Annotated in this window: 51 protein-coding genes (1 of these 51 running past the window's edge); 27 read left to right on the forward strand and 24 right to left on the reverse strand. The window is 62.0% G+C overall.

From position 1 onward, the window contains the following. Positions 1-385: 385 nt before the first annotated feature. Positions 386-1,606: a CaiB/BaiF CoA transferase family protein gene (locus IFT98_RS14250; protein WP_192050395.1), complete on the reverse strand. Its 1,221-nt coding sequence runs from the start codon at positions 1,604-1,606 to the stop codon at positions 386-388. A gap of 12 nt (positions 1,607-1,618) precedes the next feature. Further along, on the reverse strand, positions 1,619-2,821 hold the full coding sequence (locus IFT98_RS14255; RefSeq protein ID WP_446730841.1) for an acyl-CoA dehydrogenase: 1,203 nt from the start codon (positions 2,819-2,821) through the stop codon (positions 1,619-1,621). A gap of 119 nt (positions 2,822-2,940) precedes the next feature. Between IFT98_RS14255 and IFT98_RS14260 the strand changes: the two genes are divergently transcribed. From IFT98_RS14260 to IFT98_RS14320, 13 genes are all read left to right on the forward strand, one after another. Then, positions 2,941-3,861, forward strand: a complete 921-nt coding sequence (locus IFT98_RS14260; RefSeq protein WP_192050391.1) for a LysR family transcriptional regulator — start codon at positions 2,941-2,943, stop codon at positions 3,859-3,861. 408 nt (positions 3,862-4,269) lie between these two features. Next, complete coding sequence (locus tag IFT98_RS14265) at positions 4,270-5,391, forward strand: Re/Si-specific NAD(P)(+) transhydrogenase subunit alpha (protein ID WP_192050389.1); 1,122 nt, start codon at positions 4,270-4,272, stop codon at positions 5,389-5,391. An 11-nt stretch (positions 5,392-5,402) separates the two neighbouring features. Then, positions 5,403-5,729, forward strand: coding sequence for an NAD(P) transhydrogenase subunit alpha (locus IFT98_RS14270; RefSeq protein WP_122714883.1), 327 nt, complete (start codon positions 5,403-5,405; stop codon positions 5,727-5,729). Beyond that, positions 5,726-7,159, forward strand: coding sequence for an NAD(P)(+) transhydrogenase (Re/Si-specific) subunit beta (locus IFT98_RS14275; protein WP_192050387.1), 1,434 nt, complete (start codon positions 5,726-5,728; stop codon positions 7,157-7,159). Before IFT98_RS14270 ends, IFT98_RS14275 begins: the two co-directional genes overlap by 4 nt. Before the next feature lie 497 nt (positions 7,160-7,656). Further along, positions 7,657-7,869 (forward strand): DUF1127 domain-containing protein, encoded by a 213-nt coding sequence (locus IFT98_RS14280; RefSeq protein WP_192050385.1) that lies wholly within the window; start codon positions 7,657-7,659, stop codon positions 7,867-7,869. 252 nt (positions 7,870-8,121) lie between these two features. Continuing rightward, entirely contained in the window at positions 8,122-8,439 is a 318-nt protein-coding gene (locus tag IFT98_RS14285) for a DUF2388 domain-containing protein (protein ID WP_122480116.1), read from the forward strand. 127 nt (positions 8,440-8,566) lie between these two features. Then, on the forward strand, positions 8,567-8,854 hold the full coding sequence (locus IFT98_RS14290; protein ID WP_192050383.1) for a DUF2388 domain-containing protein: 288 nt from the start codon (positions 8,567-8,569) through the stop codon (positions 8,852-8,854). 25 nt (positions 8,855-8,879) lie between these two features. Beyond that, entirely contained in the window at positions 8,880-9,200 is a 321-nt protein-coding gene (locus tag IFT98_RS14295) for a DUF2388 domain-containing protein (protein WP_122714879.1), read from the forward strand. Beyond that, positions 9,197-11,158 (forward strand): DUF7844 domain-containing protein, encoded by a 1,962-nt coding sequence (locus tag IFT98_RS14300; RefSeq protein ID WP_342214169.1) that lies wholly within the window; start codon positions 9,197-9,199, stop codon positions 11,156-11,158. Before IFT98_RS14295 ends, IFT98_RS14300 begins: the two co-directional genes overlap by 4 nt. Before the next feature lie 302 nt (positions 11,159-11,460). Beyond that, positions 11,461-12,768 carry a CitMHS family transporter gene (locus IFT98_RS14305; RefSeq protein WP_122480113.1) on the forward strand — a complete coding sequence of 436 codons (1,308 nt, stop codon included), beginning with the start codon at positions 11,461-11,463 and terminating at the stop codon, positions 12,766-12,768. 107 nt (positions 12,769-12,875) lie between these two features. Then, positions 12,876-13,619, forward strand: coding sequence for a TerC family protein (locus tag IFT98_RS14310; protein ID WP_122480112.1), 744 nt, complete (start codon positions 12,876-12,878; stop codon positions 13,617-13,619). 119 nt (positions 13,620-13,738) lie between these two features. Next, positions 13,739-15,172, forward strand: coding sequence for a M16 family metallopeptidase (locus tag IFT98_RS14315; protein ID WP_192050381.1), 1,434 nt, complete (start codon positions 13,739-13,741; stop codon positions 15,170-15,172). Between the two features lie 57 nt (positions 15,173-15,229). After that, positions 15,230-16,270, forward strand: a complete 1,041-nt coding sequence (locus IFT98_RS14320; RefSeq protein ID WP_192050379.1) for a DUF5924 family protein — start codon at positions 15,230-15,232, stop codon at positions 16,268-16,270. On the opposite strand, the gene IFT98_RS14325 is transcribed toward IFT98_RS14320, so the two are convergent. The 6 genes from IFT98_RS14325 to IFT98_RS14350 all read right to left on the reverse strand — a co-directional run bounded on the left by IFT98_RS14325 (position 16,240) and on the right by IFT98_RS14350 (position 21,663). Continuing rightward, positions 16,240-17,481 (reverse strand): nucleoside recognition domain-containing protein, encoded by a 1,242-nt coding sequence (locus IFT98_RS14325; protein ID WP_192050377.1) that lies wholly within the window; start codon positions 17,479-17,481, stop codon positions 16,240-16,242. The genes IFT98_RS14320 and IFT98_RS14325 overlap by 31 nt on opposite strands. A 215-nt stretch (positions 17,482-17,696) precedes the next feature. Beyond that, positions 17,697-19,010, reverse strand: a complete 1,314-nt coding sequence (gltP, locus tag IFT98_RS14330) for a glutamate/aspartate:proton symporter GltP (RefSeq protein ID WP_192050375.1) — start codon at positions 19,008-19,010, stop codon at positions 17,697-17,699. Positions 19,011-19,631: 621 nt separating this feature from the next. Next, entirely contained in the window at positions 19,632-20,102 is a 471-nt protein-coding gene (locus IFT98_RS14335; protein ID WP_192050373.1) for an inhibitor of vertebrate lysozyme family protein, read from the reverse strand. 2 nt (positions 20,103-20,104) lie between these two features. Beyond that, positions 20,105-20,269: a DUF1328 domain-containing protein gene (locus IFT98_RS14340; RefSeq protein WP_043191899.1), complete on the reverse strand. Its 165-nt coding sequence runs from the start codon at positions 20,267-20,269 to the stop codon at positions 20,105-20,107. A gap of 60 nt (positions 20,270-20,329) precedes the next feature. Further along, the gene (locus IFT98_RS14345) at positions 20,330-20,614 is read right to left on the reverse strand and encodes a hypothetical protein (RefSeq protein ID WP_192050371.1); all 285 of its coding nucleotides are present in this window, start codon (positions 20,612-20,614) and stop codon (positions 20,330-20,332) included. Between the two features lie 173 nt (positions 20,615-20,787). After that, positions 20,788-21,663: a BON domain-containing protein gene (locus tag IFT98_RS14350; RefSeq protein WP_192050369.1), complete on the reverse strand. Its 876-nt coding sequence runs from the start codon at positions 21,661-21,663 to the stop codon at positions 20,788-20,790. Between the two features lie 210 nt (positions 21,664-21,873). Between IFT98_RS14350 and algB the strand changes: the two genes are divergently transcribed. Both algB and IFT98_RS14360 read left to right on the forward strand, forming a co-directional pair. Beyond that, positions 21,874-23,220, forward strand: coding sequence for a sigma-54-dependent response regulator transcription factor AlgB (gene algB, locus IFT98_RS14355; protein ID WP_049860524.1), 1,347 nt, complete (start codon positions 21,874-21,876; stop codon positions 23,218-23,220). Next, the gene (locus tag IFT98_RS14360; RefSeq protein WP_192050367.1) at positions 23,217-25,004 is read left to right on the forward strand and encodes a KinB sensor domain-containing domain; all 1,788 of its coding nucleotides are present in this window, start codon (positions 23,217-23,219) and stop codon (positions 25,002-25,004) included. Before algB ends, IFT98_RS14360 begins: the two co-directional genes overlap by 4 nt. Positions 25,005-25,030: 26 nt before the next feature. On the opposite strand, the gene IFT98_RS14365 is transcribed toward IFT98_RS14360, so the two are convergent. From IFT98_RS14365 to IFT98_RS14385, 5 genes are all read right to left on the reverse strand, one after another. Beyond that, positions 25,031-26,650: an EAL domain-containing protein gene (locus tag IFT98_RS14365; RefSeq protein ID WP_192050365.1), complete on the reverse strand. Its 1,620-nt coding sequence runs from the start codon at positions 26,648-26,650 to the stop codon at positions 25,031-25,033. Positions 26,651-26,738: 88 nt separating this feature from the next. Further along, on the reverse strand, positions 26,739-27,512 hold the full coding sequence (locus tag IFT98_RS14370) for an N-acetylmuramoyl-L-alanine amidase (RefSeq protein WP_192050363.1): 774 nt from the start codon (positions 27,510-27,512) through the stop codon (positions 26,739-26,741). 134 nt (positions 27,513-27,646) lie between these two features. Further along, positions 27,647-29,629 (reverse strand): GGDEF domain-containing protein, encoded by a 1,983-nt coding sequence (locus tag IFT98_RS14375; protein WP_192050361.1) that lies wholly within the window; start codon positions 29,627-29,629, stop codon positions 27,647-27,649. An 83-nt stretch (positions 29,630-29,712) separates the two neighbouring features. Further along, positions 29,713-30,348 (reverse strand): thiol:disulfide interchange protein DsbA/DsbL, encoded by a 636-nt coding sequence (locus tag IFT98_RS14380; protein ID WP_122714865.1) that lies wholly within the window; start codon positions 30,346-30,348, stop codon positions 29,713-29,715. Between the two features lie 200 nt (positions 30,349-30,548). Next, the gene (locus tag IFT98_RS14385) at positions 30,549-31,154 is read right to left on the reverse strand and encodes a c-type cytochrome (protein ID WP_192050359.1); all 606 of its coding nucleotides are present in this window, start codon (positions 31,152-31,154) and stop codon (positions 30,549-30,551) included. A 178-nt stretch (positions 31,155-31,332) separates the two neighbouring features. Between IFT98_RS14385 and yihA the strand changes: the two genes are divergently transcribed. After that, the gene (gene yihA, locus IFT98_RS14390; RefSeq protein ID WP_122480098.1) at positions 31,333-31,971 is read left to right on the forward strand and encodes a ribosome biogenesis GTP-binding protein YihA/YsxC; all 639 of its coding nucleotides are present in this window, start codon (positions 31,333-31,335) and stop codon (positions 31,969-31,971) included. 416 nt (positions 31,972-32,387) lie between these two features. On the opposite strand, the gene polA is transcribed toward yihA, so the two are convergent. After that, positions 32,388-35,153: a DNA polymerase I gene (polA, locus tag IFT98_RS14395; protein ID WP_192050357.1), complete on the reverse strand. Its 2,766-nt coding sequence runs from the start codon at positions 35,151-35,153 to the stop codon at positions 32,388-32,390. Between the two features lie 89 nt (positions 35,154-35,242). Here polA and IFT98_RS14400 point away from each other — a divergent pair, with 89 nt between their 5' ends. Then, entirely contained in the window at positions 35,243-35,530 is a 288-nt protein-coding gene (locus IFT98_RS14400; protein ID WP_122480096.1) for a DUF2782 domain-containing protein, read from the forward strand. 64 nt (positions 35,531-35,594) lie between these two features. Next, positions 35,595-36,545: a homoserine kinase gene (locus tag IFT98_RS14405; RefSeq protein ID WP_192050356.1), complete on the forward strand. Its 951-nt coding sequence runs from the start codon at positions 35,595-35,597 to the stop codon at positions 36,543-36,545. A 55-nt stretch (positions 36,546-36,600) separates the two neighbouring features. Here IFT98_RS14405 and IFT98_RS14410 read toward each other — a convergent pair whose 3' ends face one another. Then, positions 36,601-37,530 (reverse strand): zinc ABC transporter substrate-binding protein, encoded by a 930-nt coding sequence (locus IFT98_RS14410; protein ID WP_446730840.1) that lies wholly within the window; start codon positions 37,528-37,530, stop codon positions 36,601-36,603. Between the two features lie 57 nt (positions 37,531-37,587). On the opposite strand from IFT98_RS14410, the gene IFT98_RS14415 reads away from it, so the two are divergent. From IFT98_RS14415 to IFT98_RS14430, 4 genes are all read left to right on the forward strand, one after another. Next, entirely contained in the window at positions 37,588-38,070 is a 483-nt protein-coding gene (locus tag IFT98_RS14415) for a Fur family transcriptional regulator (protein WP_122480095.1), read from the forward strand. Continuing rightward, positions 38,070-38,840 carry a zinc ABC transporter ATP-binding protein ZnuC gene (gene znuC / locus IFT98_RS14420; protein ID WP_122480094.1) on the forward strand — a complete coding sequence of 257 codons (771 nt, stop codon included), beginning with the start codon at positions 38,070-38,072 and terminating at the stop codon, positions 38,838-38,840. The genes IFT98_RS14415 and znuC overlap by 1 nt, the downstream gene beginning before the upstream one ends. Continuing rightward, on the forward strand, positions 38,833-39,615 hold the full coding sequence (gene znuB, locus IFT98_RS14425) for a zinc ABC transporter permease subunit ZnuB (RefSeq protein WP_192050354.1): 783 nt from the start codon (positions 38,833-38,835) through the stop codon (positions 39,613-39,615). Before znuC ends, znuB begins: the two co-directional genes overlap by 8 nt. Before the next feature lie 187 nt (positions 39,616-39,802). Then, positions 39,803-40,510: a PA5502 family lipoprotein gene (locus IFT98_RS14430; protein WP_192050352.1), complete on the forward strand. Its 708-nt coding sequence runs from the start codon at positions 39,803-39,805 to the stop codon at positions 40,508-40,510. Here IFT98_RS14430 and katE read toward each other — a convergent pair. Further along, a complete protein-coding gene (katE, locus tag IFT98_RS14435; RefSeq protein ID WP_122714858.1) occupies positions 40,507-42,645 on the reverse strand; it encodes a catalase HPII in 2,139 nt (712 codons plus the stop codon). The two genes, IFT98_RS14430 and katE, sit on opposite strands and share 4 nt — an antisense overlap. Before the next feature lie 284 nt (positions 42,646-42,929). Between katE and IFT98_RS14440 the strand changes: the two genes are divergently transcribed. From IFT98_RS14440 to IFT98_RS14450, 3 genes are read left to right on the forward strand one after another with little or no spacing between them, the layout of a single operon-like run. Then, positions 42,930-43,937 (forward strand): ATP-binding cassette domain-containing protein, encoded by a 1,008-nt coding sequence (locus tag IFT98_RS14440; protein ID WP_192050350.1) that lies wholly within the window; start codon positions 42,930-42,932, stop codon positions 43,935-43,937. Further along, a complete protein-coding gene (locus IFT98_RS14445; RefSeq protein ID WP_192050348.1) occupies positions 43,937-44,608 on the forward strand; it encodes a methionine ABC transporter permease in 672 nt (223 codons plus the stop codon). Before IFT98_RS14440 ends, IFT98_RS14445 begins: the two co-directional genes overlap by 1 nt. A gap of 40 nt (positions 44,609-44,648) precedes the next feature. Beyond that, positions 44,649-45,422 (forward strand): MetQ/NlpA family ABC transporter substrate-binding protein, encoded by a 774-nt coding sequence (locus tag IFT98_RS14450; RefSeq protein ID WP_192050346.1) that lies wholly within the window; start codon positions 44,649-44,651, stop codon positions 45,420-45,422. A 26-nt stretch (positions 45,423-45,448) separates the two neighbouring features. Here IFT98_RS14450 and IFT98_RS14455 read toward each other — a convergent pair whose 3' ends face one another. After that, the gene (locus IFT98_RS14455; protein WP_192050344.1) at positions 45,449-46,081 is read right to left on the reverse strand and encodes an SCO family protein; all 633 of its coding nucleotides are present in this window, start codon (positions 46,079-46,081) and stop codon (positions 45,449-45,451) included. 174 nt (positions 46,082-46,255) lie between these two features. Between IFT98_RS14455 and IFT98_RS14460 the strand changes: the two genes are divergently transcribed. Further along, positions 46,256-46,903, forward strand: coding sequence for a hypothetical protein (locus IFT98_RS14460; RefSeq protein ID WP_192050342.1), 648 nt, complete (start codon positions 46,256-46,258; stop codon positions 46,901-46,903). 66 nt (positions 46,904-46,969) lie between these two features. Here the strand turns inward: IFT98_RS14460 and IFT98_RS14465 are convergent, their stop codons facing one another. The 4 genes from IFT98_RS14465 to IFT98_RS14480 all read right to left on the reverse strand — a co-directional run bounded on the left by IFT98_RS14465 (position 46,970) and on the right by IFT98_RS14480 (position 52,845). Continuing rightward, on the reverse strand, positions 46,970-48,499 hold the full coding sequence (locus IFT98_RS14465) for a SulP family inorganic anion transporter (protein ID WP_192050340.1): 1,530 nt from the start codon (positions 48,497-48,499) through the stop codon (positions 46,970-46,972). A gap of 184 nt (positions 48,500-48,683) precedes the next feature. Continuing rightward, positions 48,684-49,388, reverse strand: a complete 705-nt coding sequence (locus IFT98_RS14470) for a carbonic anhydrase (RefSeq protein WP_192050338.1) — start codon at positions 49,386-49,388, stop codon at positions 48,684-48,686. Positions 49,389-50,074: 686 nt separating this feature from the next. Further along, positions 50,075-51,409, reverse strand: a complete 1,335-nt coding sequence (gudD, locus tag IFT98_RS14475) for a glucarate dehydratase (RefSeq protein ID WP_244650995.1) — start codon at positions 51,407-51,409, stop codon at positions 50,075-50,077. 89 nt (positions 51,410-51,498) lie between these two features. Continuing rightward, complete coding sequence (locus IFT98_RS14480) at positions 51,499-52,845, reverse strand: MFS transporter (protein WP_446730844.1); 1,347 nt, start codon at positions 52,843-52,845, stop codon at positions 51,499-51,501. A gap of 265 nt (positions 52,846-53,110) precedes the next feature. Here IFT98_RS14480 and IFT98_RS14485 point away from each other — a divergent pair, with 265 nt between their 5' ends. After that, positions 53,111-53,797 carry a FadR/GntR family transcriptional regulator gene (locus IFT98_RS14485; RefSeq protein WP_192050334.1) on the forward strand — a complete coding sequence of 229 codons (687 nt, stop codon included), beginning with the start codon at positions 53,111-53,113 and terminating at the stop codon, positions 53,795-53,797. Positions 53,798-53,943: 146 nt separating this feature from the next. Here the strand turns inward: IFT98_RS14485 and IFT98_RS14490 are convergent, their stop codons facing one another. The 3 genes in view from IFT98_RS14490 to IFT98_RS14500 are tightly spaced (at most 11 nt apart) and all read right to left on the reverse strand, a layout consistent with a single transcriptional unit that may run on beyond the window. Beyond that, positions 53,944-55,257: a c-type cytochrome gene (locus IFT98_RS14490; protein ID WP_192050332.1), complete on the reverse strand. Its 1,314-nt coding sequence runs from the start codon at positions 55,255-55,257 to the stop codon at positions 53,944-53,946. 11 nt (positions 55,258-55,268) lie between these two features. After that, positions 55,269-57,053 carry a GMC family oxidoreductase gene (locus IFT98_RS14495; protein ID WP_192050330.1) on the reverse strand — a complete coding sequence of 595 codons (1,785 nt, stop codon included), beginning with the start codon at positions 57,051-57,053 and terminating at the stop codon, positions 55,269-55,271. 1 nt (position 57,054) lies between these two features. Next, positions 57,055-57,533, reverse strand: the 3' portion of a protein-coding gene (locus IFT98_RS14500) for a gluconate 2-dehydrogenase subunit 3 family protein (protein ID WP_192050328.1). Its footprint extends 259 nt past the window's final position; 479 of the gene's 738 nt are visible here — the last part of the coding sequence; its start codon lies off the right edge, out of view; it ends in the stop codon at positions 57,055-57,057.

Consider the following 57,533-nt stretch of genomic DNA (forward strand, 5'->3'; position numbering starts at 1 on the left):
AGAGCGGTGGGTTGATTCTTTCGTCTCAACCGAGGCGCGCATTCTACGCTAGCCTCACATCCTGTCAAGCATTTATTTTGAAGTATTTGGCCAGAAACCTGAACAACTTCAAACACTTGACTCGCTTCGATCACTCGTCAGCGGGAGGCGAATTCTACAGCGTTTCAAACCGCTGTCAACTGCCTTTTTCACCGCTTCCGACCTTCAAGATCGAAACCCTTTCGAACTCTCCGAAACGGCCAACCCATTGATTAACAAAGAGTTTATCGTCTCGGCTGCGCCGGAAGTGGGGCGAATTATAGACACTCCAGATCTGCCGTCAACCCCCAATTTCAAAAACCGTCATAACCCCACTTCCAAGCGCTCTTCTCTATAAGGAGAACGGCTACACCACACCTGCAGCGTGAAGCTGGTCATAGGTAAGGGCGTCCATGTTCAGCAACTGTTGCAGTACTTCCCTGGTGTGTTCGCCCAGCAAAGGCGGCGCATGCCGATACTCCACAGGGCTGGCACTGAGCCGCAGGGGACTGGCAACCGTCGGTACGGTGCCGGCCAGCGGATGCTGCATATGGATCGCAAGCTCCCTGGCCACTACCTGAGGGTCGGCAAATACCTGTGACAGGTCGTTTATAGGCCCGCAGGGCACACCGGCAACTTCCAGCTCGGCCACCCACTGCTCGGTGGTCTTGAACACGGTCGATTGCCGGATGAGAGGAATCAGTTGCTTGCGGTTGACGACTCTCTGCTGATTGGAAGCGAATCGGGGGTCGCTTGCCCATTCCGGGTGACCCGCCACCCGCGCGAACTTGGCGAATTGGCTATCGTTGCCCACGGTCAGGATGAAGTCGCCATCGGCCGTGGGGAAATCCTGGTAAGGCACGATGTTCGGATGGGCATTGCCCAGACGCTCAGGCGCCACCCCTGTCGTGAGGTAGTTCATCGCTTGGTTGGCCAGGCAGGCTACTTGCACATCCAGCAGGGCCATGTCGATCTGTTGTCCGCCGCCGCCCTTGTCGCGATGCGCCAGCGCGGCCAGCATGGCAACGGTTGAGTACAGGCCGGTGAGGATATCGGTCAGGGCCACGCCCACCTTGGCAGGCCCGGCTCCGGGTTCGCCGTCCGCTTTGCCGGTGAGGCTCATCAGGCCACCCATGCCTTGCACCATAAAGTCATAACCGGGGCGCGCTGCATAGGGGCCGGTCTGACCGAAACCAGTGATGGAGCAGTAGATCAATTGCGGGTTCACAGCGCTGAGTGATGCGTAGTCCAGGCCGTAGGCGGCGAGCCCGCCTACTTTGAAGTTCTCGATGAGAATGTCGGAGCCGGCAGCGAGATCGCGCACCAACTGCTGCCCTTCGGGCCGCGTGAAGTCGATGGTGACCGAACGCTTGTTGCGGTTGGCCGCCAGGTAATAGGCCGCTTCACCCGTGCTGTTACCTGCTTGATCAGCAAGGAACGGTGGCCCCCAGGCCCGGGTGTCGTCACCGCGGCCCGGGCGTTCGACCTTGATGACCTCGGCGCCGAGGTCGGCCAGGATTTGCCCGGCCCATGGCCCGGCGAGTACCCGCGACAGGTCGAGAACACGCAGATGCGAAAGGGCGCCCATGACAACCTCCTATCAATAGAAGGCTTGCAGGCCGGTTTGCGCCCGCCCCAGGATCAAGGCGTGCACGTCGTGAGTACCCTCATAGGTATTGACCACTTCCAGATTGACCAGATGACGGGCCACGCCGAATTCATCGGAAATACCGTTGCCGCCCAGCATGTCCCTGGCCATGCGCGCGATATCCAGGGACTTGCCGCAGGAGTTGCGCTTCATGATCGAGGTGATCTCTACCGCCGCCGTGCCTTCATCCTTCATGCGACCCAAACGCAGGCAGCCTTGCAGGGCCAGGGTGATCTCGGTCTGCATGTCAGCCAGCTTTTTCTGGATGAGCTGGGTGGCTGCCAATGGCCGACCGAATTGCTGGCGATCCAGAGTGTACTGCCGGGCAGTGTGCCAGCAGAACTCGGCAGCGCCGAGCGCCCCCCAAGAAATGCCATAGCGCGCCGAATTGAGGCACGTGAAGGGACCTTTGAGGCCACGCACATCGGGAAACATGTTTTCTTCCGGCACGAACACGTTGTCCATGACGATCTCGCCGGTGATGGATGCGCGCAGCCCGACCTTGCCGTGGATCGCAGGTGCACTGAGCCCGGCCCAGCCTTTTTCCAGAATGAAGCCGCGGATATCTCCCGCATCGTCCTTGGCCCACACCACGAATACGTCGGCAATCGGGCTGTTGGTGATCCACATCTTGCTACCGCTCATGCGGTAGCCGCCTTCGACCTTGCGCGCCCGCGTGACCATCGCCCCAGGATCCGAGCCATGGTCGGGCTCGGTCAGGCCGAAGCAGCCGATCCACTCACCGCTGGCCAATTTGGGAAGGTATTTCTGCTTTTGCGCCTGAGTTCCGAATTCATTGATCGGCACCATGACCAACGACGACTGCACGCTCATCATCGAACGATAGCCAGAGTCCACCCGCTCGACCTCACGGGCGATAAGGCCGTAGCACACGTAGTTCAGGCCACTGCCGCCGAACTCTTCGGGGATGGTCGCGCCGAGCAGGCCCATCTCGCCCATCTCGCGAAAGATGGCAGGGTCGGTGGTTTCGTGGCGAAACGCCTCCAGCACTCGCGGCATCAGTTTGCCTTGAGCGTATTGCTCGGCAGAGTCGCGCACCATGCGCTCTTCCTGCGTGAGTTGTTGGTCCAGCAGCAGTGGGTCGATCCAGTTGAAGCTTGCCATGTGCGCGTCCTCGGGAAAGCTGTATGACATGAGAGTAGGCGTCCATGCTATGGCGAGCAAAGGAGGATTAAGCATGAGCTTGTGATAATTTCTCACTCCGTGAACATGCCCCGGCCAGAACAGCCGGCAGGGGAGTGAGGAACAGTTACATGCGCAGACGAATTCCCAGTACCGCGGCACTGATCTGCTTCGAAGCGGCGGCACGCCATGAGAGCTTTACCAAAGCGGCCACGGAGCTGTTCCTGACCCAGGGTGCAGTGTGTCGACAGATCGCCAACCTCGAGGAATTTCTCGACGTGCGCCTGTTCCGGCGTTCCAAGCGTGGCGTGAAGCTTACCGAGGCTGGGCTTTCATACAGCCGCCGGGTGGCCGCGCAACTCGATGCCGTGGAGCGCGAGACACTGGCGGTGATGGGGCAGCAAGGCGCCAGCACCCTGGAGTTGGCCGTGGTGCCGACCTTCGGTACGCAGTGGCTGTTGCCGCGCCTGAAGGACTTCCAGCGGCATCACCCGCAGATCACGGTCAACCTGACCAACCGAACACGACCTTTCCTGTTTGCCGACACCGACTTCGACGCGGCGATCTACTTTGGCGATGGTGAGTGGCCGGGGACGCAGACCAGCAGGCTGATGGAGGAGCACCCTGTCCCGGTCTGCAGCCCGGCCTTGCTGGAAGGGCAGCCTGCGCTGGCGCCGGCACGCATTGCCGAGCTTGCACTGTTGCAGCAAAGCACACGTCCCTATGCATGGCGGCAATGGTTTGCCAGCCTTGAGTTGAACGTGTCCCGTGACCTCGGCGGGCCGCGCTATGAACTATTCTCCATGCTGGCACAGGCTGCGGTGCACGAAATGGGGCTCGCGCTGATTCCTCCTTTCCTGATCCAGCGCGAGTTGCGCGAGGGCAGCCTGGTCGTTGCCAATGCCCATGAGTTGCGCAGCCCCAAGGCTTACTACCTGGCCGTGCCGGAAAGGCATCGCGAGCTGGCGGCGCTGCGGATCTTTCGCGACTGGTTGATGCAGCAGGCAGAGAATTATCACCAACCCCCGCATGCACTGCCTGAAAGCCGGTAGTGGTGATCGGTAGGAACCTACAGATATACGTTTATGGCGCGTTGATGAAACCTTGTGAAAACGGCCGTTTTTCCGCTCAAGCCATTGTGAGGCCTGCATATGGCGTGTTTTTGACGCGCCACCGCGCGTAGCCAATAAATATTTCGCAAAATATTTCGAGCCCTGCTGCTCCGCCTGTAATGCCCGTACCAGAGGGCTTGAAGCGGTATTAGCGCGACATTCGGTCACAGCGTGACTTGTAGTGCCCTGGGCGTATCGCTCCATAACGGGTTGAAGCCGCTCGTCGGGGCCTGCAAAATGCCGCGGCCCGCCGCTTTCAGGCGGTATCGCGCTTATGGCGCCCTGGCACAATGCGCCACGGCCAGTGCATGGGTACGACCAGAAAGAAGATCCAGCAGGAGATACAACGTGCACATTGGTGTTCCTCTCGAAACGCAGCAGGGCGAAACACGTGTAGCCGCTACCCCGGAGACCATCAAGAAGCTGGTTGCTCAGGGCCATGCGGTGACGGTTGAAAGCGGTGCAGGGGTTCTCGCGAGCGTGACCGACGATGCCTATCAGGCCGCTGGCGCAACCATTGGCAGCGCTGCCCAGGCGTTTGCCACGCAACTGGTGCTAAAGGTCAACGCGCCCAACGACGCAGAGTTGCTGCAAATGCCTACCGGTACAGTGCTGCTGGGCATGCTCAACCCGTTCAACAACGCGTTGATCGCCAAGATGGCCGAGCGAGGCATCAGTGCCTTTGCCCTGGAGGCGGCCCCTCGCACTTCACGTGCACAGAGCCTGGACGTGCTGTCTTCACAGGCCAACATCGCCGGCTACAAGTCGGTGTTGCTGGCCGCTCACCACTATCCACGCTTCATGCCGATGCTGATGACTGCGGCCGGTACCGTCAAAGCGGCTCGCGTGCTGATTCTGGGCGCTGGCGTGGCGGGCTTGCAGGCTATCGCCACGGCCAAGCGCCTGGGCGCGGTGATCGAAGCCTCTGACGTGCGACCGGCGGTCAAGGAGCAGATCGAATCGCTGGGCGCGAAGTTTCTCGACGTGCCGTATGAAACCGACGAGGAACGTGAATGCGCCGTCGGTACCGGCGGCTACGCCCGACCCATGCCTGCCAGCTGGATGCAGCGTCAGGCGCAAGCGGTCCACGAGCGCGCCAAACAGGCTGACATCGTCATCACTACCGCGCTGATTCCCGGCCGCAAGGCACCCACGCTGCTTGGTGCGGAGACAGTTGCGCAGATGAAGCCGGGCTCGGTGGTCATCGACCTGGCGGCGCTGCAAGGCGGCAACTGCCCGCTGACCGTGGCCGATCAGATCGTGGTGCACAACGGCGTGACCATCGTCGGCCCGACCAACCTTCCGGCGCAGGTCGGCGCCGATGCTTCGGCCCTGTATGCACGCAACCTGCTGGACTTCATGAAGCTGCTGTTCGACAAGGACGGGCAGTTCACCATCAATCTGGAAGACGACATCGTCGCGGCATGCCTGATGTGCCGCGATGGGCAGATCGTGCGCAAGAACGGCTGAGGACAACGACAATGGAAGACATGCTGATCTCTCACGGTATCTACAACCTGATCATTTTCGTGCTGGCCATCTACGTTGGCTACCACGTGGTCTGGAACGTGACACCGGCGCTGCACACTCCCCTGATGGCCGTGACCAACGCCATTTCGGCCATCGTCATCGTTGGCGCCATGCTCGCGGCAGCGCTCACCGTGACACCGCTGGGCAAGACCATGGGCACGCTTGCGGTTGCGCTGGCAGCGGTGAACGTATTTGGTGGGTTCCTGGTGACCCGACGGATGCTGGAGATGTTCAAGAAGAAAGCACCGAAAGCGAAGGATGAGGCGTCCAAACAATGAGCATGAACCTGGTTACGCTTCTTTATCTGGTGGCATCGGTTTGCTTCATCCAGGCATTGAAGGGCCTGTCCCATCCGACCACGTCCCGCCGCGGTAATCTGTTCGGCATGCTGGGCATGACGCTCGCCGTGCTCACGACGGTCGGCCTGATCTACAAGCTGGGCGCAGAACTGGCCACCGCCGGGATCGGCTACGTGCTGGTCGGCCTGCTGGTTGGCGGTACTGCCGGGTCGATCATGGCCAAGCGCGTGGAAATGACCAAGATGCCGGAACTGGTGGCGTTCATGCACAGCATGATCGGACTGGCAGCGGTGTTCATTGCCATCGCCGCCGTGGTCGAGCCGCAATCCCTGGGCATCGTCGCGCAGCTGGGCGACCCGATCCCGACCGGCAATCGCCTGGAGCTGTTCCTCGGCGCGGCAATCGGCGCCATCACTTTTTCCGGTTCGGTGATCGCCTTCGGCAAGCTGTCCGGAAAATACACGTTCCGCCTGTTCCAGGGCGCGCCGGTGCAATTCTCCGGGCAGCACAAGTTGAATCTGCTGATGGGTCTTGGCACCTTGCTGTGCGGGCTGATCTTCATGTTCACCGGCAGCTATGCCGCCTTCGGCCTGATGCTGGCATTGGCGTTCGTGCTGGGCGTGCTGTTGATCATCCCGATCGGCGGGGCGGACATGCCGGTGGTGGTGTCGATGCTCAACAGCTATTCGGGCTGGGCGGCGGCGGGTATCGGTTTCTCGCTCAACAATTCGATGCTGATCATCGCCGGATCGCTGGTGGGCTCCAGCGGGGCGATTCTCTCCTACATCATGTGCAAGGCGATGAACCGCTCGTTCTTCAATGTCATCGGCGGTGGCTTCGGCGCCGTTGCAGACGCGGGCCCGGCTGGTACCAAGGAAGCGCGGCCAGTGAGATCGGGATCGGCGGATGATGCCACGTTCCTGCTGACCAACGCCGACACCGTGATCATCGTGCCAGGCTATGGTTTGGCAGTGGCCCGCGCGCAACACGCGTTGAAAGAACTGACGGAAAAACTGACCCATGCCGGGGTGACCGTCAAGTATGCGATCCACCCGGTGGCCGGGCGCATGCCGGGACACATGAACGTGTTGTTGGCGGAGGCCGAAGTGCCCTACGACCAGGTCTTCGAGATGGACGACATCAACTCCGAATTCGGCCAGGCCGATGTGGTGCTGGTGCTGGGGGCCAACGACGTGGTCAACCCTGCCGCCAAGAACGATCCGAAGTCGCCCATTGCCGGTATGCCGATCCTGGAAGCGTTCAAGGCCAAGACCATCATCGTCAACAAGCGCTCGATGGCCAGTGGCTACGCGGGCCTGGACAATGAGTTGTTCTATCTGGACAAGACCATGATGGTATTCGGTGACGCGAAGAAGGTCATCGAAGACATGGTAAAGGCCGTGGAATAGCATTCCGAACCCACGCACCAGATGGGCTGCCGTTCTGAAAAACCCCGCCCCATGGCGGGGTTTTTCATTGGAGGGGGAGAACAGCTGGCAGAGCCAAACGAGCGCTGCGGACCCGTAGGCGCTCAGCACTGCAATGGCGCACCGATCTGCGTGAAATCAGTACCGGGTTGCCCCCTCACACATACAGTTGCGGGTTCCGGCAAATGAGTTTCTGTACAACCTGATCAGAGATCACACTGAATAAACTTAACTGTACTACTGTACTGGTAAAGAAATGAGAATCAGGGCAGCTCAACACCCGAAACTCACGTAAAATGCATTAAATTGGTGCAGACCCATACAGTTGCCTCATTCGAGAGCAAGACAGTTGGGTTTAACAGCTAACTGACTGCACACAATACAGGTGAACTGTGCCTACTGTTATGGACGGCGAGCGTGGAAAATGGGTACCAGATAAACCACTACTCAGCCCCGCCACAAGCGGAAGGATGTACATCATGGAACGTACCCTCAGTTCCGACCTGTTCCAGGCCAACACCCAAACTGTCCAAACTTCGGCTCCTTTGCGCTTCTTCGCCAACCTGATGCTTTGGCAGCGCCGTATCGCCAGCCGTCATCAACTGGCTCGTCTGGATGCTCGTCTGCTGGCCGATGCCGGTATCAGCGAAGCCCAGCGTTGCGAAGAGTTGAGCAAGCCGTTCTGGCGTTGATGCAACGCCCCGCTGGTAACAGAGCCTGAAGGCCGAACCAGCACCGAATTCAAGAAACCCGTCGCGGTCTACGCTGACGGGTTTTTTTTGCCTGCGTGAAACAGGACAAGTACAGTTTTTGGTTATTAATTTATAACCATAACAGTTGAGTCATTGCTTGGTCGGCGTGGTCGGAGTGCTGGCGCCCGAGGCTTCCAGGCGCTCTAATAAGCTTTATTGCGCTCAAACCTCGTTCAGACCTGGAGATTCATCATGACCCGTAATCATTTGCTGAGTGCCGCCGTACTGTTGGCTTTGGCCAGTGGCGCACAGGCCTCAAGCTTCGTCGTCACTACCGATGCGCTGGTGCGTGGCGTCAACGCGTCGACCAACGCCACCTCCGATCTGTCTTCCTCGCTGCGTGACGACAAGATCGTCCGTGAAGCGCGGGATGACGCTGCAAGCTTCGTGGCCAGCCAAGGCGACATTCGTGGCGTGAAGCTGGAAAGTGCCTTTGCCCACATCCGCAAGGTTGCACCTCAGATGCAAGCCAGCGACGCCCAACTGGCACAGGCGATTCTTGCCATCTGATGCGCTGCAGCGAGCATTGCCCGAGATGAAACATCCGGCAGGCTACTGGCCGCCGGACATTGGAGGTGGTCCTCGCGCAGGCATTGGGCTAGCCTTGCCGACCCGACCGCTCGACACCTGAAACCTGATGCGTTATTTGTCATTCTTGCTCGCCGTCTGGGCGTCGTCGGCTGCGGCCTTCGATGTAAGCCTGCAGTCGTCGGTAATCACCTTGTACGTGACCAGCCAGGTCACCACGGCACCGTTCGATCGCAAGTTGATTCTGTCTGCCCGGGACGACGCTGCCTGCTTCGTCGCCAGCGGCGAGCAGTGCCGTGGGGCACGACTCGAGGCGGCCATGGCCGTCATTCGCCGGGCGCACCCTCGGATTGCCGCCAGCGACCTTGAACTGGCGCAGGCAATACTCGTCCAATAAACACCTCGTATTACGGAGAAGCTCCATGCGTACCCCGCTGATTGCCGCTACCCTCGGCCTGTTCTTGCTGGCCGATGTGGCCCAGGCCCAAACTGTCGTGGCCACCAGTAATATCATCGTCCGTGCATTTGGCCGGTCGATCGATTTCACTTCCGACACCACAACCTCGATCCGCGACGCCAAGGTGGTCCTGGAAGCGCGGGACGACGCGGCCAGCTATGTGGCCAGCCAGGGCAACATCCGTGGCGCGCAGCTGGAAGCCGCCTTCAATGCGCTGCGTGAGCGTGTTCCACAGGCGCGGGCCGCCAGTGACCAGGACCTCGCCGAAGCCATTCTCGCACTGTGAGGCGATTGGCCCGCTGGCTGCTGACGGCAGGCCTTCTGCTGACAGCGGCCCAGGCTGCTGCCGGTTTGCAGCTGGTGCTGGACCGCAGCGGGCTGGATGCTCGGCAGGCCGATGCCAGCCAAACATTGCTCGACGATGCGATGGCCGCACTGCCACCACAGTTCGTCGAGCAGTTGGACCGGCGTATCGACGTCAGCTGGTCGTCGCGCATGCCCGACAATGCCTATGGCCAGGCATCTCTGGTGTCCAGCCTGGAGTTGAACCTCAATCAATTGCAGGGGTTGGCCGATGGCTCTTCCGCTCAGCGGCAGACCAATCGTCCCCATGGCACAGTGCGCGAAGAGCTGCTGGCCACCGTGCTGCACGAGCTCACGCATATCTATGATCGGGCGCGCCTGTGGACGCCTGCAGACCGTGCGCTGATCAACCGCTGCAGCCGCCAGAATGCCAGCCTGGGCAAGATTGGCTTGCCCGATGAGTGCCGTGGCCAGGGTATGCGGCGTTTTACTCTGAGCGACGACCCACGCCTGCTGGACCTGGCCGGCTGGCAGCAATATGTCGGACGCCGAGGTGAGCGCGAAGAGCAGAACCGTCAGATCGTACGCAGTCCCGACATTTACGAAGTCAGCAGTCCAAAGGAATTCGTCGCGGTCAACATGGAGTACTTTCTCCTCGATCCGGCTTATGCCTGCCGTCGGCCGGCATTGTTCGAGTACTTCAAGGCGCGTTTCGACTGGGCGCCCGCGCGCCAGCAAAGCTGCGCCGAGGGTCTGCCTTACCTGAATGCCGGCAGCGACTTCGCCAAGACACCCCTGGGCAAGATCGATCCGCAACGTGTCTACGCGGTGGACTATCTGCTTGCCGAAGCCAATCAGAACCTCGCCAGTCGCTGGGGGCACAGCATGCTGCGCCTGGTCATCTGTGCGCCGGGACGTCCGCGGGGGCCGGACTGCCGACTGGATCTGGAGCAGCACCTGGTGCTGTCGTATCGGGCATTCGTCAATGACGTGCAGCTGTCCACCTGGGGCGGTCTGATGGGGCAATACCCGTCGCGACTGTTCGTGTTGCCGCTGTCCCAGGTGATCGACGAGTACACCAAGACCGAGTTGCGCAGCCTGGCATCGGTGCCACTCAAGCTGGACCGCGGCGAGATCGAGTCGCTGGTGCGCCATGCCGCGGAAATGCATTGGAGCTACGACGGCAGCTATTACTTCCTGTCCAACAATTGTGCAGTGGAAAACCTCAAGCTGCTGCGCAGTGGTACCCATGACCCAAGGCTTCAGGGCATCGACAGTATCTTGCCCAACGGCTTGCTCGAGGTGCTGGAAGGGCGCGGGCTGGCCGATGGCAGTGTGCTCGACGATCCGCGCGAAGCGTTGCGGCTGGGGTATCGGTTCGATTCCTATCGCGATCGTTACCAGGCCATGTTCGAGGTGCTGCGCAAGCACCTGCCCATCCCCCAGCAAACCGTTGAGGATTGGTTGGCGCAAGACGCCCAGCAGCGACGGCCCTGGTTTGCCCAGGCCGACCTGCGCACCAGTGCTGCGCTGTTGCTGCTGGAGCAGGCCAGCTACCGGCGCCAGTTGCTGTTGGCGCAGGATGAGGTGAAGCAACGCTATCTGGGTGCCCGCGAGTTGGGGGATGGCAGCGTGGCCAATGCCAACCAGATGCTGCAGGAAATACTGGCCAATAGCGGTTTTCTGAGCCGACCGGCGGAGTTGCTCGACAACGGTGGCTACGGGTTGCCGCAGACGGCGGAGTGGCAGCGGCTGGAATCCGAAAGCAGTCAGCGTCAGCAACAGTTGCAGCGCTTGAGTACCGACTTGGACAAGGAGGTGAGGGCGCTGCTGACCCCAGAGCGGGCTGCGGAGATTGCGGCCAGTGAGGCGAATCTGAAGCAGGTGGGGGAACACCTGCGCCAGCTGCACAAGGCGGCGGGTGGGTTGGTGTTGCCTTGAGATTGAGGGGGCGCCATTCGCGGGCAGAGCCCGCTCCCACAAGCACAATTGTATCGTTTTGAATGGCGAAAGGTTGCTGAAAGCTTGCCGACATAGGATCGACTCACCCCCGGCGTAAGACCGGCCGGCCAGATGGCAGCACTCAGGTGCGCTTTCGGCCTCTTGAACAACAACAATGGTGAAACCGATGTCCTTGATGATCCCTACCCGCAGTACCTCCCTTCCCATACTCCCGGCTCTTGCCATTCCTCGCTGAACCTCTCGTTCTTCGTCCTTAGCTGCGCTGTGCCTGGAGTATTCCCATGCTGACATTCCTTGGCTTTGCCATGGTCATCACGTTCATGTTCCTGATCATGACCAAGCGCCTTTCTGCGCTGATCGCCTTGATCATCGTGCCTATCCTGTTCGCGCTGTTCGGTGGTTTCGCGCCGGAAATCGGCCCGATGATGCTTGCGGGCATCACCAAGCTTGCGCCGACCGGCGTGATGCTGATGTTCGCCATCCTGTATTTCGCGCTGATGATCGATTCGGGTTTGTTCGACCCGGCAGTGCGCAAGATCCTCAAGCTGGTCAAGGGCGACCCGCTGAAAGTCTCGGTCGGCACGGCCGTACTGGCGTTGATCGTTTCGCTGGACGGTGACGGCGCGACCACCTACATGATCTGCGTTGCCGCCATGCTGCCGCTGTACCAGCGCATCGGCATGAGCCCAAGGATCATGGCCGGTTTGATCATTCTGGCAGGCGGAGTCATGAACATGACGCCGTGGGGTGGTCCGACCGCGCGCGCTGCCAGTGCCCTGCATGTCGACCCTTCGGACATCTTCGTGCCGATGATCCCAGCCATGGCGGTCGGTGTCGTCGCCATCCTGGTGATTGCCTACATGTACGGCAAGCGCGAGCGCGTTCGTCTGGGCGAGCTGCACCTGCCCGGTGACGAGATCGACCATAGCGAAATCAGCGTGTCGCAGTTCCCTGACGCACGCCGGCCCAAGCTGATCTGGTTCAACGGCGGCTTGACCCTGCTGCTGATGATCACTCTGATCATGGGCCTGCTGCCTCTGCCGGTGCTGTTCATGGTCGCGTTCAGTATTGCCATGATCGTCAACTACCCGTGCCTGGAAGCACAGAAGGAACGTGTCGCGGCCCACGCCGGCAGCGTTCTGGCCGTGGTCGGATTGATCTTCGCCGCCGGTATCTTCACCGGCATCCTGACCGGCACCGGCATGGTCGATGCCATGTCCAAGAGCCTGCTGGCAGTGATTCCGGATGCCATGGGCCCGTACCTGGCCGTGATCACGGCGCTGGTCAGCATGCCGTTCACCTTCTTCATGTCCAACGATGCCTTCTACTACGGCGTATTGCCGGTACTGGCCGAAGCCGCAGCGCACTACGGCATCTCGCCTGTGGAAATGGCCCGTGCCTCGATCGTCGGACAACCGGTACACCTGCTCAGCCCGCTGGTACCCTCTACCTACCTGCTGGTTGCCCTGGCCGGTATCGAGTTCGGCGACCACCAGCGCTTCACCCTCAAGTGGGCAGTACTGGTTTGCCTGTGCATAATGTTCGCCGCGCTGGCAATGGGGATCTTTCCTCTGTTCAGCAGTCTATAAATTCTATTCGCGAGCCAGGCCGGACGCCGTCGCGCCGCTACCCCATGGTAGCGGCGCTTTAGCATCCGGCCTTGCGCCGCCCTGACATTCAACACGAAGGACTTCACATGGAATGGTTCACCAACCCGGAAATCTGGGTTGCTTTCTTGACCCTGACGGCACTTGAAATCGTGCTGGGCATCGACAACATCATCATGATCTCGATCCTGGTGAGCCGCATGCCCAAGCACATGCAGGCACGCACGCGGATTTTCGGCCTGGCGCTGGCCATGGTCACGCGCATCCTGCTGCTGCTTTCGATCACCTGGGTCATGCGCCTGACCGCCGACCTGTTCGTGGTGTTCGGCCAGGGGATCTCCGGGCGTGACCTGATTCTGTTCTTCGGTGGTCTGTTCCTGCTGTGGAAAAGCTCGCAAGAGATCTACCACGGCATGGAAGGCGAGGAAGAGGGCGGTGACGAGGTTGCAGGCAAGGGTGGCAACTTCATCTACACCATCATCCAGATCGCCATCATCGACATCGTGTTCTCGCTGGACTCGGTCATCACCGCAGTGGGCATGGTGTCCCACGTACCGGTCATGGTCGCTGCCATCGTCGTTGCAGTATTGGTGATGATGGTCGCTTCGGGCACCATCAGTCGCTTCATCGATCAGCATCCATCATTGAAGATGCTGGCGCTGTCGTTCCTGTTGGTGGTGGGTACCGTACTGATCGCCGAAGCGTTCGACGTGCATGTACCCAAGGGCTACGTGTATTTCGCCATGGCTTTCTCGTTGGCTGTGGAAGCAGTGAACATCAAGATGCGTACCGCCATGGCCCGCAAGCGTCGCGAGTCCCAGGAAGAGTCCTGAGCACGGAAAGCTGCGCGCTGCCCAGGCAGCGCGCAGTAGTGGCCAGCAATGTGCTATGAACGACTGGTCGGCCAGGGAGTCTGTTCCATTGACTTGGTCAATTTCGATGGAAGGGATTCATGCACGAGCGGGTGAAAAGCGCTCCCGGCACACAGCACCGCCTGCTATGCCTGTGGCTTCTGGCAGCGACGCTGTTGTGCGCCGGCCGTGAAGCCGTGGCGCTGGACCGCTTCCAGGTCGAAGGGTATCTGTTGCCCAACGGCCTGCAACTGCTGCTCAAACCTGGCGACGAGCGCGCCCACGTGTCGATTCGCCTGGTTGTAGGCGTCGGTTTCGACGACTTTTCCTGCACCGATCAAGAATTGCCTCACCTGCTCGAGCATCTTCTGTTCAGCGGTATCGACGAGCATGGCGAAGGCGGTCTCGAAGAACGCATGCAGGCGCTGGGCGGCGAATGGAATGCGTTCACCAGCAGCGCCGACACCACCTTCGTGATCGAGGCGCCAGCACGCAACCAGCGCAAGGTACTTGACCTGCTGCTGGCTGCCGTCACTCAGACCATCATCGACGAAAAAGCCCTGGCCAGCGCCAAGCGCATCATCGAGCATGAAGATGGCGGCCATCATTCCCACCTGCAGCGCTTGCTCGACAAGCCCGCTCGGGACAGCGATGCCAGCAGTCAGTTGGCCATCGAATTGGGGCTCAAGTGCCCGCAACCCGCCGAAGTCACCGCCCTGACTCTTACGCAGGTGCGCGATGTCCGGCAAAACTGGTATGCGCCGAACAACATGAGCCTGATCGTGGTGGGTGGCCTGGACAAACTGCTGCCGGCCTATCTGGAACGTACCTGGGGTGCGCTGGATGCGGTGGAACCCAGCGATCATCAGGACCTTCGTTCAGTGACCCATGTGGCCGAGCCGCAAGCCGACCTGATTCAGGGCTGGTTGGGCGACGATGCCAAGCTTCATCTGTACTTCCTCGAACCGGTGCTTGAAACCGCCCACCCGGCCACCCTGGACCTGCTGCAGGCCTATCTGGAATGGGAGCTTTACCGCGAACTGCGGCTGGCCCATGGCCTTTCGTATGGTCCTTGGGTGGCTCGCGAGTCGTACGGCGACAGCGGCCTGATGAGCCTGAACGCCGAGGTGGATCAGGCCGATATCGGTCAGACCGGCCTGGTCATGGGGCAGATGATCGCGCGCCTGCGCGACAAGGGTGTGGATGCGACGACCTTCAATCGTCTGAAGAATCTTGCGATCGCCAGGCAAGCCTGGGCAGCGCAAGGCAATGTGGCGCTGGCCGACTACTATTGGGGAGCACTGGCCGACTATACCGACGGCCGCTTTGCCAGCCCGGCGCGGCAGTTGGGGCAGGTCACCGTGGAGGACGCCAACACCGCCTTGCGTCAAATGTTGGGGGCACCGGGGTATGTCCGTGTCGAAAAACCCCTGCTCAGCTATGACGAGCTCTATCGGATTGCCTGGGCGGTGTTGATCGGCCTGGCGTTATTGCTTGCCGGTCTGATCGTCTGGCGGCGTGCCAAACGACGCTGATCGCTGCCGAGCCGGTATCCTGAGCACCGTTTCATCGCCTTTTTCGTGTGGAAGACCATGCCGTACATCGTTCAGCGCCTCATCGAGCTCATCAAACGCTACCCTGGGGTAATCGCACTGGGTGGTTTCCTGTCCGGGATCGGCAGCTTCGTGCTGGTCGATCGACAGGCGGGCCTGGCCAGCTGGATCGCGGTGGTGATGCTGCTGACCTGGATCTGGTTGATGCTGGAGAACACCTTCACCCAGTTGTTCACACGCCTGTTCAAGCGTGAGATACCCACGCCGGTGCTGCGTTACGCGACCCAGATGATCCACCAGGAAAGCCTGTTCTTCGTCCTGCCTTTCTTCTATATCACCACCACCTGGAACAGTGGCCAGCTGGTGTTTACCGGCCTGCTGACCCTGGCCGGGCTGGTGTCGATCATCGACCCGCTGTACTACAAGTGGGTAGCGCCCCGGCGCTGGCTGTTCATGGCGCTGCACACCTTCACGCTGTTCGCGGCGTTGCTCACGGCACTGCCGATCATCCTGCACCTGACCACGGATGAAAGTTTCAAGCTGGCGCTGGCCACCGCCATGCTGCTGGCCTTTCCGAGCCTTGCCGTCAGTTTCCCGATCAACCATTGGCGCCGGGGCTTGGCGCTGGTGTTGGCGACCTTGATGATTGGCGGCGCTGGATGGCTGCTGCGCTCCTGGGTGCCGCCTGCCACGCTATGGCTGACCGAGGTGGCGGTGACCACCGAGCTGGACAACCGCAGCCGCACCCATGGCGACAGCCTGGATACGGTCAGCGCAGCGCAGTTGCGCAGCAGCGGGCTGTACGCCTACACCGCCATCAATGCGCCACGAGGCTTGGACGAGCGTATCTATCATGTGTGGCAGCAGAACGGCACCGAGGTCGATCGCATTGCCCTGGACATCCACGGCGGGCGCAAGGAGGGCTATCGCGCCTGGAGCCACAAGCAGAATTTCCCCGGCAACGTCGCAGGGAAATGGCAGGTGCGGGTGTTGACCGAGGACGGTCAGATCGTCGGCGTGTTGCGCTTCACGGTCACCGACGACGCGGTTCAGGCCGCCGTGGCCCCGAAGAACCAGTAGCAGACCACGATGGCGGCGATGACCCCGGCCAAGTCCGCCAGCAGCGCGCAGCCGACAGCGTGACGCGCACGCTGGATGCCTACGGCACCGAAGTACACGGCCAGCACATAGAAAGTGGTCTCGGTACTGCCCTGAATGGTCGCCGCGACCAACGCCGCAAAGCTGTCCACGCCATGGGACTGCATGGTTTCGATCAGCATCGCGCGCGCGGCACTGCCGGAAAACGGCTTGACCAGCGCGGTCGGCAGGGCGTCGACGAAACGGGTGTCCATGCCCAGCCATTCGACCAGGTGACGAATGCCGTCCAGACCCAGCTCCAATGCGCCCGAGGCGCGCAGCACGCCCACGGCGCAGAGCATGGCCACCAGATACGGCAGCAGGCTCTTGGCAACGTCGAAGCCTTCCTTGGCCCCCTCCACGAAAGCCTCGTAGACCTGGACCTTGCGCAGGGCGCCGATGATCAGGAACAGGATGATCAGGCCAAACAGCGTGAGGTTGCCAAGGATCGAGGACAGCCCCGCCAGGGCTGTAGCCGAGAGAGTGCCCAGAAACGCCATGAACAGGCCAAGCAGCAGCGCACCGGGAATCAGATAGGCCAGTACCACTGGATCCCACAGCCGCAGGCGTTGCATCACGGCCACTGCCAGCAGCCCGGCGAGGGTACTGGCCGAGGTGGCCAGGAGAATCGGCAGGAACACCAGGGTCGGGTCGAGCGCGCCTTGCTGGGCGCGGTACATGAAGATCGACACCGGCAGCAGGGTCAGCGACGAGGCGTTGAGTACCAGAAACAGGATCTGCGCGTTGCTGGCGGTGGTAGCGCTGGGGTTGAGTTCCTGCAACGAGCGCATGGCCTTGAGGCCGATAGGGGTCGCGGCGTTGTCCAGGCCCAGGCCGTTGGCGGCGAAGTTCATGGTGATCAGGCCCAGTGCCGGGTGGCCGCGTGGCACCTCGGGCATCAGTCGGCTGAACAGCGGCCCCAGGACCTTGGCCAGCCAATCGACGATACCGGCCTTCTCGGCGATCTTCAGAAAGCCCAGCCACAGGGTGAGGGTGCCGAACAGCAGGACCATTACGTCTACCGACAGCTTGGCCATGGCGAACAGGCTTTCGACCATCGCCGCGAAGATGCCAGCGTTGCCCCCTACCAGCCATTGGCCGAAGGCCGAAATCGCGGCAATCAGAAAGAAGCTGAGCCACAGGCCGTTCAGCATGGGTATTCCCTCGTTCGAAGATGCGCGGATGATAGCCCAAAGCGAGGTTGGATTCTGCCCCGCAGGGCAGCGTGGTGTGTCAGGGTTTTCGCGTGAGGCTGGACGCGGCTTGCACCGCTGCTACAGGGTACGAGCCGCGTCGCCGGGTAGGCTGCGGATGCAGGTGTCATCGCAGCGCGCCGTTCGCGGGCAGAGCCCGCTCCCACAGAGCCGCGTCAGGGGGCGACGCGGTCCTTGTTGCGCCAGTGCGGCAGGGAATTCCAGTAGCGCTCGCCCTTGGCATCGTCGTACATGCCTTCCCAGCGCGAGATCACCAGCACGGCCAGGGCATTGCCGATGACGTTGAGCGCGGTACGGGCCATGTCCATGATGCGGTCGACACCTGCGATGAAGGCCAGGCCTTCGAGGGGAATGCCGACACTGCCCAGGGTAGCCAGCAGGACCACGAACGACACGCCCGGCACGCCTGCGATGCCCTTGGAAGTGACCATCAGGGTCAGCACCAGCATCAGTTGTTGCCCGATCGACAGGTCGATGCCATACAGCTGGGCAATGAACAGCGCCGCGATGCTTTGATAGAGGGTCGAGCCGTCGAGGTTGAACGAGTAGCCGGTAGGCACCACGAAACTGCTGATGGCCTTCGGTGCGCCATACGCTTCCATCTTCTCGATCACGCGCGGCAGGACGGTTTCCGAACTGGCCGTGGAATACGCCAGTACCAGCTCATCCTTGAAGATACGGAACAGCTTGAAGACCGAGAAGCCGAACAGGCGTGCGATCACGCCGAGCACGACGATGGCGAAGAACAGGATCGCCGCATACACCAGCACCACCAGTTTGGCCAAGGGCAGCAGCGACGCGAAGCCGAAGTTGGCCACCGTCACGGCAATCAGCGCGAAGACGCCGATCGGGGCGTAGTTCATGATCATGTGCGTGACCTTGAACATGCTTTCCGATATGCCCTGGAAAACCTTGACCAGAGGCTCGCGCGTTTCGCCCGGCAGACTCGACAGGCCCAGGCCGAACAGTACCGAGAAGAAGATGATCGGCAGCATGTCGCCGCGAACGATCGACGCAAAGATGTTCGAGGGAATGAGGTTGAGCAGGGTAGCGACGAACGCATGGTCGTGCTGCACTTCGGCTGTGGTTTTCTGATACTGCGAAATATCCACGGTGCCCAAGGTACTCATGTCGATACCCAGTCCAGGCTGGAACAGGTTGGCAAGGCCCAGGCCAACCAGAATGGCAATGGTGGTCACCACTTCGAAATAGAGGATGGTCTTCACGCCAATGCGGCCGAGCTTTTTCGCATCGCCCACGCCGGCAATGCCGACGATCAGAGACGAGATCACGATGGGTATCACGATCATTTTGATCAAGCGGATGAAGATGTCGCCTGCGGGCTGCAGGATGTTGCTGATCCACCAGGCCTTCTCGGCGCTGAAGTGATTGAGCACTGCACCCAGTGCGATGCCCAGTACCAGACCGATGAGTATTTGCCAGGCGAGGCTCAGTTTTGCCTTCTTCATGTCGTTACCCTTTTTCCAAGTCAACTCGTGATGCCTGTTCGCAAGCCGAACGGTCATCCGTAGAGGTTTCTTCACGCCGTGGCGAAACGCTTTGGCGAACGAAAAAAGGCGCAACTATTCCGATGCGTTGCAACAGCGTCTAATGCCGGAAACGACTACCCCATGCAGGATCGGCATAATGCAATTGGATGATTTTTTGTCTATGAGCTGTTCGTTCGGATAGACGACCAGTCGTCCTAAGCGAATTGGCAGGTTTGCCCAGAGAAGATGCGGAAAACGCCAGCGACGTTCGCGAAACCGAACGGAGGGGATTTTCTGCCGGGAAAAGATGAAACAAGATGGAAGGCAGCTCGACGCTGCTGAGATAGGCTCTGCGCAAGCCGAAGTACGTAATGATCGTACACGGCTTGCACAGTAGCTGTTGCCTGACCCGGCCCGGTTCGGAGGTCCTCCCTGTACCCCTAGGTCACTCCGAACCGACTGCATTCAGAACAACCCGACCCCATGGTCATGGCCGACACCTTCCGAGTGCCGGCCATTCAGGCCAGGATGACCCGGCCCAATCTTCAAATCAGTGACGCGTTGCCGTGGTGGTGCAAACCGCTACGACATCGCAGGAAGTCAGTACCAGTTAGGGTCTTTCTTCAACTGCTCCATCAGCATCTGCTGCATACCCTCGTCGGGCTTGCCGAGAAAGCGATAAGTCGCGTGGCGCGTAGGCGACTTGTCGGCGGGCAAGCCGGCGGGAACCTGGACGTACAATGCGTAGGCATCTTTTTTGTCCATACTGAACGCTACGAGCAGTCGCCCGCTGTTGCAGCTATCAGGGGTCTCGCACAACGGGCCTACCAGATAGTTGTCGCCATCCTCGGGGATCGCGGACATCTGTTCCGGCGAGGCGCCCGACAGATTGATGATCCAGTCCGGAACACGTTCCTCGGACTCGATCACCGACTGCCAGGTATCACGGTACTCTTTACTCGAGCTCAATAGCTCACTCACGCGAGCCTGACCGTCATTGGCGGCCATCGCCATGCTGCTGCCGACCAGCGACAGCGCCAGGGCTACACCCTTGAGGGTCATGCTGGCCATGGTCAGCCTCGACCGCGACGGCCGAAGATGAACGAGACGACGAACAGCACCAGGAATACTACGAACAGGATCTTGGCGATGCCTGCTGCGGTGCCGGCGATACCACCGAAGCCCAGGACGGCGGCGATGATGGCGATGATCAGGAATGTGACTGCCCAACTCAGCATGGTGTATCTCCTTTACGATTTGTCGTGTTTTAGCGGTTGATCAGATGCGTTGCCAGTACCTCAGAACACCCAACTGCGAATGTGTTCAACCGGTTCGCTGGTTTGTACGCGTTCAATGCTTCCGGATTGCTGCTTCCCAACCCAATGCGCACTGGCTGGATTGAGGTGAGCAGTGTCGACCAGACGCTCTTGGGGTGGCAGAAGAAGCCCCTGCTGCTGGGCGGACACCCAGCTCGCATACAGCTGCACCGCCAGCAGTGTCACCAGCGCCGCCAGAACCAGAAACAATGCCTGGCGCATCGTTTGGGACAGAGCGGACGCTTGAGCTGCTTGAGGACGGTTCATCCGGAGACTCCTTGCACTGGTGAATACATGTTCTTGAAACAGATATTGCAGCCTGCATGCCAACCTTGGAGCCTCAGTAAAACCTTTTAAAATCAATCGCTTGAACAATCATACGTTCCATGCGGAATAGCAACCTGCACGATGACCCGCGTGGGCTCGGGCGATTTGCACGATCAGAGTATCGGCTTGGATACTTTCAACAGATCGGCATCGACGCCACGGACGCCGCGGATGTTGCGCGCCACCTCTACAGCCAGGGTTTTCTGTTCGGAACTGGCGACGTCACCTTTGAGTGTGACCATGCCCGTGCGTGTTTCGACGTCGATGCTCAACCCATCCAGATCGCGATTGAGCAACAGGCTCGCTTTGATCTTGCTGGTCACCCAGGTGTCGCTCAAGGCTTCTTCGGTCTTCTTCGCCTTGGTTTCGGCCCGCGTCGTCGCCGTATCCGCAGCACCCAGACTGATCAGGTTGTTCACCTGATAGACGCCGTCGGTATTGGTTGCCAAGGTTCCGGCCAGTTGCTTGGCATCGGCAGTCTGCGCCTGGCCCTTGAGCGTCACGACACCGTCGTTGGTGGTGACCACGATGTCCAATGCCTGAGTACTGGTGTTCCACAGCAACTTGGACTTGATGATTGCCGTCAGGGTGGCGTCTTCCAGATGCTGGGCGAACTGCTGTCGCTGGTTGACGTGCTCGACCAGTTCCGGATTCAGGCTCAAGCGGTTATCGACCTTGTCGATGCCTTGGGTATTGAGGGCTACCTGCTCGGCAAGCTCGCGATCGACCTGGTCTTCCACGACACCGGTCAAGGTGGCGGTGCCCTCGCTGACCTGCACGCCGAACTCGAAGCCGTTGAGTTGTCGATTCAAGGCCAGGGCTGTCCAGATCGAGCCCTCCTGGCGTGCTGCCTGCAGCTTTCTCTCGAGGCTGGACAGTTCATGAGCAGGCTGCTCGGGGTTGGCGGGGGTGGCCGCCGAGGCCAGTGTCGACAGACCGACCAGCCCGACCATGGCGCTTGCCAACGTGAGTCGCTTGATACCACGCATTCTTGCTCTCCTCCCATTCAAGACAATCGGTTGCTATCGCAAGGCATATGCCAAACTTTTTACTTACTGAAAGCTCAGATATTTCATACAGTTAGAAATGTAACCAGCTAATAGCTACCATGCAGCCTGCCGAATCAATCAGAATCGACCATGCAACCTGCCCGATTTTTCCGGGACTAACCAAGAACTTTCTCTGAGGAGCGTAGGAACATGGAATCTGGCACGGAGCATAAAGGCCGCATTCTGCTGGTCGACGATGAGTCCGCCATCCTGCGTACCTTCCGCTATTGCCTGGAAGATGAAGGCTACAGTGTGGCCACGGCCAACAGCGCGAATCAGGCAGACACCTTGATGCAGCGCCAGGTGTTCGACCTGTGCTTCCTCGATCTGCGCCTGGGCGAAGACAACGGCTTGGATGTACTGGCACAGATGCGTGTGCAGGCGCCATGGATGCGTGTCGTGATCGTTACCGCGCATTCGGCGGTGGATACCGCTGTCGATGCGATCCAGGCCGGCGCCGCCGACTATCTGGTCAAGCCCTGCAGCCCTGATCAGCTGCGCCTGGCGACCGCCAAGCAATTGGAAGTACGTCAGTTGTCGGCCAGGCTCGAAGCGCTCGAGGGCGAGGTACGCAAACCCAAGGACGGTCTGGATTCGCACAGCCCGGCCATGATGGTCGTGCTGGAAACCGCGCGCCAAGTGGCGGTCACCGATGCCAACATCCTCATCCTCGGTGAATCGGGCACCGGCAAGGGCGAGCTGGCACGCGCCATTCATGGCTGGAGCAAGCGCGCCAAGAAAAGCTGCGTGACCATCAACTGCCCTTCGCTGACTGCCGAGCTGATGGAAAGCGAACTCTTCGGCCACAGCCGCGGGGCGTTCACCGGTGCCAGTGAAAGCACTTTGGGCCGCGTCAACCAAGCCGACGGCGGCACCCTGTTTCTCGACGAGATCGGCGACTTTCCCCTGACCTTGCAGCCCAAGTTGCTGCGTTTCATCCAGGACAAGGAATACGAGCGGGTGGGTGATCCGGTGACGCGTCGCGCTGATGTACGCATCCTGGCAGCGACCAACCTCAACCTCGAGGACATGGTCCGCGAAGGCCGTTTTCGCGAGGATCTGCTGTACCGCCTGAACGTGATCACCCTGCACCTGCCGCCACTTCGCGAACGCAGCGAGGATATCCTGACCTTGGCCGATCGTTTCCTGGCGCGCTTCGTCAAGGAGTACGCGCGGCCGGCAAGAGGCTTCAGCGAGGAGGCGCGGGCGGCTCTGCTCAACTACCGCTGGCCGGGGAATATCCGCGAGCTGCGCAACGTGATCGAACGGGCCAGCATCATCTGCCCTCAGGAGCGCGTCGAGGTCAGCCACCTGGGCATGGCCGAGCAGCCCGCCAACAATGCACCGCGCATCGGTGCGGCGCTGAGCCTGGACGAACTGGAAAAGGCCCACATCGGTGCCGTTCTGGCCACCAGTGACACCTTGGATCAGGCTGCCAAAACCTTGGGTATCGACGCCTCGACGCTTTACCGCAAACGCAAACAGTACAACCTATGAAGCTGGCCATGAAGCTGCACACCCGGCTGTTTCTCAGCATATCGGCGCTGATCACCGTCGCGTTGCTGGGGCTGGTGTTGGGCTTGGTCAGCGTGATGCAGATGGCTGCTTCGCAGGAAAGCATGCTGCGCAGCCACTTCACCACGCTGGACCTGGGACTCAAGATGCGCCAGAGCCTGGGCGATCAATTGGTCATGATGCTGGAGCCCGATCCGGATACCGCGGCCATCGGTCAGGCACAGCAGCAGTTTCAGGCGCTGCTCGATGAAGGCATCGCTCACGAGCAGAGTCACAGTGCCCACTATGGATTTCTCCAGTCCGCGGAAAACTTCCAGGCCTTTGTGGAGCAATACCGAGCCACCGCCACGCAACACCTGCCGCTGAGCCATAACCCGCCGCTGAGCCAGGCGTTCAATACCCTGCGCACGGGCCTGATCGATTCGTACAAGAACACTCTGCAAAGTATCGCCGCGCTGGAGCACAAGTCTCACGAACGGGCGATGTGGGTATCCGGTTTGCTCGGTCTGGTGGGCCTGGCGGTGCTGATCGTCGGTTTCTTTACCGCACACGGTATCGCGCGCCGTTTCGGCGGCCCCATCGAAGCGCTGGCCAAGGCGGCGGACGACATCAGTCAAGGTAATTTCGATGTGCAGCTGCCGGTTTCGCCGGCGGCGGAATTAAATCGGCTGGCCAGCCGCTTCGGCACCATGGCCGACGCACTACGCCAGCATCAGGCTACCAATGTCGATGAGCTTCGCGCCGGGCAGCAGCGTCTGCAAGCGGTGCTGGACAGCATCGACGACGGCCTGCTGATGATCGATCGACAAGGCCAGCTGGAGCATTTGAACCCGGTAGCGCAGCGTCAGTTGGGCTGGGAAGACCACCGCCTGGGCCTGGGCCTGGGCGAAGCGCTTGGCAGGCCCGATCTGGACGAGCAGTTGAACCTGATCCTGCGCGGTGGCAGCCTGGAGCGCGCGCTGGACGACCTGAGCTTCGAAGTCGATGGTGAAGCGCGTCTGCTGTCGTACAGCCTGACGCCGGTGACCCATACCCAAGGCAACATCCTCGGGGCGGTCATGGTGCTGCATGATGTAACCGAGCAGCGTGCGTTCGAACGGGTGCGCAGCGAATTCGTCCTGCGGGCCTCCCATGAGCTGCGCACGCCGGTGACGGGCATGCACATGGCCTTTGGGCTGCTGCAGGAGCGTGTGCATTTCCCCGAGCAGAGTCGCGAGGCCGATCTGCTCATGACGGTGAACGAAGAGATGCAGCGCTTGATGCAGCTGATCAACGACCTGCTCAACTTTTCGCGTTACCAGAATGGCCTGCAGAAACTGGTGTTGGCGCCTTGTGCCCTGGATGACCTGTTGCAGCGGGCCTACGAGCGCTTCGCCAGTCGAGCCCATGAACTGGGCATCCAGCTCACCGTCGAGCTGGCCGAAGGGCTGCCACGCTTGCATGTGGACGCGGGGCAGCTGGACCGGGTTCTGGACAACTTGCTGGAAAACGCCCTGCGGCACACAGCGGAAAATGGCCATATTCGCTTGCAGGCACGTCGCCATGCCGAACGGGTGATCATCAGCGTCGAGGACAATGGCGAGGGCATCGCGTACGGCCAGCAGGGGCGGATTTTCGAGCCTTTCGTGCAGGTGGGGCGCAAGAAGGGCGGCGCCGGACTGGGCCTGGCCCTGTGCAAGGAGATCGTGCAGTTGCACGGTGGGCGCATGGGCGTCTACTCAAGACCCGGCCAAGGCACGCAGTTCTACATGACCCTGTCGATCTAGCGGAATGGCCTGGGTGCCATGCGCATTCAGGCTTCGTCGCCGGCGCGCCGACCAGCGCGGCGGCGGCCCTTGGTGATCAGTTCCTTGAACTGGCGCGCGTTCAGCGCCTGGGCGAACAACCAACCCTGACCGTAGTCGACGCCCTCGCTCTCGAGCAGCAGCGCCTGTGCCTCGTGTTCGATGCCTTCGGCGATCACCCGCAGATCCAGGGCATGGGCCATGCGAATGATGTGCGGCGCCACGCCACTGCTCTCTGCGTCATCGCCCAGGGCGTCGATGAACGCCTTGTCGATCTTGAGGCAGTCCACGGGCAGGCTCTGCAAGTACGCCAGGCTGCAGTAACCGGTGCCGAAGTCATCGATCAATACCGTATGGCCCACATCGCGAAGGGCTTGAAGGTTTTCCCGCGCCACGTCGACGTCGATCAGTGAACGTTCGGTAACCTCGAAGGCGATCTGTTCGGGCGCTACGCGATAGATGGAGAGCAGCCGGGCCACCACCTCGCCGATGCGCGGCACGGTGACATCGCACGCCGCCAGATTCACTGAAATATACAAGTGCGGGTTGGCTCGCAACAGGTGGCTGAGCTGCTCGAGCGACTGCTGCAGGACGAAGTCGGTGATCTGGCGGATCTGGCCGCTGTGTTCCGCCAGCGGAATGAACAGTTCCGGGCTGGTGAGCGTACCGTCGGGGCGACGCCAGCGCACCAAGGCCTCGGCACCGACGCAGCGACGGTTGCTCAGATCGAAGATCGGCTGGTAGAGCACTTGCAGTTCGCCCCGACGCAACGCGCCGTGCAGCTCGCCGCCCATCGAGCGGCGCTGGGTGATCAGTTGCAGGACCAGCCAGCCGATGCACAGGGCCACCACCAAGCTGACAGGAAAAAGCAGCCACAGTGGGGTATCGAATATGGGCAGCTCCTTGCTGCGCGGAGCGATCAGCACCAACTGGAAGTCTGGGGACTTGGTCGACATGCGGTAGATCAACCGGTCCGAAGTGACCTGCAGGGCATCGACCGCATCGGCACGCCAGCCCGATACGGGCGGCCATGGCTGCTCGGAGCCCAGCACTGGAATCGCCCGGCGTCCCTGGTCGAGCACCACCAGCAGGCTGCCACCGGCGGGCAGATCGACCACGTCGCTCAGATGCCCCCGCGAGGTGGAAACCCGGAACGGCCCGCGACCGAGCATCAGGGCGGCCCAGTTGTCATTGCGCTGAGTGGTGGTGTTGAGCCAGTAACTGTAGGTGGAACCCTGGATGTCTGGCGGTCGACCCAGGCTGGCGACGTCCTTGCCACGACGGTTGGAGCAGCGCTGAGCGCCGTCGATGAACGCGGCTTCGAAGACGAAGCGGTTGTCGAAGCCGATCTTTTCCAGTGCATCCATCATCTGCGGGCCGCAGTGGCGTACAGGTTGAGCCTGCAGCGCATCGACCCCCTCGCGCAGCTGACCGAACACCTGCTCCAGGCGGATCAGGAAGCGTTCGCCACTGGCATTCATCTGCTGCCGTTCGTTGAGCTGAACCTGGTGCATGATCAACGCGAAACTGGCCGCGAACAGCAGCAGCGCGCTGGCCAGGGCGGCAAGCGTTGCCAGCGCCCAAGGGCGGTACAGAAGACTGCGGAGCTGCGGGAAAACGGCGGCCATCGAGGATCATCCAGTCGGGGGCATCAATGTATAGCAACCAGATGGCGATTGGCCCGCGCTTTCGAGCATATCGACGTGAAATCGGTTGTTACCTGCTGATGAGCGCCTGCAGGATCGCGGCGCTTTGCGCGTCGGGTTCGCCGTCGAAGCGTTGCTGACGGAAGTGCATCTGGAAGGCTGCGATAACGTGTCGGGTGGCTACGTCCAGCTCCCCGCTCTGGACCACCTCGTAACCCACTCGGGCCAACTGCTGCTGATACCACGCAATGCTCGGCGGGCTGGCCTGGAAGCGCGCCTGGTAGCGTGCCACGGCCTTCGCATCGGGCCACATGCCCAGGCCGTGTTCGGCCAGGCGTTGCCAGGGAAACATCGGCCCCGGATCGGTCTTGCGCAGCGGCGCGATGTCGCTGTGGCCAATGATGTTGCGCGGGGCGATGCCGTTGCGCTGGACGATATCCTTGAGCAGGGCGATCACTGCCTGGATCTGCGCTTCGCTGTAGGGGTACCAGACCCTGCCGTTAGAGGTGTCCTTGTAGCCGGGGTTGACGATTTCGATGCCGATGGAGCTGGAGTTGAGCCAGGTGCGGCCGTCCCATTGGCTTTCGCCGGCATGCCAGGCACGGCGGCTCTCGTCCACCAACTGGTAGACGGTAGCCGGCTGGTCGCCGATCAGGTAGTGGCTGCTGACTTCACCCTGGGTGAGCAACTGCAGCGAACGCGGCAGATCGGCCGAGGTGTAGTGCAGCACCACGAACTGCACGCGGTTGTCGTGGTTCGCGGACGGGTGACTGCGATCGATGCTCAAGCCGTTGGAGCAACCGGCCAGCACCAGCAGGGAGAGGGCGACGAGGAGCAACTTCATAGGGAGATCACATGCAGGTTTCGGGAAAAGAGCGTCAGCATAGCGTAGCCGGTTGTCTGGATTCAGCGGGCATGCATGACGTCGCGTTGCTGAATGTTGCGCGCGCCCGTTCGTGGCGGGATGGATCGGCAGGCTCAGGGCGCCGGTTCGATCTGGTTGCGTCCCGCTTCCTTGGCGCGGTAGAGCGCCTGATCCGCGCGCTTGAGCACCTGACTGGCATTCTCACCGGGTTTGAACACCGCCACGCCAGCCGACATCGTCACGCTCACGCGCTCGCCCTTGAAATGGAAAGGGCATTGCTCGACCGCTGCACGCAGGCGTTCGAGCAGGCGGCTGCCGCCGCCCAGATCGCTGCCGGGCATCAGCAAGGCGAACTCCTCACCACCGAAGCGAGCAATGAAGTCGTCGCCACGCAAGCCTTTGCGCAGCACGTTGGCGATGATCTTCAAGACTTTGTCGCCGGCCTGATGACCAAAGGTGTCGTTGATCGACTTGAAGTGATCCAGGTCCAGTATTGCCAGCAGCAGGCCATTGCCGGTTTGCTGCGAGCGTACGTGCTCCAGCACCAGTCGCTCGCTCCACGCGGCCCGGTTGGGCAGACCGGTGAGCGGATCGAGCAAGGCCTTGTTGCGCTGCTCCTCGAGTTTGTCGCGGTAGTCGAGGGCCTCGCGTTCCATGCTCGTCACACGCTCGCCCAAGCCCTGCAGACGCGCGGTGATTTCCTGTTCGCGTGCCTCGCGCTGCAGGCGGTGCTGCTCCATGCTCGCCAACAGGCCTTCGAGACGGCTTTCCAGCACCTGCTTGAGGCCGTCGATGTCGACAGCGCCACGCATGCTCGTCTGCAGCCCGTCGACGTGTTCACGCAGCACGTTGTCCAATGCCAGGGCGGCGCTGCGCGAGTCTGCATGGTCGCCGTGAGTCAGCTGCAACTGGCGCTGGAAATTCTCCAGGCGCTGGTTGAGCTGTTGCAGGTAGCGTTCGAACTCCTGCTGGCTGCCGTCGTTGACGGCGAGCATCAATACGGCGAGCTCATCGAGAACCGGCAACAGCTCGTACCAGTTCAACCCGCGCTGGATGCGCGCATGCATGGCCTGGGCCTGGGCCATGTAGCGCTCGGGCAGGGTCAGCTCGCTGAGCAGCTCGAGCAGGGTGGTTTCGATATGGCTGGCAACGCTGCTGTACGGCGGTTCAAGGCTGGCCGGCAAGGCGTAGAAAGCCTGCTCATCGGTCAGGCTGCTGTCGAGCACCTGCGACTGTTCAGCGGCATTCTCGCTGGGCGGGTCGATCATGGGCAATGCCACGGGGTTGGCTGCGCCAAGGGCAGGTGCGTCGCTGGCAGTGCTGCTCGCTGGCAGGCTCGGCTCTGGCTCTGGCTTTGGCTCTGGCTCTGGCTCTGGCTCTGGCTCTGGCTCTGGCTCTGGCAGCGGAACGGCGAGCGGGGCAGATTGCAATACGGGCTCGTCCACAGTGGACACTTGCGCCGCTCGAGTTTCGGACTCAGAAATCACGGGGGCAGGGACCGGAATGGCCATTGCCGGTTCATCCTGCGCTGCGGGCACAGGTATGGGCTGCACAAGGCTGACATCGACCGTGTCGGGACTGCCGAACAAGCGCTGCAGCAGGCCCGCGCGCTGCGCGCGCAAGGGTCGGTCGAGGGTATTGAGCGCCTGCTCCTGCAGACCACTGAGCTCACTGAGCAGCAAGGGCATCTCGCGCGCCTGGCCGGCCCGTTCCTCAAGGCCCTGCGCGAGCTTTTTCAAAGGTTTGCTGACATCGCGCGGCAACGGCAGCGACTGCAGTTGCGTAACCAGAGCCCCCAGCGCGGTGCCTATCTGCTGAACCCGGGACTGCCGACGCTTCTCGGACTCCAGCACGGCGATTTCCAGACGCGGTATAAGCGCGGCCAGCCGAGCATCCATGTCGTCGCCGCGCAACACCTCGCGCATCTCCTTCATGCATGCATCCACAGACCGATCGCTGCCTTCGGCCGCCAGGCTGCTGCGCACCAGGCCACGACGCAACAGGTCGAGGCGAGCGTTCCAGCGCCGCTCGAGCTTTTCCTGCTGGTCGATGCTGTGCAGGTATTTCTCTTTCCAGCGCTGGCTGTCGTCGCTCATGACAAGGATTGCTCGTTGACCTGCAGCTCACACCCACCCGCGATGGGTGCGCTGCGAAAACGTCGTATCGCGGGTGATGCCGCTTACTTGGCGGCACGTTCCTTGGCAATCAGCTGGTCGGCCACGTTCAGGGTCTGCTCGGGACCGCCGGAGGTGCCCAGGTCGAAACGGTACTTGCCGTTGACGATCATGGTCGGCACGCCGGAGATCTCATATTTCTTGGCAAGCTCCTTGGCCTTGGCGATCTGGCCCTTGATGGCGAAGGAATTGAACGTCTGCAGAAACTTGTCCTTGTCTACACCCTGGGTGGCGACGAAATCGGCCATTTCCTGAGGATCGGTCAGGCGCTTGTGTTCTTTCTGGATGGCATTGAACACGGCGTTGTGGACCTTGTGCTCCACACCCATGGCTTCCAGGGTCAGGAACAACTGGCCGTGGGCGTCCCACGGGCCGCCGAACATGGCTGGAATACGGACGAAATTGACGTCGGCCGGGAGCTTCTCGACCCAGGGATTGATAGTCGGCTCGAACGCGTAGCAGTGCGGGCAGCCGTACCAGAACATCTCGACGACTTCGATCTTGCCAGGCTCGGCCACAGGCACGGGGGCATTGAGCTGAACGTAGGTCTTGCCGGCTTCCAGCGGCACATCCGCCGCCTGGGCAGTCACGCCCATGGCACTGGCGACAACGAGGAAGGCGCCGAAAATCAGATTACGCATGCGTGACTCCTGAGCAGTTTCATACAAGGGAGGGATCGGTGACAGCACCGGACCCGCCTGATCGAGGCCGCTAGTGTAACGGCAGTGATGTCAAAAAAGGGTGGACGACGAGGGCCTTCGCGCTAAATTCATGGCACAAGAGATGTAACCGGGCGTAAGCCGCCCGCGAAGGCCCGCATCGGCCCCAAGCCCGAACGTTTTCACCGCAGCGCCTGAATATAAGTGGCCAGGGCGGCAATGTCGTCATCGTTCAGCCTGCCTGCAATGCTGTGCATGATCGCCGTGGCATCGCCCTCTTGACGAAAACCGGCCAGCCGCTTGATCAGGTACGGCGCATGCTGACCACGCAGCTGTGGAAAGCCGGCCAGCGCGGTGCCGGCACCATCGGGCGCGTGGCAGCCGCTGCAGGCAGGTACACCCAGCGCCTGGTCGCCACCGCGGTAGAGGTCCTGCCCACGCTGCACCAAGACGGCGTCGACTTCCGTGGCGGTGGGTGTCTGTTCGGCGTACCAGGCGGCGATGTCGAGCAGGTCCTGATCGTCCAGCTCCGCCAGCGTGCCGGCCATCTCCGGGACCACCCGACGGTTCTCGCGGATGTCCAGCAACTGCTGATTCAGGTAGCGCTCGCCCTGGCCGGCCAGCTTCGGAAAGATCGGCACCAGGCTGTTGCCGTTGGGGCCGTGGCACGCGGCGCACAGCGTCGTCAGCGGCTGCCCTCGGGCGCCGTCGCCCACCGTGCCGGCAGCACTTGCCGCGCTGCTTGCCAGCAGCGCGCAGAGCAGGCCCATCACACGCATCGCGCTCATCGACTGATCCAACCAGGGTGAAGTTCGCAGCCAACCGCACTGTACGGCAGGCCTGGGCGCATTATGCCTGCACGCAGGCCATTGCCGGCAAAATCACCCACATATTGTCCAGCCCTATATACTTCGCTGCATCGTTCTTGCGGCCGCTGCATCGGGCCCTGCCTCTACCGGAAATCACATGCAACTCAAAAACCCCATCCTGGGCCTGTGCCAACAGGCTACCTTTTCGCTCAGCGCCGCCAAGGTCGAGCAGTGCCCCGATGACGAAGGGTTCGAGGTCGCGTTCGCCGGCCGTTCCAATGCCGGCAAGTCCAGCGCCTTGAACACCCTGACCCACGCCAGTCTGGCACGGACCTCGAAGACCCCAGGGCGCACGCAACTGCTCAACTTCTTCAACCTGGACGAAGAGCGGCGGCTGGTCGACTTGCCTGGCTACGGCTACGCCAAGGTGCCGATCCCGCTCAAGCTGCACTGGCAGCGTCACCTGGAAGCTTATCTGGGCAGTCGTGAAAGCCTCAAGGGGCTGATTCTGATGATGGACATCCGCCATCCGATGACCGACTTCGACCTGTTGATGCTCGACTGGTCGGTGGCCAGCCACATGCCCATGCACATTCTGCTGACCAAGGCCGACAAACTGACCTACGGCGCAGCCAAGAACACCTTGCTCAAGGTTCAGGCCGAGATTCACAAGGGGTGGGGCGACGCGGTCAGCATCCAGCTGTTCTCCGCGCCCAAGCGTCTTGGCCTGGAAGACGCCTACACGGTGCTGGCACGCTGGATGGAGCTGCCGGACAAGAACACGGCAGAGGCCTGAGCCTGCCGTGAAGAAAATTCGGGCAAAAAAAACCCCGGACTTCGTATGGGGAGGGGGAAGTCTGGGGCTCAAGGTCCGAACCGCTGAGGGTCCGGATATCTGCCAACACTTAACACAACATAGGAGCATCGAAAGGCTTCACTAGCCAATCCCAATGTCTGACTGGGAGAGGCCGGGGGAGTTCCTTGGCAGATGCAAACTATTTGCACTAAGTCGTTGGTTTCATGTGGGGTTCAGGTTTGTCATCTGGCCTGGATTCGGCGTGTGCCCCTTCGCGGCCGCTGACCGCTCCTACAGAGAGCATGAGCATCCGTAAGAGCGATCAGCGGCCGCGAAGCAGCAACACCGCGCCGAATCAGCGCGTAAAAGCCCGTGGGAGCGGTCAGCGGCCGCGAAGCCGTCAACCCGGTTTCGAATCAGTGCGCCTCGTCCCAGTTGGAACCCACACCGACTTCCACCAGCAGGGGCACGTCCAGTTGCGCGGCGCCGCTCATGTATGGGCGGATCTGGGTGCCGATCTGCTCGACCAGGTCTTCACGCACTTCCAGCACCAATTCATCGTGCACCTGCAGGATGACCCGTGCGTCCAGCCCGCTCTCGGCCAGCCAGTTGTCCACCGCAACCATGGCCCGCTTGATGATATCGGCAGCCGTACCCTGCATCGGCGCGTTGATCGCGGTGCGTTCGGCGCCGCGGCGTAGGGCCGGGTTCTTGGCGTTGATGTCCGGCACGTACAGGCGACGCCCGAACAGGGTTTCGACGAAGCCCTGTTCGGCGGCCTGGGCGCGGGTGCGCTCCATGTACTCGAGCACGCCTGGATACTGGGCGAAGTAGCGGTCGATATAGGCCTGCGACTGCTTGCGGTCGACGCCGATCTGCTTGGCCAGGCCGAACGCGCTCATGCCGTAGATCAAGCCGAAGTTGATCGCCTTGGCACTGCGCCGCTGGTCGGTGGTGACCTGCGCCAGGTCTACCCCGAACACTTCCGCAGCGGTGGCCCGGTGCACGTCCAGATCGTTCTGGAAGGCATGCAGCAAGCCTTCGTCCTTGGCCAGGTGGGCCATGATGCGCAGCTCGATCTGCGAGTAGTCGGCCGCCAGCAGGCGATACCCGGGCGCCGCGATGAAAGCCTGACGGATGCGCCGACCCTCGGCGGTGCGGATCGGGATGTTCTGCAGGTTCGGGTCACTGGATGACAGGCGTCCAGTGGCGGCGACCGCTTGATGGTAGGACGTGTGGATGCGCCCGGTGCGCGGGTTGATCTGCTCGGGCAGGCGGTCGGTGTAGGTGCTCTTGAGCTTGCTCATGGAGCGGTACTGCATGAGCACCTTGGGCAATGGATAGTCCTGCTCGGCCAGTTCGGCGAGCACCGCTTCGGCCGTGGAGGCTTGACCCTTGGCCGTCTTGGAGATGATCGGCAGGCCGAGCTTCTCGTAGAGAATCACCCCCAGTTGCTTGGGCGAGCCCAGGTTGAATTCTTCGCCGGCGATCTCGAACGCTTCGCGCTCCAGGGCGATCATCTTTTCGCCCAGCTCCACGCTCTGGATACCCAGCAGCTTGGCATCGACCAGTGCACCTTGGCGCTCGATCCGCGCCAGCACCGGCACCAGCGGCATTTCGATGTCTTGCAGCACTGGCAGCAGGCTAGGCACCGCGTTCAGCTTGGCCAGGAACAGCTGATGCAGGCGCAAGGTAATGTCGGCATCTTCAGCGGCGTACGGGCCGGCCTGCTCCAGCGCGATCTGGTCGAAGGTCAGCTGCTTGGCGCCCTTGCCGGCGATGTCGGCGAACTTGATCGTGGTGTGGTTCAGGTACTTGAAGGCCAGGCTGTCCATGTCGTGCCGCGTCGCGGTGGAGTCGAGCACGTAGGATTCGAGCATGGTGTCGAAGGCCACGCCGCGAACCTCGATGCCGTTTTCCTGCACCCCGCCGATGGCACAGTTGGCCAGGATGTTCATGTCGTACTTGGCGTGCTGGCCGACCTTGAGCTTGCGCGGATCTTCGAGCAGCGGCTTGAGCGCCAGCAGCACGGTATCGCGGTCGAGCTGTTCGGGCACGCCCATGTAGGAGTGCGTCAGTGGGATGTACGCAGCTTCGTGCGGCTCGACCGCAAAGGAGATACCCACCAGTTGCGCGCGCTGTGCGTCCAGGCCGGTCGTCTCGGTATCGAAGGCGAACAGGCTGGCCTGCTCGAGCTTGTCGAGCCAGACATCGAAACGGGTCTGGTCGAGAATCGTCTCGTAGCGCACCTCGATGGCCGCGACCGGCTCCTGCACCGGGGCCAGTTCTTCGCCGGCGCGCCGGGCTTCACGCTCGACGTCTTCGATCCAGCTGCGGAACTCCAGCTCGCTGTAGATGGCAAGCAGTGCATCGCGATCCGGCTCGCTGCACATCAATTGGTCGACTTCGACGTCCAGCGGTACGTCGATCTTGATGGTGGCCAGTTCATACGAGAGGAAGGCCATTGCCCGGTGCTCTTCCAGCTTGGCAGGCAGCGACTTGGCGCCGCGAATGGCCAGGGCCGGGACCTTGTCGAGGTTCTCGTAGAGCTCCTTGAGGCCGCCGCCAATGCCGGTCAGCAAGCCCTGAGCGGTTTTTTCGCCCACGCCCGGCACGCCGGGGATGTTGTCGACCTTGTCACCCATCAGGGCCAGGAAATCGATGATGTGCTCGGGGCCGACGCCGAATTTTTCCTTGACGCCGGCGATGTCCAGCACGCTGCCGGTCATGGTGTTGACCAGGGTGATGTGGCCGTCGACCAGTTGCGCCATGTCCTTGTCACCGGTGGAAATGACCACCGGGCGATCGGCTGCCGCGCTGCTGCGGGCCAGGGTGCCGATGACGTCGTCAGCCTCGACGTTGTCCACGCACAGCAGTGGATAGCCCAGGGCGCGGACGGACGCGTGCAGCGGTTCGACCTGCACCCGCAGGTCGTCGGGCATGCTCGGTCTGTTGGCCTTGTAGTCGCCGTAGAGGGCATCGCGGAATGTTCCGCCCTTGGCGTCGAAGACCACCGCGAACGGGCTGTCCGGGTACTGCCGACGCAGGCTCTTGAGCATGTTCAGCACGCCCTTCACCGCACCCGTGGGCATGCCCTTTGAGGTGGCCAGCGGCGGCAGTGCGTGGAACGCCCGGTACAGATAGGAAGAACCGTCCACCAGGACGAGAGGAGCTTTGCTCATGAGCAGAATCAACCTTTTCGGCGAGCCCGGCGTTAGAATGCCCGGAGCTGTGACAACGAGAACTGTGACAACAAAGGGACAAGGTTATCATGCGTAACGTAAAACACCTGTTGCTCGCGGCTCTGCTGCTGACCAGCCCGCTGATGACCCTGGCCGCGGACGACGCGCCTTCGGCCGATCCGGACGTGACCATTCGCCAGGACGGCGACAAGACCATCCAGGAGTACCGCCAGAACGGCTTCCTGTACGCCATCAAGATCACTCCGAAACACGGCAAGCCGTATTTCCTGGTGCGCGCCGATGGCACCGATGACAATTTCATCCGCTCCGACCAGCCGGACATGTTGATCCCGGCCTGGAAGATCTTCGAGTGGTGAGGCTGTAACCTTCAATTCAACCGGGCGCCGTCCCTTGCGGCGCCAGTATGGGCAAATCTACGACATGTCTGTGTTTACACCCTTGACCCGCGCCGAGCTCGAAACCTTTCTGGCCCCCTATGGCCTTGGCCGTCTGCGGGACTTCCAGGGGATTGCCGCCGGTACCGAGAACAGCAACTTCTTCATCAGCCTGGAGCAGGGTGAATACGTGCTGACGCTGGTCGAGCGCGGGCCGACCCAGGATTTGCCGTTCTTCATCGAACTGCTCGATGTACTGCACGAGGCTCAACTGTCGGTGCCCTATGCCTTGCGCACCATCGATGGCGTGGCGCTGCGCACGCTGGCGGGCAAGCCGGCCCTGCTGCAGCCTCGTCTGGATGGCCGCCATGTACAGGCACCGAACAACCAGCACTGTGTGCAGGTGGGCGAGTTGCTGGGGCACATTCATACCGCCACCCTCGACGCGCCGCTGGTGCGCCGCACCGACCGTGGCCTGGACTGGATGCTGGAAGAGGGCCAGAAGCTGGTCGCCGACCTGGATACGGCGGCTGCGGCGTTGCTGCGTCCCGCCCTGGCCGAGATCCAGGCGCATCACGCGCAGATCCTGGCATTGCCACAGGCCAACCTGCATGGCGACCTGTTCCGTGACAACGTGATGTTCGAGGGCACGCACCTGACGGGTGTGATCGACTTCTACAATGCGTGCTCCGGGCCCATGCTGTATGACCTGGCGATTACCGTGAACGACTGGTGCTCGGATGAGCAGGGTGCCTTGGATGCGCCGCGCGCGCGGGCGTTGCTGGGCGCCTACGCGGCCCTGCGGCCGTTCACTGCGGCAGAGGCGCAGCTGTGGCCACTGATGTTGCGCGTGGCCTGCGTGCGGTTCTGGCTGTCGCGCCTGATCGCGGCGCAGTCGTTTGCCGGGATGGATGTGTTGATCCATGACCCCAAGGAGTTCCAGGACCGGCTGGCGCTGCGGCAGAAAGTTGGGGTGCCGTTGCCGTTCGCTTTTTAGGGCTTGAGATCATGGCGCGGCCTTCGCGGGCAGAGCCCGCTCCCACAAGAACCCGTCAGAGTTTTTCCAGGCAGCCGGCGAGGTTGTCGGCCAGATTGCCCAGCAAGGTCTCGTAGCCGGTTGCCGTGGCGTCCTCGAAGCTGCCCAGGGCGTCCAGCTCAGCCAGGGTCACCGGCAGTCCGGCGGTCAGGGTCTGCGCCAGCTTGGGGCGCATCGGCGGCTCGCTGAACACGCACGTCTTGCCCACTTCCTGCAGCCGCTGACGCATCGCGGCAACATGCTGTGCACCGGGTTGTACTTCTGCGGCCACGGCGAATACACCGGCATGCTTGAGGCCGTAGGCCTCTTCGAAATAATCGAAGGCTTCGTGGAAAACGAAATAAGGCTTGCCCTGAATGCCGGCGACCCGAGCGGTCAGGCGTGTGTCCAGGGCCTGCAGGCGTTGCGTGAAGGCGGCCAGGTTGGCCTGGTAGCGCGGCGCATTGGCAGGGTCGGCAGCGGACAGGTCGGTGGCCATGCGCGTGGCGATCACCCGGGCGTTGACCGTCGACAGCCACAGGTGGGCATCCAGCGTGCCCGGGCGGTGGTCGTGATCGTGGTCCGACGTTTCCTCGGCATGGGAATGGCTGTCTTCGGCAAAATGCCGCAGGTGCAGCCCCGGCAGCGTCTGGATCGTGACCGTCGGCTTCTGCCGGGTCTGCAGCACGCGCGGTAGAAAACCTTCCATGTCCGGACCGATCCAGTACAGCAGATCGGCGTCGGCCACCCGGCGCACGTCCGATGGCCGCAGCGCGTAGTGGTGCGGGGAGGCACCGGGTGGCAGCAGCACTTCGGGCTGGCCGACACCGTCCTGCAAGGCGGCGGCGATCAGCTGCACCGGCTTGATGCTGGTCAATACCCGCACTTGCGCCTGTGCCGGCAAGGCAGTCAGGCAAGCGGCGAGCAAACCGATGGAAAGAGCAAAAATACGGACCACAATGAACACTCTCGGGGGCAAGAACAGGTAACATAATAACGTCTCTATCAGAATTCGTCGCCGCTCATGTCCAAAACACCGCTGGCCAGCCGTCCCCACGACCACTCACATTGCGTGCACCACGCACTGAGCGAAGCCGATGCCTTGTGCCTGAAACAGGGCCTGCGCCTGACCGCCTTGCGTCGTCGCGTGCTGGAACTGGTTTGGCAAAGCCACAAGCCACTAGGTGCCTACGACATCCTCGCCGTGCTCAGCGAACAGGACGGCCGCCGCGCGGCACCGCCCACGGTCTACCGCGCCCTGGATTTTCTGCTCGACAACAACCTGGTGCACCGCATTGCCTCGCTCAACGCCTTCATTGGCTGCAACCATCCCGAGCATGCCCATCAGGGCCAATTCCTGATCTGCCGCGCCTGCCATGTGGCCGTCGAGCTGGAGCACAAGACCATCAGCGACGCCATCGTCGAAAGCGCCCTGGGTGTCGGCTTCGTCGTCGAAGGGCAGACCGTGGAAGTGGTCGGCCTGTGCGCGGCCTGTCAGGGGGCGTGATGAGCGAAGCCTTGATCCGCCTGGACCAGGTCACGGTGGCGTTCGCCGGCCAGCGGGTGCTCGATGACATCCACCTGTGCGTGCAGCCCGGCGAAATCGTGACGTTGATCGGCCCCAATGGCGCCGGCAAGACCACCCTGGTGCGTGCCGTGCTCGGGTTGCTCAAGCCCGATTCGGGGAGTGTCTGGCGCAAGCCGCGGCTGCGCATCGGCTACATGCCGCAGAAGCTGCACGTCGATCCGACCCTGCCGCTGTCGGTCCTGCGCTTTTTGCGCCTGGTGCCGGGTGTGGACCGTGCCCGCGCTCTGGCGGCGCTGGAAGAAGTCGGCGCCGCGCAAACCATCGACAGCCCGATCCAGACGGTGTCCGGTGGTGAGATGCAGCGCGTGCTGCTGGCGCGGGCACTGTTGCGCGAGCCTGAACTGCTGGTGCTCGACGAGCCGGTGCAAGGCGTCGACGTGGCCGGCCAGGCCGAACTGTATGCCCTGATCACACGCCTGCGCGAACGCCACGGCTGCGGTGTGCTGATGGTGTCCCACGACCTGCATCTGGTCATGAGCACCACCGACCAGGTGGTCTGCCTGAACCGGCATGTGTGCTGCTCCGGGCACCCTGCGCAGGTCAGCGGTGATCCGGCATTCGTCGAGCTGTTTGGTAGCCATGCTCCCAGTCTGGCCATCTATCACCACCATCACGACCACGCCCATGACCTGCACGGCAGCGTGGTCAGTGACACTCATGTACACGGAGACAGCTGCAAGCATGGCTGATTTTTTACTGTATGCCTTGCTGGCGGGGCTTTCCCTGGCAGTGGTGGCAGGACCGCTGGGCTCGTTCGTGGTGTGGCGGCGCATGGCCTATTTTGGCGATACCTTGTCCCATGCGGCCTTGCTGGGCGTGGCCCTGGGCTTCGTGCTCGACATCAGCCCGGCACTGGCAGTCACGGTAGGCTGCCTGCTGCTGGCGATCCTGCTGGTGACCCTGCAGCAACGCCAGCCGCTGGCCTCGGACACCTTGTTGGGGATTCTCGCGCCCAGCACCCTGTCGCTGGGTTTGGTGGTGCTGAGCTTCATGCACGACGTGCGCATCGACCTGATGGGTTATCTGTTTGGTGACCTGCTGGCGATCAGTCCGACCGATTTGTATTGGATCATCGGTGGCAGCGTGGCGGTGCTCGCGCTGTTGATCGCCTTGTGGCGGCCGTTGCTGGCGATCACCGTTCACGAAGAGCTGGCACGGATCGAAGGCCTGCCCGTGGCGGGGCTGCGCATGGCCTTGATGCTGCTGATTGCGGTGGTGATCGCGGTGGCGATGAAGATCGTCGGGGTGTTGCTGATCACCTCATTGCTGATCATTCCGGCAGCCGCCGCACAACGGCATGCGCGCTCGCCCGAGCAGATGGCGCTGGGTGCCAGTGTGCTGGGGGTGATCGCGGTGTGTGCCGGGTTGGCCTTGTCGTGGTTCAAGGACACGCCGGCCGGGCCTTCGATCGTGGTCAGTGCGGCGGTGTTGTTTCTGCTGAGTTTTGCGTTGCCCAAGCGGTAGTGGAGTGTCTGGCGCGAGTCGCTGTTATCTGTACACCTCGCGTCGATTGCCCAGCTGTGGACAGGCACAGACCCCGCTTTCCTCGGCCAAAGAGTGGTGGCCTCAGCGATTTTCGGCGTCCATATTTTCGCCGACACCCCCACGGTGTAGACTTGGCCGTTTTTTGGGCAAATAGAGAGTCGTAGCAATGAAGCCGTTCGTCTCCCGTTACCTGCTACTTGCCACACTTTCCCTGGTGTTGACCGCTTGCCAGACCTCACCGGCCGACCACGCCGCTGATACGGGTCCGGATGCCTGGCAGCAGCTGGAAACAAACATTGCCAGCAGCGAACTGGCCACGGCCGAGGATCAACTGGTCAAGCTGCAGGCGCAGGCACCGCAGGATCCGCGCCTCACCGAGGCGCAGCGGCAGCTGGCCGAAGCCTACCTGCAGCGCAGCCAGGTGATGCTGCAGAAAGGTGACGTCAACGCTGCCGCCACTGCGCTGGGCCGTGCCCGCGTGCTGATGCCCCAGGCACCGGCGCTCACTGGTGGCGTCAATGGCGCAATCGCTCAGGCCCGCAAGGCCGAACTGGAAAAAGCCGAAGCCGCCCTGAAAGCTGCCGAAGCCAGGCCCAAGGCGTTGGTGCTGGATCCGAACGCCAGCGTTTCAGCGGTGCCGTTGAAGATGCACAGCGCGCCGCAGTTGCGCGCACAGATGCACGACATCGCGACCGACGTCGTTCATTACCAATGCGATGTGATCATTCAGGTGGCCCAACCGGGCGAGTATCGCCGGCTGGAAGCGCTGCTCAAGCAGCGCGTCAGCGAACAGTTGCCGGAGATGCAACTGAAGGTCGGTCGCCGTGTAGTCCACGGGCAACCGACCCAAGTGGTGCTTATACCGCGCCGTTAAGCCGGGATGGCTTTGGCGGCCGGTTCGCGATCCCACACGCGGTGCTTGGCGATGGCGGCGATGAACGCCTTGATGGTGCTGTCATCGTCACCCACCAGCAGGCCAGCATCTTCCTTCAGGCGCAGCGCTTCTAGCAGTGCCTTGCCATCTTTGCTGATACCGATTGCCTTGAGGTGCTTGTAGGCCTCGAGCAGGTAATGCAGTGCCACGCCATCGGCGCTCAGTGCCTTGATCGAATCTGCACCGCCTGGCACCCACACTGCGTCGAAGGCCACCGAAGGCAGGCCTTCCTGGGACGCGTCGACGGCCAGAGTCTTGCCATCGGCCGTCTTGACCGGTGCGCTGGTAGGGCCCAGCACCTTGGCATGTGCGCCTTCGGCCTTGAGGGCCTTCTGCAGCGCAGCAACCGCGTTGCCGTCCACGCCGTTGGCAACCAGAATAGCTACCTTGCGGCTCTTGATGTCACCGGACAGCAGGTTCATCTGGCTCAGCGCAGGCGATTCTTTCAGCGAGGAAGGCTTGACCGATACGGTGCCCTTGGCAGGCGCCGGCAGACCCAGGTTGGCCGCAACGCGCGAAGCCAGCTCCAGATCGATGTTGGCCAGAATCTCGTTGACCTGACGGGCACGGATGTACTCGCGCTCGACCTTGCCCAATTCGAAGCTGTAGGCCGCGATGATGTGCTCTTTCTCGGCATGGCTCATGCTGTTGAAGAACAGCGTGGCCTGGGAGAAGTGGTCGGAGAACGATTCACTGCGCTCGCGGACCTTGTGCGCATCGACGCGCTCCGGGTAGGTCTCGAAGCCGCCATCGATCGGTGCCGATGGGGTTTCCTTCGGCCAGCCGCCGTCGATCGAGTTCGGCTCGTAGGAGGCACGGCCCTTGTCGATACGGGTGCGATGCTGGGCATCACGCTGACCGTTGTGGTTCGGCGCGATCGGACGGTTGATCGGGATCTCGTGGAAGTTCGGCCCGCCGAGACGGCTGATCTGGGTATCGGTGTAGGAGAACAGACGGCCCTGCAGCAGTGGGTCGTTGCTGAAGTCGATGCCGGGCACGATGTGGCCTGGGCAGAACGCGACCTGTTCGGTTTCGGCGAAGTAGTTGTCCGGGTTACGGTCCAGCACCATGCGGCCCAGTGGGGTAACCGGGACCAGCTCTTCGGGAATGATCTTGGTCGGGTCGAGCAGGTCGAATTCGAACTTGTGCTCGTCTTCTTCCGGCACGATCTGCACGCCCAGTTCCCATTCCGGGTAGTCGCCCATCTCGATGGACTCCCACAGGTCACGGCGGTGGAAATCGGTGTCCTTGCCGGCCAGTTTCTGCGCCTCGTCCCAGACCAGCGAGCAGGTACCGAACTTGGGCTTCCAGTGGAACTTGACGAATGTGCCTTTGCCCTCGCCATTGACGAAGCGGAAGGTATGGATACCGAAACCCTGCATGGTGCGCAGGCTTTTCGGGATCGCCCGGTCGGACATGGTCCAGAGCACCATGTGCGCCGATTCCGGCACCAGCGAGACAAAGTCCCAGAAGGTGTCGTGGGCGGAGCCGCCGGTCGGGATCTCGTTGTGCGGCTCAGGCTTCACGGCGTGAACGAAGTCGGGAAACTTGATCGCATCCTGGATGAAGAAGATCGGCATGTTGTTGCCGACCAGATCGAAGTTGCCTTCGTCGGTGTAGAGCTTGACCGCAAAACCACGCACGTCGCGCACGGTGTCGCCCGAGCCACGCGGGCCCTGCACGGTGGAAAAGCGCACGAAGACCGGGGTCTTCTTCGACGGGTCACGGAGGAAACCGGCTTTGGTCAGCGCCGAGTGGTCTTCGTAGGTTTCGAAGAAACCATGGGCCGCGGTGCCGCGGGCGTGGACGATACGCTCCGGGATACGTTCGTGGTCGAAGTGCGTGATTTTCTCACGCATGATGAAGTCTTCGAGCAGCGACGGACCGCGTGGACCCGCCTTGAGCGTGTTCTGGTTGTCGCTGATTTTCACACCATGATTGGTGCGCAGCGCCTGCCCGGTGCCATCGGCACGGAACTGCTCGAGCGATTCGAGCTTGGCGTTGGTGTTTTGACGATCCGGCGTATCGGTGCCAGCGGCTTCGCTCTTGCCGGTAGGGGGGGTCTTGTTGCTCATCGGGCCTTAACTCCTTGGTTTACGGCAGTCCGTTCACGGACTTTGATAAGTACCCTCACCTGATCACGGCAGGCATGGGCCAGGGATACTCAGCAAGTGACCGGACACATTGCACGGGCGTTCCTTTTTTTTCGCGAACGGTGTGTCCATCCAACCTTTAGTCGCGTTATTGCCAAATGACAGGTCGTTGCGAAAATAAATGCTAAATGCCGCTGGACGGCTGGGCTAAAATGCGCGCCCGGCTACCCGCTGCCCCCATTCATGCGCCCCACAAGGTTCGCTACGTGATCGAGTTCCAAGATGTCCACAAGACCTACCGCGTGGCCGGTAGGGAGATTCCCGCGCTGCACCCCACCCGGCTCATCGTGCCGGCAGGCCAGGTGTTCGGCCTCATCGGCCACTCCGGCGCGGGCAAAAGCACGCTGCTGCGCCTGATCAACCGGCTGGAAAACCCTAGCGGCGGTACCATCATCGTCGACGGCGAAGACGTCACCGCGTTCGATGCCGATGCCCTGCGCGGCTTCCGGCAGCAGGTCGGCATGATCTTCCAGCACTTCAACCTGCTGGCCTCCAAGACCGTCGCCGACAATGTGGCGATGCCGCTGAACCTGGCCGGCCGTCTGTCGCGCAAGGAAATAGACCAGCGCGTGGCCCAGTTGCTCGATCGGGTGGGCTTGTCCGACCACGCACGCAAATACCCGGCGCAGTTGTCGGGTGGCCAGAAGCAGCGCGTCGGCATCGCCCGTGCCCTGTCGACCAACCCGAAGATCCTGCTCTGCGACGAGGCCACCAGCGCGCTGGACCCGCAGACCACGGCCTCGGTATTGCAGTTGCTGGCCGAGATCAACCGCGAACTGCAATTGACCATCGTGCTGATCACCCATGAAATGGACGTGATCCGTCGGGTCTGCGACCAGGTCGCGGTGATGGACGCCGGGCGCATCGTCGAGCAAGGCACGGTGGCCGACGTGTTCCTGCACCCGCAACATCCAACCACGCGTCGCTTCGTCCAGGAAGACGAGCAGGTCGACGAGAACGAGCAGCGCAGCGACTTCGCCCACGTGGCGGGGCGGATCGTGCGCCTGACGTTCCAGGGCGAGGCCACCTATGCGCCGCTGCTGGGCACGGTGGCACGCGAGACCGGTGTCGACTACAGCATCCTGGCCGGTCGTATCGACCGCATCAAGGACACCCCCTATGGCCAGTTGACCCTGGCTATCACCGGCGGCGACATGGACGCGGCCTTCGCCCGCTTCACCGCTGCGGACGTTCACATGGAGGTGCTGCGCTGATGGACCTGATCAACTTCTTTGCCAGCGTCGACTGGAGCGAAATCTGGCAGGCCACCCTGGATACGCTGGTCATGCTGGGCGCTTCGCTGCTGTTCACCATCCTTTTGGGTCTGCCGCTGGGTATCGTGCTGTTTCTCACCAGCCCACGGCAGATGTTCGAAAAGCCACGGCTGTATGCGGTGCTCTCGTTCATCGTCAACGTGGTCCGCTCGTTGCCGTTCATCATCCTGATCATCCTGCTCATCCCTGCCACAGTGGTGTTGGTCGGCACCTCGCTGGGGGTCGCCGGTGCAATTCCGCCTCTGGTCATTGGCACCGTGCCATTCTTTGCCCGCCTGGTGGAAACCGCCCTGCGCGAGGTCGACCGCGGCATCATCGAGGCGACCCAGGCCATGGGGGCGACCACTCGGCAGATCATCACTCGGGCACTGGTGCCCGAGGCCATGCCGGGGATCATCGCAGCCATCACCGTGACGACCATCACCCTGGTCTCGTACACCGCGATGGCCGGCGTCGTAGGCGCCGGAGGCCTGGGCGACCTGGCGATTCGCTACGGCTACCAGCGCTTCCAGGACAACGTGATGTACGTCACGGTGATCATTCTGATTCTGATGGTCCAACTGCTGCAGATGCTCGGCGACCGTCTGGTCGTGCACTTCTCGCGCAAATAATTCAAGGTCAGGCCCGCGAGGGCCGACAAGGAAATCGAAAATGAAAAGACTACTGGCCGCCATGGCCGCCGTCGCTGCACTGTCCGCCCAGGCCAACGAAACCCTGAGCGTGGCAGCCACTGCGGTGCCTCATGCGGAGATTCTCGAATTCGTCAAGCCGCAGCTGGCCGAACAGGGCGTGGACCTCAACATCAAGGTGTTCACCGACTACATTCAGCCCAACGTCCAGGTCGAGCAGAAGAAAATGGACGCCAATTTCTTCCAGCACCAGCCATATCTGGATGAGTTCAACAAAGCCAAGGGTGCCGGCCTGGTCGCCGTGACCGGCGTGCATCTGGAGCCGCTGGGCGCCTATTCGAGCAAGATCAAGGAGCTCGACAAGCTGGCCAACGGCGCCAACGTGGTGGTGCCCAACGACGCCACCAACGGCGGCCGCGCGCTGTTGCTGTTGCAGAAGTACGGGCTGATTCGCCTCAAGGACCAGAGCAACATCCTGGCGACCACCAGGGACATCGTTGAGAACCCCAAGGGCCTGAAGATCCGCGAGCTCGAGGCAGCGACCATCCCGCGCGTGCTGACCCAGGTCGACCTGGCCCTGATCAACACCAACTATGCCTTGGAAGCCAAGCTGGATCCGTCCAAGGACGCGCTGTTCATCGAAGGCAGCGACTCGCCGTACGTGAACATTCTGGTCGCACGCCCTGACAACAAGGACTCGCCTGCCATGCAGAAGCTGGCAGCCGCGCTGCACAGCCCCGAGCTCAAGCAGTTCATCACCGAGAAGTACAAGGGTGCAGTATTGCCGGCCTTCTAGGCCAGTGACGGCTTGACCCGCGCCCCTCAATCACCCGCGACCAGCCCTGGAAGCTGGGCGATCATCTTGGCATTGTTGATGGGCCCGCGGATGAACCCGCGCTGTCGCCCATCCGGCCCGATCAACGCCAGGTTGGCGCTGTGTTCCACCAGGTAATTGGGCTTGCGCGTGTCGGCCGCAATGAAGGGAATGCTGATGGCGCTGGCCAGCGTTTGCAGGGTGTCGACCGGCGCCACCCACCCCTGGAATCCCGCCTTGAAATAACCCAGGTATTGCTTGAGCCGCTCTGGCGTGTCGCGGTGCGGATCGACACTGATCAGCACCACCTGCAGGCGCTCGCGCGTGGCGTTCGGTAGCTGGTTCTGCACATCGCGCAGATTGGCCAGCGTGGTTGGGCAGATATCCGGGCAGAACGTGTAGCCGAAGAACAGCAGCGACCACTTGCCTTCGAGCTGGTCGACGTGGACGACCGAGCCGTTCTGATCGGTCATCTGCAGCACTGGCATCGCCCGGCTCTGCGCCAACAGGATGATGCCCGCATCGACCAGCCCGGCGCGGTCGGGCTGGGTTTGCCCCTTGAGCAGGTGATGAACGCTCAATCCGATCAGCAAGGCAAGGGCACCGGCAACGGTAAAGACGATTTTCTGCGCTGTGGTCATGGGCTCGGGGTCAGTGCATGTGGAAGTGAGCGACGTTATCAGGCCGATCCCCGGGAGGGTAGTGGTCACGCGCCGTTATGAAATGTGTCCTTACTATGACAAATGCGTCTTAGCCTTCCCGATGGGCCAGCTATCGTTCCCACTTCACTTGCGTGACACTCGCCTGGAGCCTTCATGAATACCGCCGCATTGCGCGAGCAGATTCAACGTGCAACCGAACACGAGGCCGCCACCGGCCACCTGCATCAACGTCTGGAAAAACAGTTGCCGCAGCTGCACCCGGCCATCGACCTGGCAGAGGGCGGCGGTATCGCTTTGTGGCGCTTCGTCAGCGCCTACATCGAGGAAGTCCCGCAGTTGCTCGATGCGGCCAGCGAAGTCGCCGGCAAGGCCGGAATCGAGTCGCAGATCAAGCCGGTATTGAAGATAGCCGAAGAGTACTTCCTGCAGCCGCCCGGAATTCTGGCCGGCCAGGAGGGGCTGGATGGCCTGCTCGACGAAGCCTACCTGGCCCATCGTCTGGTCGAGGAAGTCAACGATCTGTACATCCGCCATTTGGGCCAGCCGCTGATACCGTTGGACATGACCGTGGCCAACCTGATCGCTCACCAGTTGATCGGCGAAACGTTCGCCAACCAGCTGGATGAAGTGGTGCATCATTCGGTGGATCAGATGCTCTGTGACGAGCGCTTCGAGCTGCCGTCGGTACAAGCCTATCGCGACAAGCTGATCAGCCCTGAAACGGGCGCGGCCTGGCAGCAATGGCCGTGCATGTCACGACGCCTGGGCATTGGCCTGGACTTGAACGCGGCCAGCTCCTGAGAGCCTGCGCCGGGGCTTGGCGAGCGTTCTTCGCCAGGCCCCGTGCCGCCGGTCTGCGCTGTCGTGCTAGCTGCCGAAGCCTGCCGTGGTACGTAGCCGACCCTCGATACGCCGCTTCAGCCCGCGGCTTTCTATGATCATTCGCGAACCCTTGCTCTGGTTCGCCCGACCCCAGTCTTCCAGCAGCTCCAGGCACGAGTGGTCGATGTAGTTCAACCCGGCCAGTGGCACATGCACGGTGGTACCTTCCGGAATGCTCGCCAGGGCCTTGGTCAGGGCCGGTACCTTGAGAAAGGTCGCCGAGCCCACCATGCGCAGTTCCACTTCGCCCGGTGCCTGGTCGATCAGGCTGATCTTCAGACGTGCCGCCTTGAAGGCCAGCTTCAGCAAGGTCAGGGCGAAACCCAGCAGCACACCGGTGAGCAGGTCGGTGAAGACGATCGCCAGCGCCGTGGCTGCGTAGGTGAACATCGGCATCCGACCGTAGCGGCCCAGGCCCTTGAAGGCCTTGAAATCGACCAGCTTGACGCCGGTGAAGACCAGTACACCCGCCAGGCTTGCGACCGGGATGCTCTGCAGCAGGCTGGACAGCAGGACAACGAACCCCAGCAGCCAGACACCGTGCAGGATCGCCGACATGCGGGTTTGTGCACCGGCCTGGACATTGGCCGAGCTGCGCACGATTACCCCAGTCATGGGCAGCGCACCCAGAATGCCGCAGAGCATGTTGCCTACGCCCTGTGCCGACAGCTCGCGGTCGAAATCCGAACGCTGGCCGTTGTGCATGCGGTCGACCGCTGCTGCCGAGAGCAGGGTTTCGGCACTGGCGATGAAGGCCACGGCGATCGCGGCGATGAGCAGGGCTGGATCGGCGAGGTTGAGCAGGTCTGCCGGGCGCAGCCAGTCGATGGCTTCCGCCAGGTTCGCCGGCACCTCGACACGCTTGACCGGCATGGCGAAGAACAGGCTGAGACCCGTCGCCAGGCCGACCCCCAGCAATGCACCGGGCACGAAGCGCAGCTTCTGCGGGCGCAGCTTTTCCCACGCATACATCACGGCAATGGTCAGCAGGCCCAGCAATCCAGCCTGCCAGCCCAGGCCGCCACCGATGCTGGGGATGGCCTGGCCGACCACGGCGGGAAACTCGATCAGGTTGCTCAAGCCCGAGGGCTGCGGTGCCCGGTCGAGCATCACATGCACCTGGGACAGCACGATCAGCACGCCGATGCCGGCGAGCATGCCGTAGACCACTGCCGGCGCGGTGACGCGGAACCAGCAGCCAAGCTTGAAGCGCCCGGCCAACAGTTGCAGCAGGCCGGCCAGCAGCAGGATCGGTCCGAGCATGGCCATGCCGTGCTGGCGCACCAGTTCGAAGACCAACACCGCCAGGCCCGCAGCGGGGCCGCTGACCTGTAACGGCGAGCCGGCCAGGAATCCGACCACGATGCCGCCGATGATGCCGGTGATCAGACCTTTGGAAGGGGGCATACCCGAGGCGATGGCGATACCCATGCACAACGGCAGCGCGACCAGAAACACCACGACCGATGCGAGCAACTCGCGCGGCAACACTGCTTTTATCTGTGCAATATTCACGTTCAATCTCCTGCAAGCATTCAAGCGAGCCAGGCCGCACTTTTCGACAGGCAGCACCATGCCTGCCCGATCCTTCGTGACCCAGCCAACGTGGCTGGGATGAAAGGATCCGGCAAGCAGTGGATGGAAGGTGCTGTCGACAGGTTACGGCCCGGCGGGCCCTGTCATACGAACGACGCGGTTATTAGAACCGGCCTTTGGGCGTAGCGCTTGGCATTGTCTCGCTGCCGAGCGGCAGGAAGCAGTCCTGCTCAGCGTCGTAGGCCTTGATCTCGCTGGTTTCGATGTTGTAGATCCAGCCATGGATGTACAACTGACCGCTGGCCATGCGCGAAGCCACCGAAGGGTGCGTGCGCAGGTGCTGCAATTGGGAGATGACGTTTTCTTCGGTCAGCACTTTCATGCTTTCGGCTTCGTCGGCACAGTTGCAGTTGTCTTCGACCACAGTGCGGGCTACTTCCGAGTGACGCAGCCAGGCTTTGACCGTAGGCATCTTTTCCAGCGAAGCGGGATTGAGTACCGCACGCATGGCGCCGCAGTCGGAGTGACCGCAGACGATGACGTGCTGCACGCCCAGCGCCAGAATGGCGTATTCCAGAGCCGTGGACACGCCGCCGTTCATCTGCCCATAGGGCGGTACGACGTTGCCGACGTTACGGGTAACGAACAGATCGCCCGGGGAGCTTTGCGTGATCAGTTCCGGGACGATGCGCGAGTCGGCGCAGGTAATGAACATGGCACGCGGCGCTTGTGCGGTGGCGAGCTTCTTGAACAATTCTTGCTGCTGGGGGAACACGTCATGGTGAAAACGCAAAAAACCATCGACGATCAGCTTCATGGAGGCTTCAGCGGTGTCGGAATGGCTCGGTGTAGGATCCTTGTCGCTCATGATTCATCCTCTTGCTGGATTTGAGATGGTTCCCAGTTTACCGGGTAAAAATTCCCACAGCTCATGGCTGGACGAGACGATTCACACAGGATTATGACTCGTGAGTCATTTGTCACTAACCCTACCGGTGAAAACTTAACTGAACCTGAATCGAGGCGTCTATTGCGCGGGGTGGGGGTTTGCCGAGACGATGGACGGCGTCCTTGTAGCAGCGGCGCGAGCCGCGTCCGGCTTCACCGCGTTCTCCCAGATGCACCGCTTAAACCGCCGACGCGGCTTGCGCCGCTGCTACAGGAATCGTGAATTTCATAACAACGGCGCAGGCCGCGCCATGAGCCACGCAATCTTTGTAGCAGCGGCGCGAGCCGCGTCCGGCTTCACCGCGTTCTCCCAGATGCACCGCTTAAACCGCCGACGCGGCTTGCGCCGCTGCTACAGGAATCGTGAAATTCATAACAACGGCGCAGGCCGCGTCATGAGCCACGCAATCTTTGTAGCAGCGGAGCGAGCCGCGTCAGGCTTCACCGCCTTCTCCCAGATGCACCGCTTAAACCGCCGACGCGGCTTGCGCCGCTGCTACAGGAATCGTGAAATTCATAACAACGGCGCAGGCCGCGTCATGAGCCACGCAATCTTTGTAGCAGCGGCGCGAGCCGCGTCAGCGATCCACGCGGTGCAGGGATGGATCAGCGCACCAGGCAGGGACGTTTGTTGTCGAATTGCCAACCCGAGATCAGGTATTGCATGGCAATGCCGTCGTCTCGCGCGCCCAGGCCCTTGGCCTTGTACAGCTCGTGGGCCTTGGCCACTTCGTCCATGTCGATGTCCACGCCCAGGCCCGGTTTGGCCGGCACCTTGACGAAGCCATCGACGATCTGCAACGGCTGCTTGGTCAGACGCTGGCCATCCTGCCAGATCCAGTGCGTGTCGATCGCGGTGATCTCGCCCGGCGCCGCAGCCGCCACCTGGGTGAACATGGCCAGCGAAATGTCGAAATGGTTGTTGGAGTGCGAGCCCCAGGTCAGCCCCCAGTCGTTGCACATCTGCGCCACCCGTACCGAACCCTGCATGGTCCAAAAATGCGGATCGGCCAGCGGGATGTCCACCGACTGCAACTGGATGGCATGGCCCATCTCGCGCCAATCGGTGGCAATCATGTTGGTGGCGGTGGGCAGGCCCGTCGCACGACGGAACTCGGCCATGACTTCACGTCCCGAATAGCCGTTCTCGGCGCCGCAGGGGTCTTCGGCGTAGGCCAGCACATGGTGCTGGTCGCGGCACAGGCCGATGGCTTCCTTCAATGACCAGGCACCGTTGGGGTCCAGGGTGATGCGCGCGTCGGGAAAACGCTCGGCCAGCGCCGTCACCGCTTCGATCTCCTCGGCACCGCGCAGCACGCCACCCTTGAGCTTGAAATCATTGAAGCCGTACTTGGCCTTGGCCGCTTCGGCCAGACGCACCACTGCCTCGGGGGTCAGTGCCTTTTCATGACGCAGCCGACTCCATTCATCGTCGGCGTCCGGCTCGCTGCGGTAGGCCAGGTCGGTCTGACCACGATCACCGACGTAGAACAGGTAGCCCAGCATCTTCACCGCGTCGCGTTGCTGGCCTTCACCCAGCAGCGCCGCCACCGGCACCTCGAGAAACTGCCCGAGCAGGTCGAGCAGGGCGGCTTCCATGGCCGTCACGGCATGGATGGTGATGCGCAGGTCGAACGTCTGCAGGCCGCGGCCGGCGCTGTCACGGGCCGCGAAGGTGGTGCGCATGCGATTGAGGATCTGTTGGTACTGGCCGATCGGCTGGCCCACCACCAGGCTGCGGGCGTCTTCCAGGGTTTCGCGAATGCGCTCGCCCCCAGGCACCTCGCCAACCCCGGTGTTGCCGGCGCTGTCCTTGAGAATCACGATGTTGCGGGTGAAGAACGGGCCATGGGCACCGCTGAGATTGAGCAGCATGCTGTCGTGCCCGGCAACCGGGATGACTTGCAGGCTGGTGACGACAGGAGCGTTGTGTGCGGTCATGTTGTTTTCCTTCTCCATGTTGTTGTCCTTGTCATTGATCCACGCCAGGCGCCGTCAGCGCCTGGCGAAAACAGTGCAGGCGTCGCCCTTCAGAGCGGCCGGGCCTGGGCGGGTTCGGCAATACCGTTGGCAGGCTTGCCGGGCTTGGGTTGGGTGCGGGCGAAGAACACCACGATGGCCGCCAGCACCGAGGTACCGGCCAGGCCGTACAGCCCGCCCTGAATGGAGCCAGTGCTCTGCTCCAGAAAGCCGAAGGTAGCCGGCGCAACGAAGCCACCCAGGTTGCCCACCGAGTTGACCAGGGCGATCACCGCCGCAGCGATGCGGGCATCCAGGTAAGCCTGGGGAATGGGCCAGAACAGCGACGAGGCCGACTTGAAGCCGATCGCGGCGAAACACACGGCGACGAAGGCGAACACCGGACCACCGGTGGTCGACATGAACATCCCGGCGGCGGCGATCAGCAAGGCCGTGGCCACCCACGCCTGCTGGAACTTGAACTTGCCGGACAAGGCCGCGAAGCCGTACATGGCAATGATCGAGATCAGCCAGGGGATGGAATTGAGGAAGCCCACCTGCAAGTCGTCCAGGCCGCCCATTTTCTTGATGATGCTGGGCAGCCAGAAGGTCGCCGCATAGATGGTCAGCTGGATACAGAAGTAGATCAGGCAGAACAGCAAGATCTGGCGATCCCTGAGCAGCGTGCCCAAGGTGGGCTTGACGGTGTGCATGGCATCGCGTTCGCGCTGTTCGCGGTCAATCTCGCCCACCAGCGTGTCTTTCTCTTCCTGGGTCAGCCATTTGGCATCGTGAACCTTGGAATCCAGCCAGAACCAGACGAAGAAGCACAGCAGCACCGAGGCCAGGCCTTCGATCAGGAACATCCATTGCCAGCCGTGCATGCCCAGCCCTTCGATCTGCAACAGGGCGCCGGCCAGTGGCCCGGAAATCAGCGAGGCCAGGGCCGAACCGCTGAGGAAGATGGCAATCGCCTTGCCACGCTCGACCCCAGGCAACCAGCGGGTGAAGTAGTAGATCACCCCTGGGAAGAAACCGGCTTCGGCAATCCCCAGCAGGAAACGCAGGATGTAGAAGTGGGTTTCGTTCTGAATGAACGCCATCATCGTCGCGACGATGCCCCAGGTGAACATGATCCGCGTCAGCCAGACCCGGGCGCCGACCTTCTGCAAGAGCATGTTGGACGGAACTTCGAACAGCGCATAGCCGATGAAGAACAACCCGGCACCGAAGCCATAGGCCGCCGCACCGATGCCCAGGTCATGCTCCAGGTGCGTTCGCACGAAGCCGATGTTGACACGATCGATGTAGTTGACGATGAACATGATGACGAACAGCGGGAGTACGTGACGCTTCACTTTCGAGACGGCGCGGGCCAGGACGGCATCGCCGGTTGCAACGTTTGAATTGCTCACAATTCAAATCTCCCACTGATTGTTTTTATGCGGGTAGTTTGTGGATCGATCGGCAGCTGTGTGCTCGGTCGGCAGACATCATACAACTCGCATTGGATTAAACTCAACGCCTGTGGATAATTTGACTGTGCCATCCGTCGTTGTCATACATCTTGAGCAGGCAGGTGGCCATGTCGATGGTCATTCCGCGACACCCGTACCGGTACGGTGCAATGCCTGAGTGATACACCCAAGGTATGATCGGGCTTTTCCTCAGGGGGGCTCATCGATGTCCAAGCGACCCAACAGCCTGGCCCATGTACTGGTCGAGGCGTTGAGCCAGCAGATTCGCCTGGGCACCTTGGCGCCAGGGGCCAAACTGCCGTCGGAGGGCGCCATCGTGACGGAACACGGGGTCAGCAGGACCGTGGTGCGCGAAGCGTTGTCACGCTTGCAGGCGTCCGGGCTGGTGGAGGCCCGGCATGGCGTGGGGACCTTCGTGCTGCGGCGCGAACCGGCCCATGGCCTGCGCTTGAACGTGGATACGGCGCTCAGCGTGCGCGGCATCCTGGAATTGCGTCTGGGCCTGGAAACCCAGGCAGCGGCCCTGGCGGCCAAGCGTCGCAGCGAGCAACAGTTGCAACGTATGCGCAAGGCGCTGGATGACTATCAACGTTCGCTGGCCAACAACGACAGTTGCGTGGAGGAAGACAAACGCTTTCACCTGCTGATTGCCGAGGCGACCGGCAATACGTATTTCACCGACATCATGCAGCACCTGGGCGATGCGATGATTCCGCGGACTCGCCTGAATGCGCTGGAGAAAGGCGATGCCGATCTGTCCCAGCTGGGGCAGGTGGCGAACCTCGAGCATGAAGCGATCTACCAGGCCATTCGCAAGCAGGATGCCGATGCGGCGCGGGCGGCGATGTGGCTGCATTTGAGCAACAGCCGCGATCGGTTCAATGCGGATTGAGGGGGAGGCCATCTCACTGGAGGGTGTCAGTGAGGGCCTCTTCGCGGGCAGAGACCCGCTCCCACAGTGGGGTGAATTCTCAACCGGCTTTGTGGGAGCGGGGCGGGCGGCGAGCCCTCTGCCCGCGAAGAGGCCGCCAGCCATGATCAATGGCTGGTGGACTGCCCCAGGTCATCGCCGGAGGTGTGTTTCATGTCGTCGCCGCGCATCTGCCTGACGTCGCCGGCCGACACCGCCGAGCCCTGGTTGCCCCAGCTGGTGCGGATGAAGTTCACCACGTCGGCCACTTCCTGGTCTGACAGGCGCCAGGCGAAGGCGGGCATGGTGAACGTCGACGGCGCCGTGTGCGTGGCTGGCAACGTGCCTCCCGCCAGCACGATGTGGATCAACGAACTGGCATCCTCGGTCTGCAGCACCGGGTTGCCGGCCAAGGCTGGGAATACCCGCGCATAACCCTGGCCATCGGTCCGATGACAGGCCGCGCAATTGTCGATGTACACCCCGGCACCGACCTTGCTGTCGTCGCCCTTCCACAGCGCATCGGCCACGCGCGCATCGTATTCATGCGGCTTGTCGGCGCGGTCCACCGCCGGCAGCGTCTTCAGGTAGCGGGCAATCGCGGTAAGGTCTTCGTGGCTCATGTACTGCATGCTGTGCTCGACCACGTCGCTCATGCCGCCGAACACCGCACTGCGGTCGCTGCGGCCGGTCTTGAGAAACTGCACCAGTTGCTCTTCGCTCCAGCTGCCCAGGCCATCCTTGTGATCGCCGCGCAGGCTCTTGGCGATCCAGCCTTCGAGCGGTGCGCTGCCAGCCAGGAAGTCGGCGCTGTCGGCGGCGCTCAAGGCCTTCTCCTGCATCGTGATCGCCCGCGGGGTATGGCAGGCACCACAGTGCCCGAGCCCCTCGACCAGATAGGCGCCGCGGCTGATCACCGGATCGGAGCCCGGCGGCGCCTGATAGGCGCTCACGGCCGGGGCGAACAGCCCGCGCCAGATCGCCAACGGCCAGCGCATGCTCAACGGCCAGGGAATGTCGGTCGCCTTGTTCGGTTCCGCCACCGGCGCCACGCCCTTCATGAAGTAGGCATACAGTGCGTGCATGTCGGCATCGCTGACCCTTGCATATGACGGGTAGGGCATGGCCGGGTACAGGCTGCTGCCACTCTTGCCGATGCCATGGCGCACGGCCTTGTCGAAGTCGTCGAAACTGTAATTGCCGATGCCGTCGCTGTGCGGCGTGATATTGGTCGAGTAGACCGTGCCGATCGGGGTTTCCATGCCCAGCCCACCCGCGAACGGCGCACCGCCCTTGGCGGTATGGCAGGCCACGCAATCACCGGCACGAGCGAGGTAGCGACCCTGCTCGATCAGGGCGTCGTCGGGCTCGGCGGCCCAGGCCGGCAGGCTGGTCGACAGGCTGGCCAGCAAGGTCAGCGCAGCGATCTGGATAACGTTCATCTGTGCGCTCCTTATGCCTGCACCAGCGGGCCGGGGTTCTTCAGGTACTGCTCGCGAATGGCCCGCGCCGACCAGTAGGTCAGTGCAGCCACCAGGCCTGTGGGGTTGTAGCCCAACCCCTGAGGAAAGGCCGAGGCGCCTGGAACGAACACGTTGGGCACATCCCAGCACTGCAGATAGCGGTTGATTGCACTGGTCTTGGGGTCGGTGCCCATGATCGCGCCGCCGTTGAGGTGGGTGGTCTGATAGGAGGCCGTGTTGAAATGCTCGCCGACTTTCTTGCCGAGCAGGGCAATCGCCTTGGGGTTCATGGCCTCGGCGACCTTGCTCATTTTCTCGACCATGAAGCGGTTCATCTTGATGTCGTTTTCCTGCCAGTCGAAGGTCATGCGCAGCAACGGCAGGCCATAGGCATCGCGGTACACCGGGTCCAGGTCCAGGTAGTTGCCACGATAGGACTGATGGGCGCCGTGGGCATCCATCGACACCTGATGGGTGTAGTAGTCGGCAGTGGCTTTCTTCCAGGCACTGCCCCAGGCAGGCGTGCCGGGTGGATTGGCCGTGCCGGCGATGGGCCGGCTGCCGGCCTGGTTGACCCACATCGGCGAGCCGCCGACGAAACCATGGGGGCCATGGTCGAAGTTGTCGGCGTTGAAGTCGTCGAACGCCACACCGTTGCCACCGGCACCGATGAAGTTGTTGGTGTGGGTGTCCTTGTCAAAGAAGGCCTTGATGGTGGCCATGTTCTGATAGGCGAAATTCTTGCCGACCACACCCTCGCCGGTCTTGGGGTCGTAAGGCTGCCCGATGCCGGAGAGCAGCATCAGGCGCACGTTGTTGAACTGGAAGGCTGCGAGAATCACCAGGTCTGCCGGTTGCTCGACCTCACGGCCCTGGGCATCGACGTAGGTCACCCCGGTTGCCTTGCGCTTGCTGCTGTCCAGGTTGACCCGCAGCACGTGGGCATTGGTGCGCAGCTCGAAGGTTTCGACCTGACGCAATGCCGGCAGAATGTTCACGTTCGGTGACGCCTTGGAATACATGTAGCAGACATAGCCGCTGCAGAAGCCGCAGAAGTTGCAGGGGCCCATCTGGGCACCATAGGGGTTGGTATACGGCCCGGATGTATTCGCCGACGGCAAGTTGTACGGCTTGTATCCGACCTCGGCCGCAGCCTTCTGGAACAGCTGCGCCGACACGGTGTTCTTCTGCGAGGCCAGCGGAAACGGATTGGAACGATCCGGCGCATACGGGTTGCCGCCCTTGCCTTCGCCGACGCGCACACCGTTCACTGTCCAGGCCTGACCCGAGGTGCCGAAGACTTTTTCGGCGAAATCGAAGAACGGTTCCAGCTCTTCATAGCTGACGCCGAAATCCTGGATGGTCATGTCCTTGGGAATGAACTGCTTGCCGTAGCGCTCTTCGTAGTGGCTGCGCATGCGCAGCTCGATGGGATCGACTCGAAAATGCACGCCGGACCAGTGCAGACCGGCGCCGCCGACGCCCTTGCCTGGCAGAAACGCACCCAACTGACGGTTGGGCAGGGCGACGTCGTTGACGCTGTGACGGATGGTCACGGTTTCCTTGGAGATGTCCTGGAACAGCTTCTTGCGCACGCTGTAGGTCAGCTCGTCGATCACCTGTGGATAACTGCCGTCGGGGTAGGTGTCCTGCATCGGGCCGCGCTCCAGCGCTACCACTTTGAGGCCCGCCTCGGTGAGCTCCTTGGCCATGATCGCGCCGGTCCAGCCAAACCCGACGATGACCGCGTCGACCTTCTTCATTACCGTTGCCATGTCAGGCCCTCTCGCCGCGAATCGACACTGCCGGGAAAGGGTATTGCTCGTTGCGTTCTACCCAGTCCATGAAATCGGCGCGGGCGCCTGGAAAACCGATCTGCGTCCAGCCGACCATGCCCTTGTTGCCACCATGCACCGGGTCGCAGAAGAAGCCTTCGCGGGTGTTCTGCAGAATCAGGCTGAAAAATGCCGTAGCCGGCAATTCATCGAAAACCAGCTCGCCTGCTTCGATCTTGCCGAGAATACGCTCTTGGGTAGCGCTGTCTTGCTCGGCGAACGTCTTGCCTGATTGAGCCTTGCACCACGCATCGGTGGCGGCGATGCCCAAGCGGTAGATCTGCTGTGGCACCAACTGCAGCTGATAGCCCATCTGTGGCGCGGCGTTGGTCACGAACGGGCCCTGCATGTACCACAGCGCGCCGGTGGCGTAGGGCGTATTCATCTGGCGGTCGATGAATTCCGCCGCTCCGGCTTCCA

The organism is Pseudomonas sp. CFBP 8770, assembly GCF_014841705.1.
Taxonomy (GTDB): Bacteria; Pseudomonadota; Gammaproteobacteria; order Pseudomonadales; family Pseudomonadaceae; genus Aquipseudomonas.

Bases quoted from the DNA above. Each gene is read 5' to 3' on its own strand.
- IFT98_RS14370 (WP_192050363.1), bottom strand. From the start codon at position 27,512: ATGAAGTTGCTCCTCGTCGCCCTCTCCCTGCTGGTGCTGGCCGGTTGC.
- IFT98_RS14400 (WP_122480096.1), top strand. From the start codon at position 35,243: ATGCGTAACGTAAAACACCTGTTGCTCGCGGCTCTGCTGCTGACCAGC.
- IFT98_RS14320 (WP_192050379.1), top strand. From the start codon at position 15,230: ATGCCGTACATCGTTCAGCGCCTCATCGAGCTCATCAAACGCTACCCT.
- IFT98_RS14460 (WP_192050342.1), top strand. From the start codon at position 46,256: ATGAATACCGCCGCATTGCGCGAGCAGATTCAACGTGCAACCGAACAC.
- znuB (WP_192050354.1), top strand. From the start codon at position 38,833: ATGGCTGATTTTTTACTGTATGCCTTGCTGGCGGGGCTTTCCCTGGCA.
- IFT98_RS14430 (WP_192050352.1), top strand. From the start codon at position 39,803: ATGAAGCCGTTCGTCTCCCGTTACCTGCTACTTGCCACACTTTCCCTG.
- katE (WP_122714858.1), bottom strand. From the start codon at position 42,645: ATGAGCAACAAGACCCCCCCTACCGGCAAGAGCGAAGCCGCTGGCACC.
- yihA (WP_122480098.1), top strand. From the start codon at position 31,333: ATGCAACTCAAAAACCCCATCCTGGGCCTGTGCCAACAGGCTACCTTT.
- IFT98_RS14360 (WP_192050367.1), top strand. From the start codon at position 23,217: ATGAAGCTGGCCATGAAGCTGCACACCCGGCTGTTTCTCAGCATATCG.
- IFT98_RS14290 (WP_192050383.1), top strand. From the start codon at position 8,567: ATGCGTTATTTGTCATTCTTGCTCGCCGTCTGGGCGTCGTCGGCTGCG.
- IFT98_RS14345 (WP_192050371.1), bottom strand. From the start codon at position 20,614: ATGAACCGTCCTCAAGCAGCTCAAGCGTCCGCTCTGTCCCAAACGATG.
- IFT98_RS14270 (WP_122714883.1), top strand. From the start codon at position 5,403: ATGGAAGACATGCTGATCTCTCACGGTATCTACAACCTGATCATTTTC.
- IFT98_RS14315 (WP_192050381.1), top strand. From the start codon at position 13,739: ATGCACGAGCGGGTGAAAAGCGCTCCCGGCACACAGCACCGCCTGCTA.
- IFT98_RS14455 (WP_192050344.1), bottom strand. From the start codon at position 46,081: ATGACCACAGCGCAGAAAATCGTCTTTACCGTTGCCGGTGCCCTTGCC.
- IFT98_RS14350 (WP_192050369.1), bottom strand. From the start codon at position 21,663: ATGCGTGGTATCAAGCGACTCACGTTGGCAAGCGCCATGGTCGGGCTG.
- IFT98_RS14490 (WP_192050332.1), bottom strand. From the start codon at position 55,257: ATGAACGTTATCCAGATCGCTGCGCTGACCTTGCTGGCCAGCCTGTCG.
- IFT98_RS14365 (WP_192050365.1), bottom strand. From the start codon at position 26,650: ATGGCCGCCGTTTTCCCGCAGCTCCGCAGTCTTCTGTACCGCCCTTGG.
- IFT98_RS14385 (WP_192050359.1), bottom strand. From the start codon at position 31,154: ATGAGCGCGATGCGTGTGATGGGCCTGCTCTGCGCGCTGCTGGCAAGC.
- gltP (WP_192050375.1), bottom strand. From the start codon at position 19,010: ATGAAGAAGGCAAAACTGAGCCTCGCCTGGCAAATACTCATCGGTCTG.
- IFT98_RS14380 (WP_122714865.1), bottom strand. From the start codon at position 30,348: ATGCGTAATCTGATTTTCGGCGCCTTCCTCGTTGTCGCCAGTGCCATG.
- IFT98_RS14260 (WP_192050391.1), top strand. From the start codon at position 2,941: ATGCGCAGACGAATTCCCAGTACCGCGGCACTGATCTGCTTCGAAGCG.
- IFT98_RS14255 (WP_446730841.1), bottom strand. From the start codon at position 2,821: ATGTCATACAGCTTTCCCGAGGACGCGCACATGGCAAGCTTCAACTGG.
- IFT98_RS14285 (WP_122480116.1), top strand. From the start codon at position 8,122: ATGACCCGTAATCATTTGCTGAGTGCCGCCGTACTGTTGGCTTTGGCC.
- IFT98_RS14445 (WP_192050348.1), top strand. From the start codon at position 43,937: ATGGACCTGATCAACTTCTTTGCCAGCGTCGACTGGAGCGAAATCTGG.
- IFT98_RS14305 (WP_122480113.1), top strand. From the start codon at position 11,461: ATGCTGACATTCCTTGGCTTTGCCATGGTCATCACGTTCATGTTCCTG.
- IFT98_RS14415 (WP_122480095.1), top strand. From the start codon at position 37,588: ATGTCCAAAACACCGCTGGCCAGCCGTCCCCACGACCACTCACATTGC.
- IFT98_RS14340 (WP_043191899.1), bottom strand. From the start codon at position 20,269: ATGCTGAGTTGGGCAGTCACATTCCTGATCATCGCCATCATCGCCGCC.
- IFT98_RS14325 (WP_192050377.1), bottom strand. From the start codon at position 17,481: ATGCTGAACGGCCTGTGGCTCAGCTTCTTTCTGATTGCCGCGATTTCG.
- IFT98_RS14335 (WP_192050373.1), bottom strand. From the start codon at position 20,102: ATGGCCAGCATGACCCTCAAGGGTGTAGCCCTGGCGCTGTCGCTGGTC.
- algB (WP_049860524.1), top strand. From the start codon at position 21,874: ATGGAATCTGGCACGGAGCATAAAGGCCGCATTCTGCTGGTCGACGAT.
- IFT98_RS14470 (WP_192050338.1), bottom strand. From the start codon at position 49,388: ATGAGCGACAAGGATCCTACACCGAGCCATTCCGACACCGCTGAAGCC.
- IFT98_RS14405 (WP_192050356.1), top strand. From the start codon at position 35,595: ATGTCTGTGTTTACACCCTTGACCCGCGCCGAGCTCGAAACCTTTCTG.
- znuC (WP_122480094.1), top strand. From the start codon at position 38,070: ATGAGCGAAGCCTTGATCCGCCTGGACCAGGTCACGGTGGCGTTCGCC.
- IFT98_RS14375 (WP_192050361.1), bottom strand. From the start codon at position 29,629: ATGAGCGACGACAGCCAGCGCTGGAAAGAGAAATACCTGCACAGCATC.
- IFT98_RS14250 (WP_192050395.1), bottom strand. From the start codon at position 1,606: ATGGGCGCCCTTTCGCATCTGCGTGTTCTCGACCTGTCGCGGGTACTC.
- IFT98_RS14275 (WP_192050387.1), top strand. From the start codon at position 5,726: ATGAGCATGAACCTGGTTACGCTTCTTTATCTGGTGGCATCGGTTTGC.
- IFT98_RS14310 (WP_122480112.1), top strand. From the start codon at position 12,876: ATGGAATGGTTCACCAACCCGGAAATCTGGGTTGCTTTCTTGACCCTG.
- IFT98_RS14485 (WP_192050334.1), top strand. From the start codon at position 53,111: ATGTCCAAGCGACCCAACAGCCTGGCCCATGTACTGGTCGAGGCGTTG.
- IFT98_RS14495 (WP_192050330.1), bottom strand. From the start codon at position 57,053: ATGGCAACGGTAATGAAGAAGGTCGACGCGGTCATCGTCGGGTTTGGC.
- IFT98_RS14280 (WP_192050385.1), top strand. From the start codon at position 7,657: ATGGAACGTACCCTCAGTTCCGACCTGTTCCAGGCCAACACCCAAACT.
- IFT98_RS14450 (WP_192050346.1), top strand. From the start codon at position 44,649: ATGAAAAGACTACTGGCCGCCATGGCCGCCGTCGCTGCACTGTCCGCC.
- IFT98_RS14295 (WP_122714879.1), top strand. From the start codon at position 8,880: ATGCGTACCCCGCTGATTGCCGCTACCCTCGGCCTGTTCTTGCTGGCC.
- gudD (WP_244650995.1), bottom strand. From the start codon at position 51,409: ATGACCGCACACAACGCTCCTGTCGTCACCAGCCTGCAAGTCATCCCG.
- polA (WP_192050357.1), bottom strand. From the start codon at position 35,153: ATGAGCAAAGCTCCTCTCGTCCTGGTGGACGGTTCTTCCTATCTGTAC.